Consider the following 44,443-nt stretch of genomic DNA (forward strand, 5'->3'; position numbering starts at 1 on the left):
CCGACCTTTTCCGGCTTGGGGCCGAGATCGGTGGCGCTGCGGCGATGCAGCTTGGTGCAGCCGAACAATTGCAGCGCGTCCACATTGCTGCGGATGGCGCCGCGGGCGGCCGGATCGGTCTCGACAAAGAGCGTAAAGCTCGCCCCGCGGCTGATCGCTTCAAAGCCCAGAGCGCCCGAGCCTGCGAACAGGTCGAGCACGCGCGCTCCGGCAAGCTCAACGCCCCAGGGCGCATGGGTGAGCTTGTTGAACACGCTTTCGCGGACGCGGTCGGTGGTCGGACGGGTGGTGTCGCCCTTGGGGGCGATGATGGCGCGGCCCTTATGGACGCCGGCGACGATCCGCATCACGCTTGCCTTCGCTGGGTTTGCCGCCGGACTTTTTCGGGTCGGCGCGTTTGGATTTGGGTTTTTCATTGGCCTTGGGTTTGGCTTTCGCCCAGCCCTTGGCCGATTTGGACTTGCCCGCGGGCATGATGGAATCCGCGTCTGGTCCTGACTTGTGTTTGCTGCTGGTGGATGGGCCGCGAGAGGCCGGACGCACCGCGCGCGGCTTGGCTTTCGCCGTTCCGGTGCGGGTGTCGGGCTGGGCGGTTTCGCCGGGTTTGAGCGGCAGGCCGCCATTGTCGAGCGGATAGAGCTTGCCCAGCTGGTCGCGCAACACGCCCAGCTTGGCTTCCGACACGTCGCCGCGTTTCAGCGAACCGAGCTGGAAGGGGCCGTAGGCCACGCGCATCAGCCGGTTCACGGTCAGTCCGACGCTTTGCAGCACTTTGCGGACTTCGCGGTTCTTGCCTTCCTTGATGCCCACGGTCAGCCAGACATTGGCGCCGGTCCGGCGATCCACGCTGACCTCGATCGGGCCATAGACGACGCCGTCCACGGTCGTGCCTTTTTCCAGCTCGGCGAGCGCCTTGTCTGTGGCGTGGCCATAGGCGCGCACGCGATAGCGGCGGGTCCAGCCGGTGCTCGGCAGTTCCAGCACCCGCGCCAGCTCGCCATCATTGGTCAGCAGCAGCAGGCCTTCGGAATTGAGATCGAGCCGCCCGACCGAGATCACCCGGCCCATATCCTCAGGCAGCGCCTGAAACACGGTTTCACGGCCCTGGGGGTCGGCATGGGTGGTCAGAAGCCCTACCGGCTTGTGATAGCGCCAGACGCGTGTGGGCGGGCGGGCGCCGATGGATTCGCCGTCCAGCCGCACGTCATCGCCAGCACGCACCTTGAAAGCGGGCGTTTTCAGGGTTTCGCCATTGACGCTGACCCGGCCCGCTTCAATCAGTTTTTCAGCCTCGCGGCGTGAGGCGATGCCGGCATGGGCCAGCACTTTGGCGATGCGTTCGCCGCTGTCTTCAGGCGTGTCAGGGGTAGACGGGGTGTCTGTCAAAACTTGCCAGCGCTCCAGGCCAGAGGTAAGGCCCGCTCATGACGACGCAAAACTCGACGCCAGAACAGGATCGTGAAACGGGCTTTATGCGGCGAGCGCTGGGTCTAGCGCAAGCCGCGGCTGCCGCGGGCGAGACGCCTGTGGGCGCCGTGATCGTCGATCCCGCGACCGACGAGATCGTCGCAGAAGCCGGCAACGCCCCGATTTCAGAGCATGATCCCACGGCCCACGCTGAAATTCGCGCCCTGCGTCTGGCGGCGCAACAGCTTGGCAATTATCGGCTTACCGGGCTGGAGCTCTATGTAACGCTGGAGCCGTGCGCCATGTGCGCGGGCGCGATCAGCCACGCCCGTATTGGCCGGGTGGTTTATGGCGCGTCCGATCCCAAGGGCGGGGCGGTGGATCATGGCCCGCAGTTTTTTGCGCAGCCCACCTGTCATTCCCGCCCGGATGTGACCGGCGGCGTTCTGGCGGACGAGTCGAGCGCCATGCTGAAAGCGTTTTTCCGGGCGCGGCGGAAAAAGCGCCCTGCCTCCTAGGCCCAGCCAAACCACATCATGAAGCCGCGGATGGCGCCCAGCGGGGCCAGGGCCAGATCAAAGATCAGCCACAGCCATTTGACCATCATGGCGTCGCGCACGACCGCGGTGATCCAGCCCGCCAGCGCCACGACGCCCAGGCATCCGCCGCCGAAACAGCCGCCGCGTTCCCTGACTTGAATGATCATCATGGCGATAAGCTCCTGTCCCGAACGCCGTCATGAAACCATGTCGGCGTTCGGCAGGTCGGGATCAAGACTTGGATTTGGGAGGCTGCATGGGGGAGGCGGCGTCGTCGCCCTGGCTCTCGTTCATTTCCATTTCCATGTCATAGGCTTCCACCGTGGCGTAAACCTCGCCCATATCGGTGAAGACATACGCCTCGCTGTCATCGCACACATGCCCCGGTGCGAACGTATCCGCGAGAATCTGTGCGGCCTCGTTGGCGTCGCTGATCTGGCTGGCGTCCACCACGAAGAGCGGGCAGGCGACACGCTCGTAACTGTCCGGGTTGAGCGCGGTGATCACCAGATGGTCCTGGCGCTGGTCTCCGCCCGAATCCGGGCCGCCATTGGGGTCCACATCCATGGACGGGCCTTCGCTGACATAGCGATGGATGGTGGCGTAAGCGCCGCTCTCATTGCGCCGCCATTCCATGGTGGAATGATAGCCGCCGAACAACAGCGTGGCGGGCGGCGTATAAAACTCGGTGCGCTCGCTGCCATTATAGGCGTAGGCGATGCCGCTGCCATGCTCTGTGGAGTGCAGGAAGATGCTCCAGCTGTCATGGGCCGCGCAGGCGGTCTCCCAGACCGGCTCTCCGGGGAGTTGATAGCTGGCGCAATTATCGATCTGGAAATAGACGCTGCCAGGCTCGCTTTGAGCCCATGCGGGCGCGGCGAGGGCGGATACAGCGCCAAGCGCCAGAAATGTACGAAGCATGGAAACGTCCCCTGTGAGTTGAGGCTCCATCTTCACCCGTTGCCCCGCAAACTCAAGCGTTTGTCAGCCGCAGGTTTAATCCGGCCTGAACCCCTGGCCACTCTTCAGGCAGGATGGAGAAGAACACGGTGTCGCGCCGGTCGCCGCGCCAGGTGCGCGAATGCGAACGCAGCGTGCCTTCACGGATCGCGCCCAGTTTCAGCATGGCGGCTTGGCTGCGCTCATTGAGGTGATGGGTTTTTAGCTCCACACGCTGCGCGCCGCAGCCAAAAGCGCGTTCGAGCAGCAAGGATTTGCACGCCGGATTGGTGACGCCGCCGCGATAGGGCGCGCCATACCAGGTCCAGCCGATCTCAACGCGTTGATTGTCCGCATCGATCTGCAAGAAGGCGGTGTGCCCGGCATAGGCGCCGGTCGCTTTCGACCAGACCGCATGGCTGATCTGGGTGCGGTTCGCCTGGCCTTGCAGCATCAGATCAAACCAGGGATCAAAATACGGCCCGTCGCCACGCTTTGTGGTCAGCGCCCAGATCGTCTCCTCCTGCGCCAGCGGACGCAGGGCTTCGCGATGCTGATCGGTCAGGGGCTCAAGCCGGACATGGGCGTTTTCGAGAATTTGCGGATCAAGCTGCATGGGCGCTGCTCAGGTCGAGCATCATGAAGATGTTGAAATCGGTTTCCTGATAGCCGCCAAAAGGCGGGCAGTGTGTGAAACCCAGCTTGGCGTAGAGCGCGACCGCCGCCTGGAAGCCCTGGGTGTTGCCGGTCTCCAGCCACAGCTTTTTCAGGCCTTGTCGGCGCGCCTGTTCGATCAGATGCACCATCAGCGCGCGCGCCGCGCCCTGACCTCGCGCAGCCTCAGCCACGTGCATGGATTTCACCTCGCCGTCGGCGTCTGACAGGGTTTTGAGCGCCACCACGCCCAGCAGCGCGCCGTCCTTGCGGGCGCTCCAGAAGGTGATGTCCGGCGTTTTCAGCCCCGCCACATCCAGAAAATGACAGGTGTCTGGGGGGGATTCCTCCAGCGCGAACGCGGCGTGTGTCTGGAGCAGGGCGGTGACGTCCGGTCGGGCGGGATCATCGATTTGAATGTGCAGCGCAGTCATGGACCAGGCCTTTCCTCCCACAGAATGCTGCAGATGCTAGCACATCGATCCATGGGCGCCATTGTGACGCAGGGTTTTAAGGGTGGATTTTCGCGCCGGGATGACGATAATTAGATAAGCTCTTAAGAACTGTTCGGCGGACCGGGTCCGGATCGCCGCCAAGGGGAGGCCTATCGCCATGAATTTTGAATATTCCGACCTCTGCAAAGACTATCAGGCGCGGGTGCGCGCCTTCATGGACGAGCATGTCTATCCCAACGAGCCGGTCTACGCCGCTCAGATGGCCGCGTTCGGAACCGATCGCTGGCAGGTCCCCGCCATCATCGAGGAGTTGAAACAAAAGGCCAAGGCCGCCGGCCTGTGGAATTTGTTCCTGCCTGACAGCGAAGAGGGCGCCGGCCTGTCCAATTCCGATTACGCGCCGCTGGCGGAAGAAATGGGCCGGGTGCCCTGGGCCAGCGAAGTGTTCAACTGCGCCGCGCCCGACACCGGCAATATGGAAGTCTTTGTGCGCTACGGCACCAAAGAGCATCAGGAAAAATGGCTCAAGCCGCTGTTGGCGGGCGAGATCCGCTCCGCCTTCCTGATGACCGAGCCGGCGGTGGCCAGCGCGGATGCGACGAATATCGAGTGCAAGATCGAGCGTGATGGCGATGAATACGTCATCAATGGCCGCAAATGGTGGAGTTCGGGCGCCGGCGATCCGCGCTGCAAGGTCTTCATCGTCATGGGCAAGACCAATCCCGACGCCGACGTGCATTCCCAGCAGTCCATGGTCGTCGTGCCGGCTGACGCGAAGGGCGTGACCATCGAGCGCTTCCTGCCCGTGTTCGGCTATGACGACGCGCCGCACGGCCATATGGAGATCAAGCTCGAAAATGTGCGGGTGCCCGCCTCCGCGATCTTGCTGGGCGAGGGGCGCGGTTTCGAGATCGCTCAAGGCCGGCTTGGGCCGGGCCGCATCCATCACTGCATGCGCACGATTGGGGCTGCGGAGCGCGCGCTGGAGCTGATGGTCAAGCGCCTGATGAGCCGGGAAGCCTTCGGCAAGCCGATCATCAAGCATTCGGTCTGGGACAGCCGCATCGCCCAGGCCCGCATCGAGATCGAGACCTGCCGTCTGCTCACCCTCAAGGCGGCGTGGATGATGGATACGGTGGGCAACAAGGTCGCTCGCGGCGAGATCGCCATGATCAAGGTGGCCGCTCCGCGCATGGCGTTGAAAGTCATCGACGACGCCATCCAGGCCCATGGCGGCTGCGGCGTCAGCAATGACACCCCGCTCGCCTATTCCTATGCCGGCATCCGCACGCTGCGCCTCGCCGACGGTCCTGACGAGGTGCACGAACGCACCATCGCCCGCCTGGAAGCCAAGAAATGGCTCAACGGCTAAGGCCTATCGATGTTCACGACCCTCAAAGCCCCGGCGGTTGCGCCGGGGCTTTTCTTTTGCGGCCACGCTGTGGATAACCGCGTCTTGAAGTGATCTGATCGCCGTGTCCGCGCGTAAGCTCGTTCGTAGCGACAATGAGAACCGCCATGATGGACTTTCCCGCGACCTGGATTATCGCCGGCCTCGCCGCCCTGTTGGGCGTCGGCATGGGGCTGGGCGCCCTTATCGTGCCGCGCTGGGCGCAAAGCGTCGTGCGGCTGGCGCCGGATCCGCGCTGGAAAGGCGGCTGGTCGGAGTTTCGCGCCAGCTATGGCGGCGCGCTCTTGTTGCTGCACGCCGCGGTGCTGCTGACGATCGCGATGAGCTTTCAGGCGGGCGCCGGCGCTGTGATGGGCGCCAGTTTCGCCGCCAGCTGCTATTGGCTGGGCATGGTGATCGGGCGCGCCCTGTCTATGCTGACGGACGCCGAGCAGGAGACCCGCACCGCCTATAACGCCATGGCGCTGGGCTTCGAGCTGGTGATGGCGGGCGCGCTGGGCGCACCCTTCCTCAGCCATCTGGGCGGCTAGTCCGCCTCAGGCGCCTTCGGCGATGCTCCAGGCGTATTCGGCCATGGGCTGGACGAGAGCGCCCATTTCCTTGGCTTTTTCATTGGACGCATTGCCCTGCAGCGAGCGGGCGTAGACGCCCTGCACGATGCTGGTCAGGCGGAAGATGTTGTAGGCGAAATAGAAATCCAGCTTGGGAATGCCGTCCCGGCCGGTGCGCTCGCAATAGGCTTTGACGTATTCGTCCTCGGTGGGGATGCCCATCGCCTTGAGATCCGCGCCCAGGAAGCCGTTGCGCATGTCTTTCGGCGTACGCCATTGCATCAGCTGATAGGTGAAGTCCGCCAGCGGATCGCCCAGCGTCGACAATTCCCAGTCCAGCACCGCGATGACCTTGGGCTCGGTGGGGTGGAAGATCATGTTGTCGATGCGGTAGTCGCCATGCACGACGCTGGTGCGCTCTTGCGCGGGCGCGTGTTCGGGCAGCCATTCGATCAGCTTGTCCATCGCGGCGATGGTCTGGGTCTCCGCCGCCTTGTACTGCTTGGACCAGCGGCCGATGGAACGCTCGAAATAATTGCCCGGCTTGCCGTAATCGCCCAGACCCGCCGCTTCATGGTCAATCGAGTGAAGATGCGCCAGCGTTGCGTTGGACGCGTCATAGATCGCAGCGCGATCCTCGGGCTTCAGATCAGGCAGATACGGATCCCAGAAAATCCGGCCCTCGACGAAATCCATGATGTAGAACGCCGTGCCGATGACGCTGTCATCCTCGCACAGGCCGAACATGTGCGGGGCGGGGAAGCCCTGCTCGCCGAGCGCCTTCATCACCCGGTATTCGCGGTCCACCGCGTGAGCCGACGGCAGCAGCTTGCCCGGCGGCTTGCGGCGCAGCACATAGCGCGCCTTGGGCGTTTCAAGCTTGTAGGTGGGGTTGGATTGCCCGCCCTTGAACTGCTCGATGGTCAGCGGTCCCGCAAACCCCTCCACATGCGCCTGCATCCAGCGCTCCAGCGCCGCCTGGTCGAATTTCAGCGCGTCTGCGACCGGCTTGGTGCCGGTATAGGTGTCGTCAAGTTGGGACATGGGTCGGGGTCACTCTTGTTGTCTAAGTGGAAATCCCGGACGGTCAGAAAGACCGAGCCGGGACCTCATTGAAGGACTGCGCCAAGGGCGGAGAGAGGCCCCGGTTCGGCGCTGTGCGCCAACCGGGGCGTCAGTCTTACTCTTCGTTCTTGCGCACCACGCCGCGGGCCATGACGAAGTCGATGTCCATCAGCTCTTCGATGTCAGACAGCGGATCGCCATTGGTCGCCACGATGTCGGCGGCGAAGCCCGGCGCGATGCGGCCGATCGTGTCTTCCATCTGCACATGGCGCGCGCCCACGGTGGTGGCGGTGGCGAGCGCTTCCATCTCGGTCATGCCCGCCATGGTGTAGAGCAGGAATTCGCGGGCGTTGTCGCCATGGGCGGAGACGCCGGAATCGGTGCCGAAGGCGATGGTGACGCCGCCCTCATGGGCGCGGCGGACCATTTCCAGCATTTGCGGGCCGACCATGCGGGCCTTGGCGGCCTGGAACGGCGTCATCCAGCCGGCGTCGGCCTGATTGGCCACCCATTCGCCCGCCATGGCGGTGGGCACCAGCACGGCGTCATTGTCGCGGAACAGGCGCATGGAGTCGCGATCCAGATAGGTGCCGTGCTCGATGGAATCGCCGCCTGCGCGCAGGAAGGCGTTGATCCCGGTCACGCCATGGGCGTGGGCGGTGACCCGGCGACCCATCATGTGCGCGGCCTCGACAATGGCTTCCAGCTCGTCTTCAAAGAATTGCTGTTCGACCCCGGCGCCGGTGGAGGAGAGCACCCCGCCCGTGGCGGTGATCTTGATCACGTCCGCGCCTTCCTGAACCAGCTGGCGGGTGGCGCGGGCGCAATCGGCCGGGCCGTTGCAGGCATAGGGGCTGGCGTTCTGGCGCATGAATTCCACGCTCCAGCCGTTCACATCGCCATGACCGCCGGTGGGCGTCACCGCGCCGCCCGCAATGCGCAGGCGCGGGCCGACAATGTCGCCCGCCTCGACGCCGGCGCGCAGGGCGCGCACGGCTTCCATGTCGCCGCCCACATCCTGAACGGTGGTGAAGCCCGCCATCAGGGTGCGACCCGCATACAGGACGCCGTCAATGGCGCGGTCCGCGCTGCCTTCGGTGAAGGCGGAGATGCGGCGGCCCGGGCCTTGTTCGTTGGTGATGTGCACATGGGCGTCGATGAAGCCGGGCATCACCCAGGCGTTCGACAGATCCACGATCTCGGCGCCGTCGGGGCTGACAAAGCCGTTTTCGATCGCTTCAATCGAATCGCCGCGCACCAGGATGGAGACTTCGCTCTGCACGCGTTCCTCGCCGGGCGCCGCGATCAGATGGCCGGCATGGATGACGGTGAGCGGCGCTTCGCCATGATCATCGGCGAACGCCGGTGCGGCAGTGAGCGTGAGTGCGCCAAGCGCAGCAATCGTGCGGTTCATGTCTGTCTCCCCTTTGGTGCTCTTTAGAGCTTAATCGCAAAAGTGTCCGGCTCCGGGGCGAGTGTCAAACCTCAAACGGCAGGAAACAGGGGGCGTGCCATGCAAAACGCCCGGCGCGAGGGCCGGGCGTTTGCAGAGATATTCAAGAGCATCAGCAGGGCTTAGAGGCCCGGCAGCTTGCGGCGCACGGTGCGGCGGCGCTCGATTTCGACTTCGCCGCCGCCGGTGACGCCCTCGATCGCCGCGGTGGCGTCCTCGGGATCAATCGGCTCGCCGCCTTGCTGGATCAGGCGCTCATTGTCACGCCAGAACAGCACGCGGTCTGCAAAGCTCTGATCCTTGCGGATCAGGGATGCGGTCTCGCCGTCGATGATGGCGCGCACATTGGGATTGGCGTCTGCGGCGCCGGCGCGCGAGGCGAACAGGATTTCAGCGTCGCTGGCGTTGGTGCCCGACAGGTCGCCGAACAGGGCACGACGCGCCTGCTGGTCCTGGAACATGTCTTCAGCGCGCAGCTCGCCCGGACGCGGCGGCGTCAGATTGTATTCGGGCGGCACCGACAGCGGCGCAATCGTCACGACGCGGAACTCGTCCGGGGTGGTCTTGTCTACGCCAAGGGCCTGGCGGACGCCGGAATTGCAGCCGGTCAACGCGAACAGGGCGGTGGCGGAAAGGATCAGGGCGGTGCGCATACGCATGGGTCGAAAGCTCGCTTTCATGGGCGGTTCTCACCGCTTGTATCAGACTGGCGCACGCTCTGGCCAGAGGCCCGGCGCCGCTGGAAGACCGGTTTAGCGGTCCCCGTTCACGATCAGGTCCAAAATCATCACGGCGACGCCGATGCAGATGCCTGCATCCGCGACATTGAACACATAGGGGAAGTAGAGCCCGGAGAAGTCAAAAAAGTCGACCACCGCGCCATAGATCAGCCGGTCAATCACATTGCCGATCGCGCCGCCGATGATCAGGGCGAAGGCCAGAGCCTGCAATCGGCGCGTGGTCTGGAACATCCAGACGATCAGCATGCCGGCGATCGCCAGCGACACCCCGGCCAGCAGATAGCGCTGCAGATCGGAATCCGCCTGGAACATGCCGAAGCTGACGCCGTGATTCCACACCATGGTCAGGTTGAACCAGGGATCGAGCACTTGGACCTGTTGCGGCGTGCGCCCGTCGAGATCCAGCCCGTACAGGATCCAGTATTTGCTGGCCTGGTCCGCGATCAGCACAAGCACGGCGACGATAAAGCCGAAAATCGTGAACGATCCGGCGCTGCGCCGACGCGAAAACATTCGCTGCATGATCAAGTCCCTGCATTCCCTCTGAAGAAACGCTTAGCAGGGCGCACGCCAGACGGTCCAGTGAAAGCGCCGCAATCTGACTGCGACGAATGGGAGGAGGATGCGTTTGAACCCTTCAGGTTCCGGCAAGCGCTGCCGTCCGCCTATTGGGCCGGATCTGTCTGATAGCCGTGGCGCGTCAGAAAGGCGTCTATCACACGGCGCGCGCGCTGGATGTCGGCGTCGGCCACATCAAAATCGGATTCCTGATTGTCCAGATTCCGCGTCAAAAGATGTCCGACGCCGGAAAAAGCTTCGATCTCGCATTCAGTCTGCAAGGCTTGCAGCTGCGCGCAATATCCTTCGGCGAACGCATGCGGGGTCAGCGTATCTTCCTCGCCGCTAATGATCAGCGTTGCGGGCGTGGCCTCTGAGACATGGTCATAGGGTGAATACGCGGTTGGATTTTCGGGCTGTCCGAGCAAGCGCTGGAACCAACTATCATGGCTGGTGCGCAGGGCGGGCGAGTACAGGACCAACAGGTCCGGGCCTTCAACGGCCTCAGGGCAGCCGATCGTCGTCATGGAGGCGGCGAGATGCCCGCCCGCAGAGACGCCATAAGCAGCGATCCGGGAGGGATCGACGCCCAGTTCATCAGCCTGTTCACGGATCCAGGCCATGGCGGCGCACGTGTCGTGTAGGGCATCTATCGGCGTCACGCCGTTTCGTGACAGGCGATACTGAACCGCGATGGCGACCATGCCCTGGTCGGCAAAACGCCGCGCCGAGCTGTCCATCCAGGTGGGGGAGCCATAGGCCCAGCCGCCACCGTGCAGCACCAGAATGGCGGGCGCTGCGTCACGGGTAGGCGGATTGTAGACATGAGCCGACAGCGCCTCCCCCTCTGGAGCGCTGTAGGTGTAAACTGCATCCGCCCCGGATTGAGATTGAGTGTTCGCACTGTTGAGCAGGAGCGCTAGGGCCGAAAGCAATAAAAGCATAAGTAATTCTCTGACTTAGTTTTCTGATGGGGGCTTTGACCAGGACTTATTTTTCTTTGACAAGCCGTTGAGGTGACGGCGTGAGGCAGCATCCCTATCGCCGCCCGAACAGGCGCTCGATATCGGCCAGTTTCAATTCCACATAGGTGGGGCGGCCGTGATTGCATTGCCCTGAATGGGGCGTGGCTTCCATCTCGCGCAAGAGCGCGTTCATTTCATCGCCGGTCAGGCGGCGGCCCGCGCGCACCGAGCCGTGACACGCCATCGTGCCAACCACCTCTTCGAGCTTTTCTTTCAGAGACAGCGCTTCGTCATATTCGGCGATCTCATCGGCCAGGTCGCGAATGAGGCCTTGCACGTTCAAACGTTTGAGCAAAGCAGGCGTCTCGCGCACCGCCAGCGCGCCCGCGCCGAAGGGTTCGACGATCAGGCCCAGCTCGGCTAGCTGATCGGCCCGGTCGAGCACACGGCGCGCCTCGGCCTCATCGAGCTCGACGATTTCAGGCACCAGCAAAGCCTGTCGCGCCACGCCGGTGGCGGCGAGTTGTTTCTTCATCCGCTCATAGACCAGCCGTTCGTGGGCGGCGTGCTGATCGACGATGACCAGGCCGTCCTCGGTCTGGGCGATCACATAGGTGGCGTGCACCTGCGCCCGCGCCACGCCCAGCGGATAGTCAGGATACTGGGTTTCAGGCTCTGACCCGCCCTCTACAGGTTCGCCGCCATATTGGGGCTCGGTGCGCGCGGACATGCCCGGCGCCAGATCGCCGCGCTCATACTGGGACGTCCCAGACTGGGACTCGCCAGCCCCATAGCCGGACATGTCGTGATGCTCGGACAGCTGGCTCTCCCAGGCCGGTAAGGGCCGGTTCGCCCAACCGCTGGAGATCGAACTGCCCCGCGTCAGCGGCAAGGCATGGCTCGGCGCGCCTTCAGGACGGGCGCGTCCGAGCGCATAGCCCGCAACGGTGGTGGAGGCGCGATGCCCGGCGCCCGCCAGCGCATGACGCAAAGCGCCCACGATCAGCCCGCGCACCAGCCCTGAATCGCGAAAGCGCACTTCGGCCTTGGCGGGGTGCACGTTCACATCCACATGGCCGGTGGGCAGATCCACATAGAGCGCCACCACCGGGTGCCGGTCGCGGGCGAGAAAGTCCTGATAGGCGCCGCGCACCGCGCCGACGATCAGCTTGTCTTTCACCGGGCGGCCATTGACGAACAGGAATTGGTGCTGGTTCGAGCCGCGATTATAGGTGGGCAGGCTGGCGAGCCCGGTCAGGTGAACGCCCTCGCGCTCCTGATCGATCACCAGCGCGTTCTCACCAAAATCCGCGCCCAGGATCGACGACAACCGTCCGCGCCGCGCCTCGTCACGATCGTCTGTCGTTTCCGCCGGGGCAGAGACGCGAGAGCGACCCTCGACCGACAGGAAGAAGCCCACATCGGGCCGGGCCAGCGCCAGACGCTTGATCACATCGGCGACGGCGGTGCTTTCCGCGCGTTCCGATTTGAGGAATTTCAGGCGCGCGGGCGTGGCGTAGAAGAGATCGCACACCTCCACCCGCGTGCCGCGACGGCCCAGCGAGGGCGCGGGGCGGGGGCCGGATTTGGTTCCGCCCTCGACCGAAAGCTCCCAGGCTTCACCCAGTTCCTGATCCTGTGTCGTGATCGTCAGGCGCGCGACCGAACCGATGGAGGGCAGGGCCTCGCCGCGAAACCCCATGGAATGGATATTCAGAAGATCATCCTGGCCGTCCTCGCCCACCGGCAGTTTGGAGGTGGCGTGCCGCTCGATGGCGGTCTCCAGCCCCTCGGCGTCCATGCCCGAGCCGTCATCCTCGATGACCATGCGGGTCAGCCCGCCGCCCTCGATCCGCACGTCGATCCGGCGCGCGCCGGCGTCCAGCGCGTTCTCCACCAGCTCCTTGACGGCGCTGGCGGGGCGCTCGACCACTTCGCCGGCGGCGATGCGGTTGACGGTTTCTGGCGACAGGCGGCGAATGATGCTCATGGGACCAACCTCGCGACGCGGTGTGAGTCGGTCAAGAAAGGCGTGCTGTTTGCCATCTTCCGTTTGCGCAAAGAGACGTGATAGGAAAGGCGCATGACCGATACTGATCTGACATCTTTTGATCGTGATTTCACCGGCGAGGCCATGCTCGAGTATGGCGACGCGGATTTCATGATCCTGAAACCCGGCGCCTATGTGAAATGCGCGGTGACGGGTGAGAAAATCGCCATCAACAATCTGCGCTACTGGTCCGCCGAGCTGCAGGAAGCCTATCTGGACGCCAACGCCGCCACGGCGCGCTGGCGCGAGGTCTATCAAGGCCCTGGCAGCACCAAACAGCAAAAACCGGGATAATCCTCATGGTTCTGATCGCCGCGCTCGCCCTTGTTCAATCCGTCGCCTCAGCGCCGGAGGGCGCGGCTGATCCCATGGCGGCGCTGATCGCGGAAAGCGCGCCAAGCGCGGTTTCGCCGATCAATTGCGCCGGAACCCATCGCCAGGGCGCGATGATCGTCTGCCGCACCGCGCCGGGCGCCGATGTGAGCCTGGGGGATATCACCGTGTCCGCCGATGGCGACGGCTGGGTGGTGCTGGGTCATGACCGGGACGCCGAGCCGCAGACGACGCTGAGCGTCAGCGCGGCGGGGCTGTCCTATGAAGAGACCGTCACCGTCCAGCAGCGCGAGTATGACATTCAGCGCATCGAGGGCGTGCCCCAGCAATATGTGACCCCGCCTGAAGAGGTGCTCGATCGCATCCGCGCCGAGGGCCGCGAAAAGCGCAACGCCTATCAATCACGCTGGGCGGGCGACGGCTTCGCCACCCTGTTTGAAATGCCGGTCGAGGGCCGCATGACAGGCGTTTACGGCAGCCAGCGCTATTACAATGGCGAACCGCGCCGGCCTCATTACGGCATCGACATCGCCGCCCCCGGCGGCACGCCGGTGACCGCGCCGGCGGCGGGCGTGGTGACCCTGGCTGATCCTGACATGTATTATGAAGGCGGGCTGATTTTCATCGATCACGGCCAGGGCCTGACCAGCGCCTTCCTGCATCTGGGCGCAGTGAACGTCGAAGTCGGTCAAGAGGTCGCGCAAGGTCAGGTGATCGGCGAAGTCGGCTCCGGCGGTCGTTCCACCGGCGCGCATCTCGACTGGCGCATCAAATGGCACAATCGCTATATCGACCCGGCCGCCGCGCTCGAGGTGGACCCGAGCGGATTGCGTTAGAGTTGGGGTGGTAAGTGGAAAAGGTTGGATCAAGCTTGCTAGCCGTATTCCACTCGCAAGTGGACCTCTATGAAAGACTAGTTGTTCCGCTTGGTTGGCAAATTACCATGATTGTCCTCTTCGTTTCTCTTCGAAGACCAATCAAGGACTTAATTGATCGGATCGAGGGATTTAGTTGGAAGGGATCGGCAGTTAATCTGGCGTCTAAAGAGCATAATCGTGCAAAACAGCAGGAAATATCCAAGCCATTAAGTGAAGAATTAGCGCATGAGAAAGACCCAACTCTCAAGCATATTTACGACGCTCTCATGCACGAGGTTGAGCAGAAAAATTTCGTTCGAGAAAAAGAGGTTTTAGTCGATCAGATTGCCGTAGAAAGACGGGCAAATTTTTCCAACCATTTGTTGCGGTTAATTTATTTAAGTCAACTTGAGTTATTTTTTTATATGAGAAATGAAGGCTATGCTTCTGATGCGGTAGTCTTAAACTATTTTAACTCGCATAAATCTAAAGCGCCAAAGGGTTTAGTGTACAATGATGTAGAAAGCTGGCTTTGGTTTTTGAGAAGCTACAATTTAGTAACTGGAACTGTGAATAGATTAGAACTTACGCCTTGGGGGGAAAGTTTTGTTGCTTTTTGCCAGCAGATTAATTTGAACACTAAGTCAATTATTTTTCCCTAAGCCCCTCCGTCTTCGCCTTCTTGTATAGCGGCTTTTCAAACCGGCGATGCACCCAGAACCATTGGCTGGGGGCTTCGCGGATGCGATCTTCGATGAAGCGGTTGATGGTGGTGACGGTCTCAAGGATGGCCGCCGCGTCCTGACCGTCGGGCTTGGGCAGGGGCTCGTAGATCGTCACCTTGAACCGGGCGCCGTCCTTGCGCACCACATTCATCGGCACCAGCGGACAGTCATAGCGCAGCGCCATGCGCGCGGGGCCGGCGGCGGTCATGGCGTCCCGACCGAAAAACGGCGCGGCGATGCCGTCATTCATCTTCTGATCGTTCATCAGCCCGACCGAGGCGCCGGCTTTCAGCGCCTGCATCAGCTCCTTGGCGCCATGGCCGCCCTTGGGGGCCAGGATGTTGACGCCATAGGCCTTGCGCTGGTCGATGATGCGTTTGTCGATCAGCGGGTTGTTGGCATGGCGATAGGTGATGCGGCAGTCTTTCATCTGCTGCACGATGGTCGCCGCGAGCATTTCCCAATTGGCGAAATGGCCGCCCACCAGCACCGCCGGGCGCCCCTGACGGTCGAGTTCGGCGAGGATGTCCGCGCCCACCACTTCGACCTGATCGCTGCCGGGGCTGAAATCAAAGCGGTGCATGTTGGGGAACTCGCCGACCACGCGGCCGAAATTGTCCCACATGGCGTCCAGCAATCCGTCGATTTCACGCTCTGACGCTTCGGGAAAGGCGATTTGCATGTTCACGCGCGCCACGTGATGCACGGACACTTTCGGCCCCAATGTGCGCAACAGCTTGGCGCCATAGTCCGAGGCGCGCTCCAGCCCCATGGAGCGGAACAGGCCCTGATAGGCGTCCCAGCCCAGGGCTTCGGCGCGAAAGCCGATGGATTTCATCAAATCTGACATGGCTCTGGCTTAGCGGGAGTTGGCGAAGGAATCCATGGCCTGATCAATCAGCGCGTCCAGCCGCGCCTCATCCTTGAACACGGCGCGCACAGGCCAGGCGATGACGGAGCCCTTCACCCCGCCGGGCAGGCGCACATGGTCTTTCTCGGTGGTGATCAAGGTGGCGTTATGGCTTTCAGCCAGATCGGCCAGTTCCTCGATCTCACCACGGGTGAAGGCGTGGTGATCGGGAAAGCTCGCCGTGTCGGCCAAAGTCCCGCCGGCCGCTTCCAGCGCATCGTAGAATTTCTGCGGACGTCCAATCCCGGCGAAGGCCAGAAGCGGACCTGAGGGCGGCGCGGCTTCCGGCGCCAGCCAGGCGGTCAGCACCGGGATTTCAAGATCTGAAAGCTGAAGCTTGTCCAGGTCGGGCGTGAACTCGGCGCTGGGGCACATCACGATCACCGCGTCGGCGCGCGCCAGGCCCGCCTTGACCGGTTCGCGCAACGGCCCGGCGGGAAAGATCGTGCCCGGCCCCCAGCCGGTCACCGCGTCCACCACCACGATGGAGAGCGTTTTTTCAAGGCTGGGGTTCTGATGGCCGTCATCCATGAGGATGAGGTCGGCGCCCTCCTGAGCGGCCATCATCGCGCCTTCGGGGCGGTGGCGAGCCACATAGACCGGCGCCAGCCGAGAGAGCAGCAGCGGCTCATCGCCCACATCCGAGACGGAATGCAGCTTGGCGTCGACCTTCACAGGTCCCGCCAGCTTCCCGCCCCAACCGCGGCTGAGCCCCGCCGCTTTCAGCCCTTTTTGACGGGCGGCGCGCATCAGGGCGGCGGTCACCGGCGTCTTGCCGACCCCGCCCACCGTCAGATTGCCCACGCAGATCACTGGCGCCGGGGCGGGCGCAGGCGTTGTGGTGCGGAGGCGGCGCGCCCCGGCCCAGGCGTAGAGCGCCCCCAGCGGCGAGAGCAGCGCGCGGGTCAGCGCGGCGGAGCTGCGCGGGGCGGTGTCATCCCAGAAGGGCGGCGCTCTCATCCTTTGGGTCCTTGGTCGAGAAGTCGGTTCAGATGGGACAGGGTGAGGGGCAACGCGCCGCCGGGCAAGGCGTCGAGCGCCGCCCGGGCGTTTTCGATCATCCTGCCGCCATCGCTCCAGCCCTGGCGGATTTGCGTTGCGACCTCGTCCGCCGTGTGCGCGACGCTGCGCGCGTCATGGGCGTCATAGACCGCGTAGACATCCGCAAAGCTGTCCACATAAGGACCGGTCACGACCGACGCGCCCGCGCGGCTGGCCTCGATCGGATTATGCCCGCCAATGCCGTCCATGAAACTGCCCGCGATCACTGCAACCGGGCACAGCGCATACCACAGCGCCATCTCGCCCAGCGTATCGGCCAGCCAGACCTGCACGCTCTGAGGCGTTTCGCCCTTGGAGCGCTGGGCGAAGCTGAGCCCCGCCGCGTTCAGGATATCCGCCACTTCGCTAGCGCGCTCGGGATGGCGCGGAACCAGGATCATCAGCGCGTCGGGCTGGTCTTTCAGCAGAGCTGCATGGGCGTTGGCGATCAGCGTTTCCTCGCCCGCATGAGTGCTGGCGGCGACAAAGACCGGACGGTCGCCGATCAGCGCCTGACCCTCAGTCAGCGTCTCGGGGTCGGGTGCGGGCAGGCCGCATTCGAGTTTCAGATTGCCGGCGTTCGTGATCGGCTGGCCGGTGAGTTTGGACAGACCGTCCGCCGTGCGTTGGTCCGCAGCGCCGATCCAGTCAAATGCGCCCAGAAGCGTGCGGGCGCTTTGGGGCCAGCGCGCCCAGCCGTCCAGTGATTTCTGGTTCATCCGCGCATTCATCAGCGCCAGCGGCACGCCGCGCGCTTTCGCGGCGAGGATGAGGTTCGGCCAAAGCTCGCTTTCGGTGAACACAGCCAGATCGGGACGCCAATGATCGAGAAAGGCGCTCACCCAGTCTGGCGCATCCACGGGCGGAAACTGATGGATCAGCCGATCCAGGCCGCGTCGCGCGATGAGGTTTGCAGAGGTGAGCGTGCCCGAGGTGATCAGCACATGGGCGTTCGAATGCTGAGCGAGCAGGGCTTCAGCGACCGTCAGCGCCATCTGGCTTTCGCCGACGCTGGCGGCGTGCAGCCAGATCAGCCGGCCCTCGGGTCGCGGCAGTCCCGCCTGTCCCAAGCGTTCGGTCAGCCGGTCTGGATCTTCCTTGCCGGCGCGGGCTCGCCGGTTCAACAGCCAGCGCGCCGCCGGCTTCAGGGCGGTGGCGGCGGCGCGATAGAGAGACAGGCCGGCCGCACTCATGCCGCGTCCTGTTGGGCGTCCGGGCGCGGCGCGGCGATGATCGCTTCGCCCCGGCAGGCGAGATCAGCTTCCATATTGGCGCTGATCATGCGCGCCTCCAGCGTGGCGCGGGCCTCTTCCAGCTGATCCTTGTCCGCGTCCTTGGCGATCCGGACAGGCTCGGCCCAGACGATGACGCCCTTGCCAAAGGGCAGCGGCAAGACGAACCGGTCCCAGCTCTTGAAGATGATCGCGTTGGAGGTGGACCAGCCCAGACCCAGAATGGGCGCGCCCGTCGCGCGGGCGAGTTTCACCGCGCCGAGGCCAGCGCGCATGCGCGGCCCGCGCGGCCCGTCCGGGGTCAGCGCCATGCAGCCGCCGCCTTCGACCCAGCGGACCATTTCGCGAAACGCGCTCAGCCCGCCTTTCTGCTTGGTCTTTTTCTTGTTGCGCGATGAGCCGCGCACGACTTCCACCTTGTGATGGGCGGCGACCTTGGTGACCACATCGCCTTCGCGAGAACGGGAGATCAATATGGCGGGCGGCTGCACGTCTTTGGGCCAGGCGGCGATGGTCATCAGGATCCGGCCATGCCAGACGCCGCAGATCACGCCGTCCCCGCCCGCCCAGATCTGTTCAGCGTGTTCGCGCCCGCGCACCTCCCAGCGGGTGGTGGCTTTGACAAGGCTCATATAGCCCGCCAGCAACGCGGCGATCAGCGCTTGAACGGGGGCCGAAGAGAGGATGGACTTCAACATGGTCTGCGCTGGATCGCCGCCCCGGACCGATCCGTCAAGCGTTCCGTGCGCGTCAATCGCACGCAACAGGTCATTGCAAGCTGTGCTCAAGCGCCTTACTTCAGCCCGCCATGACTTATGATTTGAACGATCCGGCGGATTACAAGCGCGCGATGAAGGGCCTGATGTGGGGCGATCATGGCGTGCTGCGCCAAAGCTTTCACAACATGCACCGCGTAGGCGGCGAGATGTGGCGCGGCAATCAGCCCAGCCCCAAGCGGCTGAAAGCGCTCAAGGATATGGGGTTCAAGACGATCCTCAATCTGCGCGGGACCCAGCCGGGGCGGCATTATTATGATCTTGAGCATCATACCTGCGCCGAGCTGGGCCTTGAGATCGTCGACCTGCCCTGGGGCTCGCGCGAGGCGCCGTATGTGGAGCGCATCGAGCATCTGATCAAAGTGTTCGACGAGATCGCCTATCCCGCCTTCATGCATTGCAAGTCCGGCGCGGACCGGGCGGGCATCGTGGCGGTGATGTACAAGCTGCTGCACGAGAAGGCCCCGTTTGAAGAGGCGGTCGAGCAGCTCTCGTTCAAATACGGCCATATCAAGCAGGGCAAGACCGGCATGCTCGATCATTTCTTTGACCTCTATCGTCAGAGAAACGCCGCGTCGCCGATCGAGTTTCTGGACTGGGTGCGCACCGAATATGACCGCCAGGCGTGCCATGACGGCTTCATGGCCAGCTGGTGGGGCTCGGCCCTGACCGAGAAAATCTTGCGCCGCGAATAGCTTGAGGTTGATGGCGCACCGCTTGCATCTTCTGGATGCAGGAGGGAGCGCCTCATGCCGATCACCAGCCATGTCCGGGCTTTGCAAAGCCGGTTTCCGCGATTTGTCGACGCCAAGGCGAGCGCCCAGCGTTTCATGCGCCGCACGCTGCGCCGTCCGTTCGAGCGCGAATTCTCGCTGCTCTCACGCTGGCGGCCCGATCCGGGCGAGGTCTTCATTGATGTGGGCGCCCATCGCGGCCAGAGCGTGGACGCCATACGGCTCTATCAGCCCAACGCCCTGATCCATGCGTTTGAACCCAATGTGCCGCTGGCGTGTTCGCTGGCGACCCTGTTTGACGATGATCCTGCGCTGGCGGTCTATGCCTGCGGGTTAAGCGACAAAGACGAGGCGCGGCGGCTGTACGTGCCGGTCTATCGCAGCTTTGTCTATGACGGGCTGGCCTCCTTTGATCCTGACCAGGCGGGCGGCTGGCTGAGCGAACACCGGGTGAGCGGGTTTGATCCTGATCAGCTGGAAATGATGGCCGGCGAGGCGCGCACCTTCACGCTGGATATGCTGGGGCTCAATCCGGGGTTTCTGAAGATTGATGCGCCAGGCTGGTTCGCCTCGGTGGTGCGCGGCGCGAAAGAGACGCTTCAGCGCTGCCGCCCTCTCATCCTGATGCAAACCAACGAGCTCGCCGATCAGGCGCTGACCGAAGAGCTGGGCTATACCCGCGCCGCCTTTGACGGCGACCGCCTGCGTCCGGGCGAGGAAGGCCGCGAGAACACGGTCTATGTGCCCGGTGAGCGGGTGGGGGATTTGAGACGCTGCGGGTTGTGGCCGGCTTGAATGTCTCTTCCTCCTCTTTCCCCGCGCAGGCGGGGATCCAGAGCCGTATGCGCAGCGTGAGATGATCTCTGGGTCCCGGCCTTCGCCGGGAAAGAGGGATTTGTACGCCTCGAAATGTGGATGAAACCCCGGCCAAGCGCAGCGCCGAGCCGGGGCCTCCATAAGGATAAGGCGCTTCAAGCGGAGGAAGGTCCCGGACCGCTCCGCGTCCGGTAATTCAGGAACTGACTACCCGTCCGCGAATTGCAGCGCGCTCAATTGCGCGTAGAGGCCGGTCTGGGCGATCAGGCTGTCATGGTCGCCGCTTTCCACGATCTCGCCCGCCTTCATGACATAGATGCGGTCCGCCTTGCGCACGGTGGCGAGGCGGTGGGCGATGACGATGGTGGTGCGGTCGCGGCTCAGCTCATCAAGGGCGTGCTGGACCCGCGCTTCGGACTTGGCGTCGAGCGCGCTGGTGGCTTCGTCGAGCAACAGGATCGGCGCATCTTTCAGGATGGCGCGGGCGATGGCCACGCGCTGGCGCTGACCGCCGGAGAGGTTTGAACCCTTGGGCCCGGCTTGCGTGTCATAGCCGCTCGACAGGCCCAGAATGAAGTCATGGGCGTCGGCGGCCTTGGCGGCGGCGATGATCTCGTCATCCGAGGCGCCGAGCTTTCCGAGCGCGATATTGTTTCTGATCGTGTCGTCAAACAGGGTCACCTCCTGGCTGACGAGCGCCAGTTGGCGGCGCAGCGAGGAGAGCTGGGCCTGGGCGATGTCCTGACCGTCGATCTCGACCGAGCCTTCACGGGGATCATACAGCCGCGCGATGAGGTTTAGCAGCGTCGTCTTGCCCGAGCCTGACGGCCCCACCAAGGCGATCGTCTCGCCCGGCTTGGCGTCCAGCGTGATGTGCGACAGCGCATCCACGCCCGGCTCGTACTGGAAGCTGACATCATTGACGCGCACATGGCCGCCCGTGAGGACGAGGGGTTTGGCGTCGTCGGCTTCGGTGAGCGTGGGCTGTTCATCGAGCAGGGCGAAGACCCGGTCGAGCACCGCGAAACCTTCCTGCAGCACGCCCGAGAGCGAGGCGAGGGCGCGGATGGGCGAGCTCATCACGCCAAAGGCGACGATGAAGCCGAGAAGGTCCGACAGTTCCGTCGCGCCGTTCAAGGCGCGCCAGCCGGCGAAGCCGAAAATCACCGCCAGCGCGACGCCGGCGGCGACTTCCATGATCGGCTCGATCCGGGCGCGTTGGGCGACCATGGCGAGCAAAAGCTCAAAGCGCTGCTGGAAGCGGCCCTTGGCGCGGGTCTGCGACCAGTCTTCGAGCGAGAAGGTCTTGATCATCCGGGCGCCGGAAAAGCCTTCTTCGAGAAAGCTCGACACATCGCCCATCTGGTCCTGAATGTCGCCCGAGCGCTTTCTGATCGCCTTGCCGATGACGGTGATGGGATGGCCTGCGAGCAGCAGCACGGCGAGCACCACCAGCGTCAGCGCCCAGTCGAGCCAGAACAGCACCGCAAGACAGCCCACCACGGTCAGGAAATCGCGGGTAAGATTGTTGGCGGCGCGGATCAGTCCCTCGCGCAGCATGGTGATGTCGTTTGTGAAGCGCGAGATGATCGCGCCCACCGGCTCACGCTCCAGCCTTTGGAAATCGGCGGTGATCAGCCGGTCGAACATGGCGACCTGAAGATCACGCATGATCGCCAGCGCCAGCCGGTTGGTGGCGAGGTTTTGCAAAAACAGGCTGACCGAGCGCACGATCACCGCGCCCAGGATCAGCGCCGGCGCCAGCCAGAGCACGCTGGGGTCGCGGTTTTCCAGAAGGCCCGACGCCTGTTGCACCACGACGCCATAGCCTGACGCCGCCGCCGCCGTGATGGCGGCGAGCAAACTCGCCCAGGCCAGCAGGGCTTTATGCTTGGTGATCTGCTCGCGCCATAACCGCGCCGCCAGCGCAAAGGAGCGCGCGCGTTGAGGCTTGGGCGCGCCGGGCAGGGCGCCGTCGGTTGCAGGCGGGTCAGCAGACAGGGCGCTTAGTCCTTTTTGGACGGATCCAGCATCTTGTGCGCGTGGATCACGAAATAACGCATATGCGCATTGTCCACGGTGCGCTGGGCGGCGGATTTCCACGCTTCGCGCGCAGCGTCGTAATTGGGATAGGCGCCGACGAAATCGACCTTGGTGAGGTCTTTGAATTCGGGTGCGCAGGGGCCGATATCTTTCAGCTCGCCGCCAATCACCAGATGGAGCAGTTGTTGTTCAGAGGTTTCGGTCATGGGGAGTCTCCCGAAAGGACGTTATGGGGTCTGCGTCAAGCGCTCTAATAACAAGGCGTGCAGCACCGGGCCAGCCGCCAGAGGCGGGTCCTGAACAGCGCTCGTCCTGTTATAGTACATTGGCTCGCCTTTCGACGAAGTGAAGACGCCGCCTGACTCCTCCACCAGTAAATGACCCGCCGCCAGATCCCAGTCCCACTTAGGTCGGACCGCCACCACCGCGTCCGCTTCGCCCTCAGCCAGTCGGCACAGGCGCAAGGCCGCGGAATTGACGGTGTGCGCCTCGGCGCCGAGCGCGCGCAGATCCGCCAGCCGTCCGGGGTCGCCGATCAGCCGCGCGTCGGTGATCCGGTCATGGGTGCTGATGGCGAGCGGCGCGCCATCCTTGCGTGCGCCATGGCCCAGGGCGGCGTCATACATCGCATCGGCGCTGGGGTCGTAGATGGCGGCGGCGACCGGGCGGCCATCCTCCACCACGGCGCAGGAGATGACGAATTCGGGCTTGTTCTTCAGGAAGGCGCGAGTGCCGTCGATGGGATCAATCAGAAAGCTGCGCTTGGCGGTCAGCCGGGACTGGTCGTCCACGGTCTCTTCCGACAGCCAGCCATAGTCAGGCCGCGCAGCTTTCAGACGTTCCTGAAGCAGGGCGTCCGAGGCGAGATCCGCTTCGGTGACCGGATCGCCGGGCAGTTTCTCCCAGTCGCGCATGCCGCGCGCCCGAAAGGCCAGCACCAGCTCGCCTGCGGCGCGCGCCGCATCCGCCAGCAAGTCCCGGTCTGCGCGCGGGTCGTACATCAGCGCCCGCCGATGGACAGCGCATCCACCAGAACGCTGGGCGCGTTGATGGCGCTGTCAAACTCCAGATCCGAGCCGGGGACAAGCCGCGCGAAGATATCCAGCAGATTGCCCGCCACGGTGATCTCGCTGACGGGACCGGCCAGCTTGCCGTTCTCGATGGCGTAACCCGCCACGCCCACCGACCAGTCGCCGGTGTTGGCGTTCAGCGACGGACCGAACATTTCACTGACCAGAACGCCGGTTCCGGCGGCCTCGATCAGGCCGTCGCGGTCCAGCTCGCCCGCGCTCAGATGCACGTTGGAGGCGCCGACGCCCGGCGCGCCGCCGAGATTGCGCGACGCGTGCCCGGTCAGCTCCAGACCCAGCTGGCGCGCGCTCGAGGCGTTCAGAAGCCAGGTGGTCAGCATGCCGTCTTCGATCAGGGCGCGCGGTTTGCAGGAGATGCCTTCCGCGTCCACCGCACGGGCGCCGAAGCTCCAGTCGCGCAGCGGGTCCTCGATCACGTCCACGCCTTCGCTGAACAGACGCTCGCCCATCTTGTCGCGCAGGAAGGACGTGCCGCGGGCGATGGCCGGGCCGGAGATCGCGCCGAGCAGCGAGGAGATGAAGGTGGTTGAGACGCGCTTGTCGAACACCACCGCCATCTTGCCGGTCGAGAGTTTTTCCGCGCCCACGCGGCTGACCGCGCGTTCGCCGGCGCTGAGGCCGATCTCCTGCGCGGTCTTGAGATCGGAGCGGCGACGGGCGGCGTGGGTGTCGTAATCGCGCTCCATCGCGCCAGACGCATCTTTGGCGATGGCGGCGACGCCCAGCCCGCAGCGCGATCCCAGACGGGCGCGTTCAAATCCGGTGGAGGTCACGAAGGCCGATCCGCCGACGCCCGCGCTGGCGCCGCAGCCTGAGGTCATCGCCACGCCTTTGACGCCCAGGGCGGCCGCTTCCATCTCAAGCGCGGCGGCTTCCAGTTGCTCCGGCGTGAAGTCCGACGCTTCATAGGTGGCGATGTCGGGCAGGGTGCGGGCCAGTTTTTCAGGCTCGACCAGACCGCAATACGGGTCTTCCGGCGCGGCCTTGGCCATCGCCACCGCACGTTCGACGGCGAGGCTCATCCCTGCTTCGGAAAGATCAGAGAAGGCGACGCCCGCCTGACGCTTGCCGATCAGAACGCGCAGGCCTGCGTCACGGGTCTCGCTGCGTTCGACGGTTTCCAGCTTGCCCTCGCGAACGCCCGCTTCGATGGCGCGCGATTCAGACAGCAGGGCCTCGGCGTCCTGAGCGCCGGCCGCCTTGGCGCGGTCGACCAGCTCATGAGCCAGGGAAAGAAGCGAACGGGTGTCGGGCGCGCCCAGGCCGGCGCTGGCGTTTTGATCGGTCATACCGATCCCATAACGTCAACACGGCCCCGAGCGCAACGCGTCAGATCGGCTGAAGGCTCAGCCCGTGACCGCATGAAGGATCAGACCGACCGCCAGAACCGCATAAATGGTCATGGTCAACAGGGCGCCGAGAAAGCGACCGATATTGGGTCCGTCCTGGGTGGCGACGCCCCAGCCATGAATGCCGCGCGCGACCGTCAGCGTTACACCGACAGCGTGAATCGCCATGACCGGCGCGCCGATCAGCGCCATCACCACCAGAGCGATCAGGACGCCCGGCGTCCATTCCGCGCCGTTGGCGTGGGCGCGGCAGGCGCGTTCAAGGTCGGGGCTGTCGCCCATCCCCAGGCTGGTCTTGGTGCTGAGCCGGTACCGGACCACATTGGCCCCGAGGATCAGCAGAATCAGTAGGTTGAGGCCAACATAAAGGCTGGCGACTTGCATTGCGGTCATGGATTTCCCCCTGCGGCGCGCCGGTTATCCGGCGTCGTCATTATCCTGTGGCAGGCTGGCGGCCTGCCGGATCGCGTCCGCCAGAACTTCAGGCGCCTCGGCGCCGGAGACTGCGAACTGTCCGTTGAAAATAAAGCACGGCACGCCCTGAACGCCTAGCCGACGATAGAACTGCTCTTCGTCCAGAACCGCCTGGCTGTCCTGATCTGATTGCAGCAGGGAGGCGACGATGTCGGCGTCCAGACCGATCTCGCCGGCCAGCTGCGAAAGGATGGCCGGATCGCCAATGTCGAGATGGTCATCAAAGAACGCCTTGTGCAGGCGTTCGGACGCGGCCTCGCCCAGATCCTGACCTTGCGCCCAGCGGATGACGCGATGCGCGTTAAGCGTGTTGGGCCGCATGGGGATGCCGGAAAAGCGGAAGTTGATCCCGGCGGCGGGGCCGGCCTGTTCAAGATGCTCACGCATCATCTTGAAGCGGTCGTCCGGGCCATCGCCGAACTTCTTTTTCATATAGTCCTTATAGGCGACGCCGCCGGGCGGGATCGCGCCGTCCAGCTGAAACGGACGATACAGGGTTTCGGTCTGGATCTCGGGAACCAGCTCGCGGGCCTGATCCCAATAGCGCAGGCCAAGCCAGCACCAGGGGCAAACCACGTCAGAGACGATATCAACGGAAACTTGGGTCATGGCCGGACCCTAGAGCGTTCGCACCAGCTCGAAAAGATCAGCCGATGCAAACCTGATTGCGACCGCCTTCCTTGGCGTCATAAAGGCCGCCGTCGGCGCGTGCGAGCATGTGCTCGCCGGTCGAGTTGAGATCGCCGGGGTTCAGAACGGCGAGCCCCAGCGAGGCCGTGACGGGGATGCGCTGTCCCACATCGTTCTCCACATGCATGGCCTGGACGGTCTCGCGCAGGGTTTCGCAGGTCTGGCGCGCTTGCTGCTCATCCTGACCGGGCAGAACAACGGCGAATTCCTCGCCGCCCAGTCGGCCCAGCATGGCGGGCGGGCGGAGCTGGGCTTTGAGCTGGCGCACGGTCTCGATCAACACCCGGTCGCCGCTGGCATGGCCATGGGTGTCATTGATCTTCTTGAAGAAATCAAGATCAACCATGCCGACGCTGAACGGCAGCGCCTGGTCGAGCGCTTTCTTGTGTTCGCGCTCCAGCGTGCGCATGAAGACCCGGCGATTATACGCCCCGGTCAGTGCATCCGTCTCCGCTTCGTTCCGCATGCGCTGGGTCAGGCGCACAATGCGCGACGCCGCGCGCAGGCGGGCTTTCAACTCGTTGGGATCGAGCGGTTTCGTCAGATAATCGTCAGCGCCTGAATCGAGCGATTCAGCGAGCTTGTCCTCCTGGCCTGACGCGGTCAGCACCATGGTGTGAACATGCTCGGTCTCGGGGTTGGCCTTGACCAGCCAACAGCTCTCAAGCCCGGAGAAATCGGGCAACTCGATCGCTGTCATGAAAATGTCGGGCGGGTTGTCGGCCAGCTGTTTGAGGCTGTCTTCGGCATGACCGGACGAGCTGGTCTCAAAGCCGGCTTCGCCCAGCATGCGGCACAGAATGGCGCGCTGAACCCGGCTGGCTTCGCAGATATGGATATGCAGCCGATCTTCGCCGGCATCCAGGACGGGCGCCGACACATTGGGGGATGCACCCGCAGCAGGGATGGATTCTGACACAGCCATGGGGGCACACTAGGCGTGAAGCCTTAACGGCTTCCTGAGCATCGGCGGAGTTACTGCAGTCAGTTCGCGCTGATTTACGCTTTAGCGTCCAGCAACTTACCGATCATCTCATCGGCCGTGCGAATGACGCTGACGGCGGCGGAGGCCTGGTGTTCAGCTTTGATCATATCGACCATGGCGGTGACATAGTCATCGTCAAAAGAAGAAACGCGCCCGCCGGGTCCGGCGGGTGGTGGGGGGGCGTCGGATCGCCCGGCAGGCGCGTCAGGAGCTGAAGCGCTTTGGGTAAGCGCGGCAGGGATGGTCGATGGGCGAACGCGGTTGACCATGCCTGCCGCAGCATACAGCCGCGCTGTGGCGGCTTGGAAGGCTTGTACGCCGGATGAGAAAACCGAGTTCATACCCAGACCATGCGCCCAACATCCGGAAATTGCACGCGGAACTGGTAATGTGAGTTACCGCGGGGTTAAGCGCTTGGCGCGTTCTGTTTCTGATAGTCTTTAGGGGTCAGCCCGGTTTCACGTTTGAACGCCTTGTAGAAGGTGGAGCGTGAATTGAAGCCGACTTCGAGGGCTATGGTCAGGACCGAGGCTTCTTGGGCCAGCAATAAGGGCTGGGCCGCTTGAACGCGCCATCGCGCCACATAATCAAAAAATGTCGTGCCCAGATGCCCGTTCAGGGTTTGGGAGACATGATTGTGGGGTGCGGCCACATGCTTGGCCAGTTTTTGGAGCGACAGCGTGGGATCCAGATAGAGCGCCTCGGCTCGCATGGCCGTTTCGAGCTTGCGGGCGATGTGTTCCGTGCGTTCGGACGATAACGCCGAGCGGGCGTACTTGTCCGGCTCGGGGGGCAGTGCAAGCGGGATGTCTTGAGCGGGCATTTGTCCGGTGGCGAAGACCACAAGCATCAGCACGGCCAGGCCAATCGTGAGAACAACCCCTTCAGCCGGCACGATCAAACCAGGACCCAGATTGTCACTGATGACTGAGAGGCCTGAGAGGCCCCAGCCGATGACGAGCATGAGGATGAACCCATCCATCCAGCGCAGCTCGTACGCTTCGGTATTGGAATAGAGGGCTTTGAGCCGGGCTCTGTAGCGCGACAGGTGTTTCACGATCACCGCCAGGTAAACCAGGGACGTCACGGCCCAGATCAGAATGAGCGCAAAGGTTGTCAACGCGAGCAGGGCCGGGAACCAGCCCTCTGGCAGATCGCCTTCGATCAGCAGTGTTCGCCGGACCGGCCCGGGCAGGGCCCAGTAGCCGATCATGACAATCACGCCGATGAACGGGAGCCCCAGATGCCGACGCCGCCAGGGCCTGTGGTCGATGGTCTCAATCCGCTCTGTGACATACTGGAAAAGACAGGCCGGCAAGAGCATGAGGCAGGGCAAGAGCGCGGGCAGGTACAGATCATACACGGGTCTGGCGAACCGCGCGATCAGCGGCAGTCCGGCCAACCCCAGAAACAATCCGAACACGACGATCAGCGTAGGGCGACCGGGCGCCGGTGCAGACCCGCGCAAGGTCATGACAACGCCGGTCAGGGAAATGCCGACCAGTACGGAAGAGATCACGAGCAGGGCGTCAGTTTGCATAGCTTGGGTCTAGTTCAGCGCATTGCCCCATTCAATCGCTATCCCTGCCTGATTGTGTCCTCGCCCTCACGCGCGGACGACGTTTGGCCGTCTCGCCTCCTATGCCGATGAGACATATGCGCGGCGTTCGCGCGGACACGTCATGGAATTGCGGGATGATGACTGAGCCTGATCTGTTGGGGATCGCCCATTTTGCAGTGGGGTGCGTGGCGGTGTTGGCTGGACTGGCGGCCTTGTCATCTCGCAAGGGGCAGGTCTGGCACCGCGCCTCGGGGTCCATCTTTGTGATCGCCATGCTGGCCCTGGCGCTCAGCGGTCTCTGGCTCAGTCTGGCGCGAGACATTCTGTTCACGGTGTTTCTGTCAGGCATAGCGGGACATGCCGTCTTGACCAGTTGGGCTGCGGCCCGACGACAGGCCTGGCTCTCAATCGTTCTGGCGCGATGGTCCGGCCTTGTTTCAGGCGGGCTGTGTCTGGGGGCTGTGTCGGGCGGGCTGATTGCCGCGTCTTCCCCTGAGGGAAGGCTCAATGACCTCCCCCCGGCAGCCTTCTACTTGCTTGCGGGGGTGAGTTTCGGGCTGTTCGTGCTGGATCTGTTTTATGCCCGAAACACGGCGCCGCAGCGCGTGAGCTGGCTCAGTCGTCATCTCTGGCGGATGGGTTTCGCCTTCTTCCTCGCCACAGGGATCTTTTTCTTTGGCAATAACCATGTGCTGCCCGAAGCGCTTCGCACTCCGCTTGTTCTGTCTGTCCCGGTTCTGACCGTGATCGGTTGGACCCTGGTCTTCGGGGTGAAGGTCCGGCTCGCAGCCGGTCGAATGCAGCGCTGATGTCCACGCCGTCACGCGGACACACACGGAACGCCTCAACGGGCTAGACCGATTTCAAACTGACTTTTGAAGGAAGGGAAGACGGATGTTTCAACGTCTCGGTGGAGTGGCCGCAATCGCGGCGGGCCTGACCTACGTGATCGGGTTCTGGGTCTATTTCAGCATATTGGGGCCGGTTCAGTATGGCAGCCTGTCCGTGCCTGCGGAGCAGCATGTGGGGTTCCTGGTTGAAAATGCGGCTCTGATGTCAGCCTGGAATCTGGTGATCTATGTGCTCAACGCCGTGCTCATGGTGGTGTTGGTCATCGCCGTGCATCAACGGGTGAAAGCGGCTGCGAATGGATTGGTGCAAACCGCGACGGCGTTCGGACTGATCTGGGCGGGATTGATCATGGCCACGGGCATGTTGACCAATGTGGCCACCAGCCAGATCGTCCAGCTCGCCGAAACCGATATGGCCGCCGCCGGATCCTTGTGGCGGAGCACGGTCGTGGTGGCGGCCGGACTGGGCGGCGGGAATGAGATCACCGGCGGGCTGTGGATCGTTCTGCTGAGCCTGGCCGGGTTTCAGTCCCGGACCCTCCCCATGCCGGTCAATCTGCTGGGGCTGGTGGTGGGCGGCGCGGGCGTAGCCTCAACCCTGCCCGTCTTGGCCTCGGTCGCGACGATGATTTTCGGGCTCGGCTTTATTGCGTGGTTCTTTGTGGTGGGCGTGGCCCTGCTTGTCATGAAACCGGAACCGGCGACGGCCTAAGCCGTTGCGCCGGGCGCTGGGGCCCTAGTCCAGCCCCAGCTCGCTCCACATGGCGTCCACCCGGTCGATGACGTCCTGCTCCATATAGAGCTTCTCGCCCCATTCGCGGTTGGTCTCGCCGGGCCATTTATTGGTGGCGTCCAGCCCGATCTTGGAGCCGAGGCCTGAGACCGGAGACGCGAAGTCGAGATAGTCGATGGGGGTGTTCTCGATCGGGGTGATGTCGCGTACCGGGTCCATGCGGGTGGAGATCGCCCACATCACATCCTTCCAGTCGCGCGCATTGATGTCGTCATCCACGACGATCACCCATTTGGTGTACATGAACTGGCGCAGATAGGACCAGGCGCCCATCATCACCCGCTTGGCGTGGCCGGAATACGCCTTCTTCATCGAGATGACGGCGATGCGATAGCTGCAGCCTTCAGGCGGCAGCCAGAAGTCGACGATCTCGGGGAATTGCTGGCGCACCAGCGGGATGAACACCTCGTTGAGCGCTTCACCCAGCACGGAGGGTTCGTCCGGCGGACGCCCCGTAAAGGTGGTCAGATAGATCGGGTCCTTGCGCATGGTGATGGCGCTGATCTTGAAGACCGGGAATTTCTCGACCGAGTTGTAATAGCCGGTGTGATCGCCGTACGGGCCTTCATCCTCGTACTCATCCAGCATCACATGGCCTTCAAGCACGATCTCGGCCTCGGCGGGGACTTTCAGCGGCACGGTCTTGCAGTCCACCAGCTCGGCTTTCTGACCGCGCAGCAGCCCCGCGAACTGGTATTCGCTCAGCGTATCCGGCACGGGCGTGACGGCGGCGAGGATGGTGCCGGGATCGGCGCCCAGCACGCAGGCCACGGGCAGGGGCTCGGGCTTTTCATTCTTCCAGCGTTGGAAATGCTGGGCGCCGCCGCGATGCTTGAGCCAGCGCATGATCGCGCGGTCCTTGCCCAGCTTCTGCATTCGGTAAATGCCGAGGTTGAAGTCGTCCTGCTTGTCGTCGGACGGGCCCTTTGTAACCACCAGCGGCCAGGTGATCAGCGGGTCCGGCTCGCCCGGCCAGCAGCCCTGGATCGGCAGGCGATCCAGATCAATGTCCTCGCCTTGCAGCACGACTTCCTGGCACGGCGCCTTGCGCACATTGGCGGGGCGCATGCTCATCACGGTCTTGGCCAGCGGCAGCATGCCGAGCGCATCTTTCAGGCCGCGCGGCGGTTCGGGCTGACGCAGGAAGGCCAGAAGCTCGCCCACTTCGCGCAGATCAGACGCCGTCTTGCGCGGCTCGCCGCCCAGGGTCACCGCGCGGGCGACGCGGCCCACCGTGCCGAACAGATTGGCCAGCGCCGGCATTTCGCTGGGGCGGCCGTCTTCATGTACGGGGTTTTCAAACAGGACCGCAGGACCGCCGGTTTTCAGAAGCCGGGTCTGGATCTCGGTCATTTCCAGATGGGTGGAGACCGGGCGGGAGACGCGCTTGAGCTCGCCTTCCGCCTCCAGCAAAGCGATGAAGTCGCGCAGAGATTTGTACGCCATCCGGCCCTCCTGTCAGATGGAGTGCAAACTAGGCCTGCCCGGCAGGCGGGCCAAGCGCGAAGCTGCGTTATAGGCGCAAGGCTGCGTGCGGGCGGCGCCTGATGCTGTTAACGCTCTTGCAACCAAATGCCGCCCTGCGCATTTGTCATGCATGAGGTTCGTATATCAAACACTGGGGTTCTTGCTGATCGCGGTCGGCCTCCCGCTCTTCTGGACGCCTTTGCCGTTCGGGCTGGTGCTGATCGCCATCGGCGCCGCGCTGATCCTGTCCAATTCAGACAGCGCGCGGAACCATGTGCGCGGCTGGCGCGGTCGTCATCCCAGATTCAACGCCTTCATGATCAAGGCCGAACGGGTGACCCCGCACCCGTTCGACCGGATCCTGCAGCGGACGGAAGTGGACTAGCCCTCCGCCGTCTGAGCCTCTGCGGGCGCCTCCAGATCAGACGTGTCGCGCTTGGCGGCGATGACAGCGGCGCCAAATTCGGGTGCGCCGCTCTCCATGCCCAAGGTCGCGCCCATGCGCACGATGACCAGGTCTTCAGACGGGATGACAAAGCCGTGCTGGCCCTGGAAGCCTTGCATGGCGACCGTGTCGGAGGGCAATCCCTCGATGTTTAACCAGAAGCCTGAGCCGTACCAGTCCACAGTGGGCGTGCCCACATAGGTCAGCCAGTTAGGCGGGATGATCTGTGCGTCGCCCACCCGGCCATTGTCGAGGTACAGCTGGCCCAGCCGCGCCCAATCCTGAGCGGTCGCGTACATATAGCTCGACCATTGCAGCGTGCCGGACTGATCGGGTTCGAACACCACAGAATTCATGCCCAGAGGCTCAAACAGCCAGGCGCGCAGGGTTTCAACCCTGTCTGCGAGCGTATCGCCCATGAACTCTTCCATCGCGGCCCCTGCCAGGATGGTGTTCACGCTTTGATAGCTCCACTCTTCGCCCGGCTCGTGCAACTTGTTGCGTGAGGCGGCGTAGGCGGCCATGTCGGACTGGGTCATCAGCATTTCTGAATTGGGGTCATGGCCGTTATTGAGTTCGAAGCCGTCGAGACCGCCCGTCATGCGCAGCATGTCGTCCAGCGTGATGTCTGGCCGGTCCACCGCGTTCAGATCCGGCGACAACCCTTCGGCTCGCATGTCGATGAGACCGCGTTCCACCAGCACGCCCGCAAATGTCACGGCGGCGGATTTGGTCATCGACCAGCCCAATAGCGGACTGCGCGCATCCACGCCGTCGGCGTAGCGTTCCGCCACCAGTCGCCCGTCATGCAGCACCAGGGCGGCGAGCGTGTTGCGGCCATCCTCGGTGAACGCGGCGTCCAGGGCGGCGTCCAGCGCATCCGCATCAAAATGCGCGTCCCGCCAGGCTGTATCAATCTCCATCAGTGCGGAGGGAGGCGGCATGGGAACCGTCAGATCGGCGTCAAACTGATCGGGGTCGTGCACCAGGGTGCAGCCAAGCCCGTCCCGGAACACAGCCGTTTGACGATAGAACAAGCCGAATATGGCGCTCGTCGTACGGCGTGCTGACCGGTCGACTTCTAGGCTGATCAGGGATTTCGCAGGACCGAGCAGCGGGTCGATATAGTCCGTCTGTGCGCGCTCCGGATCCAGGCCGGAGACGAAGGTCAGCGAACAGGCCTGCTTGGCGGTGAGTCCGGCGCCGGACGGCAGATAGATCCGGCCCCAGGTCGACTGGCTGACATAGAGCCAGCCGCCCACGAACAGTGCGGCGATCAGGGCGATCACCCAGACAAGACGGCGCATTGAAAATCCTCCCCTTTTTTTCAGAGGGTCCGCGCGCTTCAGGGCAGGGTCAAGCGGCTTGTGAGGAAATGTATTCGGTGAAATCGTTCACTAACTAAATTTAAACAAGTGGGAGGCTAGGTTGAAATCATAATCTCCCCTGTGAGCACTCACCTGATCGGGCGGACCTGTGGTCCGCCCGTTTTTCTAAGTCCGTTCAGGTGTTTCTCACCGGTTCGAGCACGTCGTGCCAGTCCGGGGTCTTGTTGATCTGGGCCTTGGCGAACGGGCAGAGCGGGATGATCTGGACGCCGCGCTCACGCGCGTCTTCAACAGCGCGCTGAACCAGCGCCTTTCCCACGCCCATGCCGCGCCACTCGTCAGGCACGCCGGTATGATCAATGATGATCATATGGTCATTGGAGATCGAATAGGTCAGCTCGGCTTCGGGCTTGCCCGCGGCTGTCGCGACATAGCGACCTTTGGTTTGTGAACGCTCTTCGGTAATCGTGAACTCGGTCATAATCGGCCCCTGTCTCTGCGCTTCAGGGAACCCTAAGCCAGAGGCCGTCCTGCGTCTGTGTCGAACTTGGAAAGGCAGGCTTTCCGAGTGTCACCTCGCTGTCAGCTTTCTAGCCTTGAGATGCTGATAGGCGGGCGCGCAGTCTGCGACGACCTCGGACAGGTGCGCTGGCAGGTCGTGCGGGCTCGCTCGGGGGGCTTCAAAACCGGTGGAAGCTTCAACGCGCGCATACCAGTATGGCGCCCAGGGGCCGTCGGTCGTTCGCCGACCGGGCGGCCAGCTCAGCATGGCGTCGGTATAGGCGATGCCTACGGTGTCGCAGACCGCTTCGAGCATGCTGGCGGGGTTCGCCAGCACGTCTGCACCTTCGATCACGGGCCAGGCGCGCCCGGTCAGATCGCAAATTTCATCATACAAACGCGCCTGCCGGATCGCGCCCAGGTCTTCGGCGCAGGCGCGCTTCATGGTGGCGTGATAGCTGGCGGCGACTTCGGCGGGGTCGCGAATAAGAAAGATATGGCGGCAGTCTTTGGTCCAGCTCAGATCCAGCCCGTCCAGCATGTGCTGGCACATATGCTTCTGGAAGAACTCAGCCTGGCCCTGGGGCGCGGCCCCTGCGCAGGCGCGGGCGATCTCAGCTGGGTCGGTCGGCCAGGCTGCGAGCGTCGGCTCCCGGCCCGGATGATCAAGTCCGGTCTGTTTGAGATAATACCCGTAAAACGGCTCATCCCAGACGGCGCAATTCCCACGCGCCTCAAAGCTGCGCATGGTGGCTGTGGAGATGTTGCGCGGTCCCGACCACAGGCACAGGCGCACGGGCGCATCCGTCATGACGCGCTCTCTCGTGTGATCTTTTCAAGATAGAGCTGCTGCAGGCGTTCCACCATCGGGCCTCGCCCCTCGCACAAAAGCCGGCCGTCCACGGTGGAGACCGGCGCGACGCCTGCAAAGGTGCCCGTCACGAAAGCCTCGTCGGCGCCATAGACCTGCGTCAGGGAGAAATTCTTCTCAAAGACGGGAATGCCCGCCTCCTTGCAGATCTCGATCACCACGCCGCGGGTGATCCCGTCCAGGCAATAATCCCCGCTCGAGGTCCAGACCTCGCCCTTGCGGACGATGAAGAAATGGGTGGAATTGCAGGTGGCCACAAAGCCATGCGGATCGAGCATCAGGGCTTCGTCGGCGCCGGCTTTCGCGGCCTGAATGCAGGCGGTGATGCAGTTGAGTTTGGAGTGGGAGTTCAGCTTGGGATCCTGCACATCGGGATAGCCGCGGCGCACATGCACGGTGAACAGGTTGAGGCCCTGGGTGGCGGTTTCGGGCTTGGGCGTCTTCCATTCGGGAATGATCACCACGGTGGCCGGGCTGATGGTGACGCGCGGATCCTGATACGGCGTCGCCTTGATCCCGCGGGTCACCATGAGGCGGATATGCACGCCGTCCCCGCTCATCTCATTGGCCTTGAGCGTGTCGTAAAGCGCTTGCGTCAGAGCCTCAGGGGTGAGGCCGATCTCCATGTCGATCGCTTTCGCGCCTTCATAGAGCCGGTCCAGATGCCGATCGAGAAAAGCGATTCGGCCCTCATGGACGCGCAGGCCCTCCCAGACGCCATCCCCAAGAATGAAGCCGGAATCAAAGACGGAGACCTTGGCGTCTTCGCGCGCGAACAACTCGCCATTGATCCAGATCCGGATGGCGGCGTTCCTGGGATCGTCGATGTATTCGTGACTGCCCTTGGCCATCTCGCCTATCCGAACTTCGAGAAGTCCGGCGCCCGGCGCTCCATGAAAGCCGTCACGGCTTCCTTGAACTCATCGGTGCGCAATTGCTCGGCGAACAGGCCGCCTTCGCGCACAATGCGGTCCTTGATGTCCTCGGGCGGCAGGTTGATCAGCATTTTGGCGGTTTTCACCGCCCCCGGCGCCAGCTGGGTGATTTGCTGGGCGATCTCCATCACCGCCGCGTCAAAGCCCTCGGTTGGCAGGACTGCATTGATCAGGTTTTTCGCTTCGGCCTTCTTCGCGTCCCATTTCGCGCCCAGCAGCAGCATTTCGCTGGCCACGGCGCGCCCGACAATGCCGGGCAGGATCTGGGAGGAGCCGTATTCCGGCGCCAGCGCCAGATTGACGAAGGGCGTGGTGAACAGCGCTCGCTCGGTGGCGTAAACGAGATCACAGTGCAGCAACAGCGTCGTGCCGATGCCGACGGCCAGCCCGTCCACCGCCGCGATCACCGGTTTCTCGCACATCATCAGCGCCATCATGAAGCGCTCGACGGGCGGGGTTTCGCCGCCGCCGATATGGGGCGGGGCCTCCATGAAATCCATCAGGTCATTGCCGGCGGAGAAACAGCCCTCGCCGCCAGCGATGACCACGACGCGGATGTCAGAGCGCGCATTGGCCTCTTCAAGGCCGTCCGCCATCGCCGAATACATGGCGCGGGTGATGGCGTTTTTCTTGTCAGCGCGGTCAAAGCGCAGGGTGCGGACGCCGTTCGCGTCGCTCACACGGATCAGGTCGGTCATTACGCCATCCTTGGAATCTCTGGGCATTAGTTGGCCATATAGGGGCAGACGAGGACGTGGGAATCAAACACCGCGCCCAGCAACAGCTGATCGCCGGCGCGTGTCGCCACGGACGGGGAGTCAATCGCTTCACCGGAATCCGCGAACACCGTCGTCCAGTCACCCGTTTGCGGGTCAACCCGAACCGCCTGGGCCGGGGCGCGCGCCTCAGGGTCTGACTGGTGCGCCAGGAAGTCAAAGACGCTGACATTGCCCGCGATATAGAGATCACCGTCCGGGCCGACCTCGATATTATCAAGGCCCAACGGCACAGGATGCCGCGCCGTGCGGTTCAGCTCGGCTGTATCCGCATCCCGGTCAAAGACATGAACCGTGCGCCCGATAAAGCCCGAGGCGTAAACTTCAGAACCGTCGGCGTTGATGTTGATGCCGTTGGCGTAGGCCAGCCCTTCGGCGACGATGCGGCCGTCCTGGCCGTCATAATAGCTGATCGAACCCAGCGGCAGGCCGAGAAACGCTTCAAGATAACCCATCGGCGTGTCGCCGAAATAGACATCGTTTGTGGCGTAGAACTGCTCTGGCCCGACCCCGACGATGTCGTTGGGCGACCGCAGGGCGTCATGGCTGACGGTCTGAAGATGGGACAGCGCGCCATCCTCGGCCACGTCATAGATCAGCACCTGATGGCCGCTATAGGGGTGGCTGATCACAAACAGGCGGGCGAGGGGCTCGCCGCTCTCGCTCTCCCCGCGCCACAGGCTGATGCCGTGAGGGCGGAAGTCCGCCGGCGCATCAATGGAGACCAGTCGCACGCTCTGAGGGTCTTCCGGGTCAAACACATAGATGCCGTTGCGCGGATGCATCTCGCCCGAGCGACGCTCGGCTGCGGACACGAAGGCCAGCCCGCTCACAGGATCATAGGTCACGTCTTCAGTGCCGGGCGCGATCTCCACCGGCGTGCAGGCGGCGTTATCGGTGTATTCAGGATGGCTCAGCGCCCCGCTGGCGCGGGTGACCACATAGCCGATGCGTACAACGCCCAAAACCAGGACAACGCCCAGCACTCCCAAAATCAATCGAAACATGACCCGATCCCCCAACGCTTGTTTTCTATGAAGGAAGGCTACGCCGCAGCGTGAACGGCGTCCAGAAATTGAACACGGACGGTTTGATTATTCGTCGCGATCAATCGCCAGCCGGGTCAGGGCGTCATAGACCACAGCCGCGTCATGCTCGCCCAGCTTGTCGTCAAGCTCGGTGTTGAACCCGCGCAAGACCTGGTCCGCACGTTCGGCGGCGCGACGGCCCGCTTCGGTCAGATCCACCAGGGCGCCGCGCTTATCGCTCGCGTCCTTGCGTTTGATCACCAGCCCGGCGGTCTCCATCCGGTTGATCAGGCCCGTCACCGCGGGCGCGCCGAGCGCCAGCATATCGCCGATGGAGCCCAGGCGTCGTTCGCCGCGCCTTAACAGCAAGAACAGGACGGCGGATTGGCTGGCGCTGACATTGGCTTCCGCGCGCAAACGCGCATCCGCTTCCCGGCTCAGACGCCGAGCGGCGATTTCGATCAGCAAGAAGAGTCGCCGGTCAACGGCGCGAACGCGAGCCATGCCGAAGTGTTGCCGCGATTCATTCGGGTGTGAAAGACTTTCCCGGCTTCTGGTCAGGGGCAGAGCCTGAAAAATAAAGCGAAACCCTCTTCCCACAGCCCGCCTTTGCTGCTTGCTTAAGCGCTTACCGAATGAAGGAGCGCGATCATGACGTCCGTCACCCAACTCTTTGACCTCACCGGCAAGACCGCCGTCGTCACCGGCGGCACGCGCGGCATTGGCGAGATGATCGCCACCGGCCTGCTCAAGCAAGGCGCGCGGGTGTTCATCACGTCGCGCAAGCCGGATGCGGTGAAGGCGGCGCAGGAGCGTCTCTCGGAGTTTGGCGAAGTTCACGCCATCCCCTCTGACCTGTCCACGAACGAAGGAGGACAGGCCTTCGCCAAATGGCTGTCTGAGCAGACGGACGCCATCGACATCCTGGTCAATAACGCCGGGGCGACCTGGGGCGCAGCGCTGGAAGAGTTTCCCGAGGACGGCTGGGACCGGGTGATGGATCTTAACGTCAAATCCATCTTCTTCCTGACCCAGGCTTTGCTGCCCCAGCTTCAGGCGGCGTCCAAAGCGGCGGGCCGGGGCCGGATCATCAATATCGGCTCCATCGAGGGTCTCGCCGTGCCAATGATGGAAGACACTTACGCCTATCCGGCCAGCAAGGCGGCGGTGCACCATCTGACCAAGGTGATGGCGCGGCGTCTGGCGCGCGACAAGATCACCGTGAACGCCATCGCGCCGGGGCCGTTTGAAAGCAAGATGACCGCCTTCGCGCTGGGCAATCCTGAAGGCCGCGACGCGGTCTCGGCTCATATCCCGCTGGGCCGCATCGGCGCGCCGGATGACATGATCGGCCTGTCGGCGTTTCTGGCCTCTCCCGCGTCTGATTATGTGACCGGGCAGATCATTGCGCTCGACGGCGGTTACGCCAATCTGCGCTAGTCCATTTCGGGCAGGCCGCGGGGCTTGGCGTGAAAGCGCCAGACCCGCGCCGCGCCCACATCCTGGTCTTCCAGATCGCCTGCTCTGGGCGCCTCGAACCGGGCGGCGACGTGAAGCTTGTCCTTGGGCAGATAGGCGCGGCCCGGATCGCCGATCAGCACCGTCGCGCCTCGGTCATGCAGGCTTTCAAGCCAGTCGGTGATCGCGGCGCCCGCGTCGGTCTCGTAAAACACGTCGCCCGCCAGAACCAAATCCCAGCCATCATCACAGCCCACCAGATCGGCGTGCAGCACCTGCATGTGGACGTCATTGAGGCGCGCATTGGCGCGGGCGGCGTGAGCGGCGAAGGGGTCGATTTCTGTCGCCGTCACAAGATCCGCGCCCGCTTTCGCCGCCGCTATGCCGGCGACGCCGCACCCGCAGGCGAAGTCGAGCACACGTTTGCCGCGCACCAGATCAGGCTGGTCCATCACCAGTCGAGCCAGCGCCTGCCCGCCGCCCCAGGCGAACGCCCAGAAGGGAGAGGGCAGGCCCATGGAGATCAGCGCATCTTCCTCCTCCCGCCACAGATCACTCTGCGGATTGGCGAGGTGAAAGCGCAATTCAGGCGTCAGCGGCGCGCTGGCGATGCGGCAGTGCGCGTCCAGAACCTGATCGGGCGTCAGAGCTTCAGCGGGCTTCGCCGATGGCGCTGGCGGCTTCGATTTCGGTGAGCTTTCCGGTGTCGACATCATACATGAAGCCGTAAATCGGAATGCGCGCTGGCACCAGCGGGTGATCGCGCACGCGTTTCACATCTTCGGTGACGGCGTCGGCGGCGTCCTTGAAGGTCAGCCAGTCCACATCCTTGCCGGCGTCAGAGCCATCTGATCCACCCGGATCGCTCCAGCCGTCCGGGCCGGGCGTCGCGGTGTTCAGGCTGGAAGCGAGCAGGCGCTCCATGGTCTCTTGATCAAACAGCGCCATGCCGCAATCGGTATGGTGGATCACGAAGAACTCTTTCGTGCCCAGCAGTTTGTGGGAAATCACCAGCGAGCGGATCGCATCATCGCTGGCGCGGCCGCCGGCATTGCGGATCACGTGAACATCGCCCAGCTCGTAGCCCAGGGCTTCGGTGGGGATGATGCGCGCATCCATGCAGGTCAGGATCGCGGCCTGCTTGGCGGGCGGGATGGGTTTGCCGCCGCGATCAAAGCCCGCGGCGTAGTCCGCGTTGGCGCGCGTCACATGCGTGTAATTGTCGTCGCTCATCGTCAGATCCTTTCAGGAAAATCAGGTCAGGCGTTATCCGGGCGCGGCACGAAGTTGAGGGCGATCCCGTTATTGCACCAGCGCTGGCGCGTCGGGCGCGGGCCGTCATCAAACACATGGCCCTGATGGCCTTCGCAGCGGGCGCAATGGTATTCGGTGCGCGGCGTCCACAGTCGATAATCGGCTTTGGTGGCCACGGCGCCGCGGATCGGCGCCCAGAAGCTGGGCCAGCCTGTGCCGCTTTCGTATTTGGCTTCAGACGAAAAGAGCGGCAGAGCGCAGCCCGCGCAGACGAAGATGCCGTCGCGATGCTCGCGGTTCAGAGGACTGGTCCCGGCGCGCTCGGTGCCTTCCTGGCGCAAGACGCGGAATTGTTCGCCATTCAGGCGCTCGCGCCACTGGTCCCGAGTGAGGCTCATGAAATCTATGTCGGCCTCGCCCCAGGGCGTGATGTCCGGGTGGTCAAACAGCGCGACTTCCAGCCCGTCCTGATCGCTCTGCCCAAGAGCGGGGCTGGCGAATGCGGCGAAGCCGGTGGCGAGAAACAGGCGGCGGCTGAGCGTGGTCATGACGAGGCCTCCTCTTGGCGTCACCCTTCACAGTTAAGCTCAGAGCGCGTCATGACCAGTCACATGCTGGTGAAGCCGGCGTGTTCGCTTACAGAGCGCCCAGCAAGAACGCGCCCGCCAGCAACAAGCCGGTGATCTGGTTCGCCTTGAACCGCCGCAGGCATTCCCGCCCGTCCTCGGGGTCAAGTTTGCGGGTCTGTAGCAGCAGGTGCGCGGCGAAGACCGCGAAGGCGGGCGCGAACATCAGCCCGGCGCCCGCGACCAGCCCGGCCAGCGCGGCCAGCGCCGCCGCCATGAGATAGAAGGCCAGAACGCCGAAGCTGATCTTGCCGCCAAGCGCGCGGGCGGAGGATTTCACCCCCACCATGGCGTCGTCCTCCATATCCTGACAGGCGTAGATGGTGTCATAGCCCAGAGTCCAGAACAGGTTCGCCCCGTAAAGAAGCAGGATTTCAGGCGCGAAGGGTGTCCCGAGCGCCGTGGCGCCCGCCACCAGCACCCCCCAGTTGAAGGTCAGCCCCAGCCAGGCCTGCGGCCACCAGGTGATGCGCTTCATGAACGGATAGCCCGCCACCAGCGCCAAGGCGCCGAGCCCAGTGAGGATTGCGGGCAGGGGCAGCTGGATCAGCACCAGAAGACCCACAAGGCACTGCGCGATCAGAAACGCCCAGGCCTGTTTCAGGCTGACCGTGCCCGCCGCCAGCGGACGATCAGCGGTGCGGGCGACCTTGGCGTCGATATCGCGGTCGATGATGTCGTTATAGGTGCAGCCGGCCCCGCGCATGGCGATCGCGCCCACGCCAAACAGGATCGCCCAGTACAGATCAAGCCAGTCAAGCCCCGCTTGAACGCTCGCCAGCGCCAGACCCTGCCAGCACGGGATCGCCAGCAGCCAGAAGCCCACAGGCCGGTCATAGCGCGCCAGCCGCAGATACGGGCGCAGGGCGGATGGCGCGTGATCCACCCAGGATGTGGGTACGGAGTCAGCGACGCGGCGATCAGGGGCGATGGTCATCGTGCATCGATAGCGCGCCGCGCGCCGGTTCGAAAGAGCCTGAAGGTCGCAAGGCGGGCAGATTTTCCACCCGCCTGGCGCACAGGTTTTAGTCGAGCCCTGTGATGGCGATGGTCTTGGGGTTGGTGAAGGCGAGCAGCCCGTCGCGCGCCAATTCGCGGCCATAGCCGGACTTTTTCACGCCGCCAAAGGGCAGGCGCGGATCGGACGCCACCATCTGGTTCACATAGGTGGAGCCCGCCTCAAGATCTGTGCAGGCGGTCTCGATCTCGGCCTTGTCTTTCGACCAGAAGGACGATCCGAGGCCATAGGGGTGATTGTTGGCGATGGCGATGGCGTGATCGACGTCCTCGGCCTTGAACATCAGGGCCACCGGCGCGAAAATCTCGGAGTCGTGGCCCGGCGTGCCGCGCGGGATGTCCGCCAGAACGCCCGGCGTCAGAAAGGCGCGATCCTTGCGCTCCGGCGCGAGCAGCACTTTCGCGCCGCCATCAATCGTCTGACGCACCAGATCATAAACCTCATCGGCGGCGTCAGCACTTGAGAGCGGGCCGATATCGGTGCTTTCGTCCATCGGATCGCCGATTTTGAGCGCCTTCATGGATTGCACGAACTTGGCGGTGAATTCCTCATAGATGTCCTGGTGGATGATGAAGCGCTTGGCCGCGATGCAGGACTGGCCATTGTTCTGGGTGCGGGCGGTGACGGCGGTCTCCACCGCGGTGTCGAGGTCCGCGCTGGGCATGACGATGAAGGCGTCAGAGCCCCCAAGCTCCATGACCGACGGCTTGATCGCCTTGCCCGCCAGAGACGCCACCGCCGAGCCCGCGCCTTCAGAGCCGGTCAGGGTGACGCCGCGAATGCGATCATCGGTGATGATGGTTTCAGTCTTGTCCGACCCGATCAGCAGCGTCTGGAAGGCGCCTTCGGGAAAGCCCGCCTTGTCCAGCACTTCGGCGATCTTCAGCGCGCTGCCGGGCACGGCGGAGGCGTGCTTGAGAAGTCCGGGATTGCCCACGGCGAGATTGGGCGCGGCGAAGCGGAACACCTGCCAGAACGGAAAATTCCACGGCATCACGGCGAAGACCGGCCCGATGGGCAGGTGATAGAGGCTGCACTGGCCTTTTTCGGGCGCCTCGATCGGATCGGGCTTGAGCATGTCCGGCGCTTCATCGGCGTAATAGCGGCACAGCCAGGCGCATTTCTCGACCTCCGCGCGGGCCTGCTTGATCGGTTTGCCCATTTCGCGGGTCATCAGCTCGGCGATGGCGTCACGCTGATCGTCCAGAATGTCTGCGGCCTGGCGCAGAGCATCGAGCCTTGCGTCCATCCCCATGGCCTTGAGCTTTGGCGCCGCGTTCACGGCGCGGGTCAGGGCCGCCTCGATCGCCGCCTGTCCGTGGGACTGCGCTTCAAACACGGTGTCGCCGGTATAGGGGTTGATGGATTTCATGGCGGGCTCCTTTGGCCGGGGCGGTTTCAGGTGCGGGTTCCGGGCTTGCGCCTCAGGCGCAAGACAGAGCTTGAACGTGGGCGACGGGCCGCTAGAACGCAATTCATGAGTGTCGAACCGCGCCTTTTCATCGATGCGCCGCTAAGCGACGGCGCCCTTCTGGACCTTGACCGGGACCAGGCCCATTACCTCGTCAATGTCATGCGCCGCAAACCGGGCGATGGCGTGCGGCTGTTCAACGGCCGCGACGGCGAGTGGCGCGCCGAAGTGGCAAGCGCTGACAGGAAACGCGCCAGCCTGCAAATCGTTCAACAGCGCCGCAGCCAGTGCGCGACGCCGGACATGGCGCTGTTCTTCGCGCCCGTGAAAAAGGCGCGCACTGATTTCATCGTCGAGAAAGCCACCGAGCTGGGCGTGTCTTCGATCACCCCTGTGATCACCCAACGCACCCAGTCAGACCGGGTGCGCACCGACAGGCTGCAGGCGCTGGCGCGCGAAGCGGCCGAGCAGACCGAGCGTCTGGACATCCCGCAGATTTCAGACCCGGTCAGCCTGAGCCGGATGCTCAAGGACTGGGAGCCCGATCGCACCTTGATGTTCGCCGATGAAAGCGGGGACAGCCAGACTGAACCCTGGGGCGGCGAGCATGGCCGGGCCTTGCCGATTCACGAGGCGCTGTCGGGGCGTGAGCGCGGCGGCAAATGGGCATTGGTGACCGGGCCTGAAGGCGGGTTTTCCATTGAGGAGCGCACACTTTTGCACGCGCAGCCCTCCGTCCTTCCGGTCAGCCTGGGGCCGCGCATTCTGCGCGCCGACACCGCCGTCGCTGCGGCCTTGTCGGTCTGGCAATCCATGCTCGGCGATTGGTGATTTCGCGCCTGCGCCTTCACACGCTTGTGACCGAAAACCGGTTTCCCTGCTTGCCGTAGGGAGATCGGCCCCCTAACTGTGCGGCCACACTGATTTGCCTTGGCGGGGAGACCACCACCCATGAGCGGCACCTATAACGCAGGCGGCGAAGGCCCCCGGATCGAGACCAAATCCCAGCTCATCGGCCATATCGCCGCGGGTGAAAAGCCCAAGGATCAATGGCGCATCGGCACCGAGCATGAAAAGTTCGGCTTCGCGCTCAAAGACCATGCCCCGCTGCCTTATGAGAGCGACGGCCCCAGCGTGCGCAAGCTGCTCGAAGGGCTGACGCGTTTTGGCTGGGAAGCGGTCGAGGAGAACGGCAAGCCGGTGGCGCTCAAGCGCGACGGCGGCTCGATCACGCTGGAGCCGGGCGGGCAGTTCGAGCTGTCCGGCGCGCCGCTGGA

General features: G+C 63.8%; 51 protein-coding genes and 1 pseudogene. 14 read left to right on the top strand and 38 right to left on the bottom strand.

The genetic code is table 11. The features are described from left to right. Both B3M53_RS01550 and B3M53_RS01555 read right to left on the bottom strand, forming a co-directional pair. On the bottom strand, nt 1-347 hold a 347-nt coding region (locus tag B3M53_RS01550), incomplete at its 3' end, for an RsmD family RNA methyltransferase (protein WP_286799538.1). Further along, the gene (locus B3M53_RS01555) at nt 322-1,386 is read right to left on the bottom strand and encodes a pseudouridine synthase (RefSeq protein WP_286799539.1); all 1,065 of its coding nucleotides are present in this window, start codon (nt 1,384-1,386) and stop codon (nt 322-324) included. The genes B3M53_RS01550 and B3M53_RS01555, both read right to left, overlap by 26 nt. Before the next feature lie 86 nt (nt 1,387-1,472). Between B3M53_RS01555 and tadA the strand changes: the two genes are divergently transcribed. After that, complete coding sequence (gene tadA / locus B3M53_RS01560; RefSeq protein ID WP_349678816.1) at nt 1,473-1,925, top strand: tRNA adenosine(34) deaminase TadA; 453 nt, start codon at nt 1,473-1,475, stop codon at nt 1,923-1,925. Here the strand turns inward: tadA and B3M53_RS01565 are convergent. From B3M53_RS01565 to B3M53_RS01580, 4 genes are all read right to left on the bottom strand, one after another. Then, nucleotides 1,922-2,116, bottom strand: a complete 195-nt coding sequence (locus B3M53_RS01565) for a hypothetical protein (RefSeq protein WP_286799540.1) — start codon at nt 2,114-2,116, stop codon at nt 1,922-1,924. The genes tadA and B3M53_RS01565 overlap by 4 nt on opposite strands. A 61-nt stretch (nt 2,117-2,177) precedes the next feature. Further along, complete coding sequence (locus B3M53_RS01570; RefSeq protein ID WP_286799541.1) at nt 2,178-2,867, bottom strand: hypothetical protein; 690 nt, start codon at nt 2,865-2,867, stop codon at nt 2,178-2,180. A 52-nt stretch (nt 2,868-2,919) separates the two neighbouring features. Then, nucleotides 2,920-3,501: a GNAT family N-acetyltransferase gene (locus B3M53_RS01575; protein WP_022701597.1), complete on the bottom strand. Its 582-nt coding sequence runs from the start codon at nt 3,499-3,501 to the stop codon at nt 2,920-2,922. Further along, nucleotides 3,491-3,973 (bottom strand): GNAT family N-acetyltransferase, encoded by a 483-nt coding sequence (locus B3M53_RS01580; RefSeq protein ID WP_286799542.1) that lies wholly within the window; start codon nt 3,971-3,973, stop codon nt 3,491-3,493. The genes B3M53_RS01575 and B3M53_RS01580 overlap by 11 nt, the downstream gene beginning before the upstream one ends. Nucleotides 3,974-4,151: 178 nt before the next feature. Between B3M53_RS01580 and B3M53_RS01585 the strand changes: the two genes are divergently transcribed. Continuing rightward, nucleotides 4,152-5,366, top strand: a complete 1,215-nt coding sequence (locus tag B3M53_RS01585; RefSeq protein ID WP_286799543.1) for an acyl-CoA dehydrogenase family protein — start codon at nt 4,152-4,154, stop codon at nt 5,364-5,366. Nucleotides 5,367-5,512: 146 nt separating this feature from the next. Next, nucleotides 5,513-5,935, top strand: a complete 423-nt coding sequence (locus tag B3M53_RS01590; protein ID WP_286799545.1) for a hypothetical protein — start codon at nt 5,513-5,515, stop codon at nt 5,933-5,935. 6 nt (nt 5,936-5,941) lie between these two features. On the opposite strand, the gene B3M53_RS01595 is transcribed toward B3M53_RS01590, so the two are convergent. From B3M53_RS01595 to mutL, 6 genes are all read right to left on the bottom strand, one after another. Next, nucleotides 5,942-7,000: a phosphotransferase gene (locus tag B3M53_RS01595; RefSeq protein WP_022701601.1), complete on the bottom strand. Its 1,059-nt coding sequence runs from the start codon at nt 6,998-7,000 to the stop codon at nt 5,942-5,944. 136 nt (nt 7,001-7,136) lie between these two features. Next, nucleotides 7,137-8,435: a metal-dependent hydrolase family protein gene (locus B3M53_RS01600; protein WP_022701602.1), complete on the bottom strand. Its 1,299-nt coding sequence runs from the start codon at nt 8,433-8,435 to the stop codon at nt 7,137-7,139. Between the two features lie 161 nt (nt 8,436-8,596). Beyond that, nucleotides 8,597-9,154, bottom strand: coding sequence for a DUF3035 domain-containing protein (locus B3M53_RS01605; RefSeq protein WP_273147306.1), 558 nt, complete (start codon nt 9,152-9,154; stop codon nt 8,597-8,599). Nucleotides 9,155-9,226: 72 nt separating this feature from the next. Continuing rightward, nucleotides 9,227-9,736: a signal peptidase II gene (gene lspA, locus B3M53_RS01610; RefSeq protein ID WP_273147304.1), complete on the bottom strand. Its 510-nt coding sequence runs from the start codon at nt 9,734-9,736 to the stop codon at nt 9,227-9,229. Nucleotides 9,737-9,879: 143 nt separating this feature from the next. Continuing rightward, complete coding sequence (locus B3M53_RS01615; RefSeq protein WP_286799548.1) at nt 9,880-10,716, bottom strand: alpha/beta hydrolase; 837 nt, start codon at nt 10,714-10,716, stop codon at nt 9,880-9,882. A 94-nt stretch (nt 10,717-10,810) separates the two neighbouring features. Further along, nucleotides 10,811-12,727, bottom strand: a complete 1,917-nt coding sequence (gene mutL / locus B3M53_RS01620) for a DNA mismatch repair endonuclease MutL (RefSeq protein ID WP_286799549.1) — start codon at nt 12,725-12,727, stop codon at nt 10,811-10,813. A 93-nt stretch (nt 12,728-12,820) separates the two neighbouring features. Here mutL and B3M53_RS01625 point away from each other — a divergent pair, with 93 nt between their 5' ends. Genes B3M53_RS01625 through B3M53_RS01635 form a run of 3 tightly spaced genes read left to right on the top strand, consistent with a single transcriptional unit; the run spans nt 12,821 to nt 14,639 of the window. Further along, complete coding sequence (locus B3M53_RS01625; RefSeq protein ID WP_022701607.1) at nt 12,821-13,081, top strand: DUF2093 domain-containing protein; 261 nt, start codon at nt 12,821-12,823, stop codon at nt 13,079-13,081. 5 nt (nt 13,082-13,086) lie between these two features. Next, on the top strand, nt 13,087-13,956 hold the full coding sequence (locus B3M53_RS01630; RefSeq protein WP_273147300.1) for a M23 family metallopeptidase: 870 nt from the start codon (nt 13,087-13,089) through the stop codon (nt 13,954-13,956). 14 nt (nt 13,957-13,970) lie between these two features. Further along, on the top strand, nt 13,971-14,639 hold the full coding sequence (locus tag B3M53_RS01635; protein WP_286799550.1) for a hypothetical protein: 669 nt from the start codon (nt 13,971-13,973) through the stop codon (nt 14,637-14,639). Here the strand turns inward: B3M53_RS01635 and B3M53_RS01640 are convergent. The 4 genes from B3M53_RS01640 to B3M53_RS01655 are packed head-to-tail and all read right to left on the bottom strand — an operon-like array spanning nt 14,626 to nt 18,673. After that, complete coding sequence (locus B3M53_RS01640; protein ID WP_286799551.1) at nt 14,626-15,552, bottom strand: lysophospholipid acyltransferase family protein; 927 nt, start codon at nt 15,550-15,552, stop codon at nt 14,626-14,628. The two genes, B3M53_RS01635 and B3M53_RS01640, sit on opposite strands and share 14 nt — an antisense overlap. A gap of 9 nt (nt 15,553-15,561) precedes the next feature. Continuing rightward, nucleotides 15,562-16,572: a tetraacyldisaccharide 4'-kinase gene (gene lpxK / locus B3M53_RS01645; RefSeq protein WP_022701610.1), complete on the bottom strand. Its 1,011-nt coding sequence runs from the start codon at nt 16,570-16,572 to the stop codon at nt 15,562-15,564. Then, nucleotides 16,569-17,846 carry a 3-deoxy-D-manno-octulosonic acid transferase gene (locus B3M53_RS01650; protein WP_022701611.1) on the bottom strand — a complete coding sequence of 426 codons (1,278 nt, stop codon included), beginning with the start codon at nt 17,844-17,846 and terminating at the stop codon, nt 16,569-16,571. Before B3M53_RS01650 ends, lpxK begins: the two co-directional genes overlap by 4 nt. Continuing rightward, nucleotides 17,843-18,673, bottom strand: a complete 831-nt coding sequence (locus B3M53_RS01655) for a lysophospholipid acyltransferase family protein (RefSeq protein WP_022701612.1) — start codon at nt 18,671-18,673, stop codon at nt 17,843-17,845. The genes B3M53_RS01650 and B3M53_RS01655 overlap by 4 nt, the downstream gene beginning before the upstream one ends. 20 nt (nt 18,674-18,693) lie before the next feature. Between B3M53_RS01655 and B3M53_RS01660 the strand changes: the two genes are divergently transcribed. Together B3M53_RS01660 and B3M53_RS01665 are read left to right on the top strand one after the other, a co-directional pair. Further along, nucleotides 18,694-19,356 (top strand): fused DSP-PTPase phosphatase/NAD kinase-like protein, encoded by a 663-nt coding sequence (locus tag B3M53_RS01660; RefSeq protein ID WP_022701613.1) that lies wholly within the window; start codon nt 18,694-18,696, stop codon nt 19,354-19,356. Nucleotides 19,357-19,410: 54 nt separating this feature from the next. Next, nucleotides 19,411-20,190: an FkbM family methyltransferase gene (locus tag B3M53_RS01665; protein WP_286799553.1), complete on the top strand. Its 780-nt coding sequence runs from the start codon at nt 19,411-19,413 to the stop codon at nt 20,188-20,190. Between the two features lie 228 nt (nt 20,191-20,418). Here B3M53_RS01665 and B3M53_RS01670 read toward each other — a convergent pair whose 3' ends face one another. The 9 genes from B3M53_RS01670 to B3M53_RS01710 all read right to left on the bottom strand — a co-directional run bounded on the left by B3M53_RS01670 (nt 20,419) and on the right by B3M53_RS01710 (nt 28,383). After that, a complete protein-coding gene (locus tag B3M53_RS01670; protein WP_286799555.1) occupies nt 20,419-22,074 on the bottom strand; it encodes an ABC transporter ATP-binding protein in 1,656 nt (551 codons plus the stop codon). Nucleotides 22,075-22,217: 143 nt separating this feature from the next. Beyond that, nucleotides 22,218-22,460 (bottom strand): DUF4170 domain-containing protein, encoded by a 243-nt coding sequence (locus tag B3M53_RS01675; protein WP_160092153.1) that lies wholly within the window; start codon nt 22,458-22,460, stop codon nt 22,218-22,220. A 21-nt stretch (nt 22,461-22,481) separates the two neighbouring features. After that, complete coding sequence (locus tag B3M53_RS01680) at nt 22,482-23,255, bottom strand: 3'(2'),5'-bisphosphate nucleotidase CysQ (RefSeq protein WP_022701617.1); 774 nt, start codon at nt 23,253-23,255, stop codon at nt 22,482-22,484. Beyond that, complete coding sequence (locus B3M53_RS01685; RefSeq protein ID WP_273020903.1) at nt 23,255-24,634, bottom strand: TldD/PmbA family protein; 1,380 nt, start codon at nt 24,632-24,634, stop codon at nt 23,255-23,257. The genes B3M53_RS01680 and B3M53_RS01685 overlap by 1 nt, the downstream gene beginning before the upstream one ends. Nucleotides 24,635-24,691: 57 nt before the next feature. Continuing rightward, entirely contained in the window at nt 24,692-25,087 is a 396-nt protein-coding gene (locus B3M53_RS01690; RefSeq protein WP_022701619.1) for an MAPEG family protein, read from the bottom strand. 24 nt (nt 25,088-25,111) lie between these two features. Next, nucleotides 25,112-25,777 (bottom strand): DsbA family oxidoreductase, encoded by a 666-nt coding sequence (locus tag B3M53_RS01695; RefSeq protein WP_273020901.1) that lies wholly within the window; start codon nt 25,775-25,777, stop codon nt 25,112-25,114. A gap of 37 nt (nt 25,778-25,814) precedes the next feature. Next, entirely contained in the window at nt 25,815-26,783 is a 969-nt protein-coding gene (locus B3M53_RS01700) for a GGDEF domain-containing response regulator (protein ID WP_273020899.1), read from the bottom strand. A 74-nt stretch (nt 26,784-26,857) separates the two neighbouring features. Beyond that, on the bottom strand, nt 26,858-27,184 hold the full coding sequence (locus tag B3M53_RS01705; RefSeq protein WP_273020897.1) for a flagellar basal body rod C-terminal domain-containing protein: 327 nt from the start codon (nt 27,182-27,184) through the stop codon (nt 26,858-26,860). A gap of 65 nt (nt 27,185-27,249) precedes the next feature. Beyond that, nucleotides 27,250-28,383, bottom strand: a complete 1,134-nt coding sequence (locus B3M53_RS01710; RefSeq protein ID WP_273020895.1) for a helix-turn-helix domain-containing protein — start codon at nt 28,381-28,383, stop codon at nt 27,250-27,252. Nucleotides 28,384-28,541: 158 nt separating this feature from the next. Here B3M53_RS01710 and B3M53_RS01715 point away from each other — a divergent pair, with 158 nt between their 5' ends. Further along, nucleotides 28,542-29,213 (top strand): DUF2306 domain-containing protein, encoded by a 672-nt coding sequence (locus B3M53_RS01715; RefSeq protein WP_286799557.1) that lies wholly within the window; start codon nt 28,542-28,544, stop codon nt 29,211-29,213. An 85-nt stretch (nt 29,214-29,298) separates the two neighbouring features. Further along, on the top strand, nt 29,299-29,967 hold the full coding sequence (locus B3M53_RS01720) for a hypothetical protein (protein WP_273020891.1): 669 nt from the start codon (nt 29,299-29,301) through the stop codon (nt 29,965-29,967). 24 nt (nt 29,968-29,991) lie between these two features. On the opposite strand, the gene B3M53_RS01725 is transcribed toward B3M53_RS01720, so the two are convergent. Further along, nucleotides 29,992-31,494: a UbiD family decarboxylase gene (locus tag B3M53_RS01725; protein ID WP_160092145.1), complete on the bottom strand. Its 1,503-nt coding sequence runs from the start codon at nt 31,492-31,494 to the stop codon at nt 29,992-29,994. 151 nt (nt 31,495-31,645) lie between these two features. On the opposite strand from B3M53_RS01725, the gene B3M53_RS01730 reads away from it, so the two are divergent. Then, nucleotides 31,646-31,900, top strand: a complete 255-nt coding sequence (locus B3M53_RS01730) for a hypothetical protein (RefSeq protein ID WP_160092144.1) — start codon at nt 31,646-31,648, stop codon at nt 31,898-31,900. On the opposite strand, the gene B3M53_RS01735 is transcribed toward B3M53_RS01730, so the two are convergent. The 7 genes from B3M53_RS01735 to B3M53_RS01765 all read right to left on the bottom strand — a co-directional run bounded on the left by B3M53_RS01735 (nt 31,897) and on the right by B3M53_RS01765 (nt 37,903). Continuing rightward, nucleotides 31,897-33,267: a serine hydrolase domain-containing protein gene (locus tag B3M53_RS01735; protein ID WP_273020889.1), complete on the bottom strand. Its 1,371-nt coding sequence runs from the start codon at nt 33,265-33,267 to the stop codon at nt 31,897-31,899. The two genes, B3M53_RS01730 and B3M53_RS01735, sit on opposite strands and share 4 nt — an antisense overlap. A gap of 196 nt (nt 33,268-33,463) precedes the next feature. Further along, a complete protein-coding gene (locus B3M53_RS01740; RefSeq protein ID WP_273020888.1) occupies nt 33,464-33,769 on the bottom strand; it encodes a GNAT family N-acetyltransferase in 306 nt (101 codons plus the stop codon). A 90-nt stretch (nt 33,770-33,859) separates the two neighbouring features. Further along, entirely contained in the window at nt 33,860-34,600 is a 741-nt protein-coding gene (locus tag B3M53_RS01745) for a hypothetical protein (RefSeq protein WP_273020886.1), read from the bottom strand. Next, nucleotides 34,597-35,511: an aminotransferase class IV gene (locus B3M53_RS01750; RefSeq protein ID WP_273020884.1), complete on the bottom strand. Its 915-nt coding sequence runs from the start codon at nt 35,509-35,511 to the stop codon at nt 34,597-34,599. The genes B3M53_RS01745 and B3M53_RS01750 overlap by 4 nt, the downstream gene beginning before the upstream one ends. A 5-nt stretch (nt 35,512-35,516) precedes the next feature. Next, the gene (locus B3M53_RS01755; protein WP_022701632.1) at nt 35,517-36,293 is read right to left on the bottom strand and encodes an enoyl-CoA hydratase; all 777 of its coding nucleotides are present in this window, start codon (nt 36,291-36,293) and stop codon (nt 35,517-35,519) included. A 26-nt stretch (nt 36,294-36,319) separates the two neighbouring features. Next, on the bottom strand, nt 36,320-37,378 hold the full coding sequence (locus B3M53_RS01760) for a strictosidine synthase family protein (protein ID WP_273020882.1): 1,059 nt from the start codon (nt 37,376-37,378) through the stop codon (nt 36,320-36,322). Nucleotides 37,379-37,465: 87 nt separating this feature from the next. Next, nucleotides 37,466-37,903 (bottom strand): MarR family winged helix-turn-helix transcriptional regulator, encoded by a 438-nt coding sequence (locus B3M53_RS01765; protein ID WP_273020880.1) that lies wholly within the window; start codon nt 37,901-37,903, stop codon nt 37,466-37,468. Between the two features lie 147 nt (nt 37,904-38,050). Here B3M53_RS01765 and B3M53_RS01770 point away from each other — a divergent pair, with 147 nt between their 5' ends. Continuing rightward, the gene (locus B3M53_RS01770) at nt 38,051-38,839 is read left to right on the top strand and encodes a glucose 1-dehydrogenase (protein WP_273020878.1); all 789 of its coding nucleotides are present in this window, start codon (nt 38,051-38,053) and stop codon (nt 38,837-38,839) included. On the opposite strand, the gene B3M53_RS01775 is transcribed toward B3M53_RS01770, so the two are convergent. The 5 genes from B3M53_RS01775 to B3M53_RS01795 all read right to left on the bottom strand — a co-directional run bounded on the left by B3M53_RS01775 (nt 38,836) and on the right by B3M53_RS01795 (nt 43,127). After that, on the bottom strand, nt 38,836-39,573 hold the full coding sequence (locus tag B3M53_RS01775) for a class I SAM-dependent methyltransferase (protein WP_273020876.1): 738 nt from the start codon (nt 39,571-39,573) through the stop codon (nt 38,836-38,838). The two genes, B3M53_RS01770 and B3M53_RS01775, sit on opposite strands and share 4 nt — an antisense overlap. Continuing rightward, nucleotides 39,509-40,090 carry a beta-class carbonic anhydrase gene (locus tag B3M53_RS01780; protein ID WP_273020875.1) on the bottom strand — a complete coding sequence of 194 codons (582 nt, stop codon included), beginning with the start codon at nt 40,088-40,090 and terminating at the stop codon, nt 39,509-39,511. Before B3M53_RS01780 ends, B3M53_RS01775 begins: the two co-directional genes overlap by 65 nt. Nucleotides 40,091-40,116: 26 nt before the next feature. After that, complete coding sequence (gene msrB, locus B3M53_RS01785; protein WP_022701638.1) at nt 40,117-40,659, bottom strand: peptide-methionine (R)-S-oxide reductase MsrB; 543 nt, start codon at nt 40,657-40,659, stop codon at nt 40,117-40,119. A gap of 88 nt (nt 40,660-40,747) precedes the next feature. Next, nucleotides 40,748-41,674 carry a 4-hydroxybenzoate octaprenyltransferase gene (gene ubiA / locus B3M53_RS01790; protein ID WP_160092133.1) on the bottom strand — a complete coding sequence of 309 codons (927 nt, stop codon included), beginning with the start codon at nt 41,672-41,674 and terminating at the stop codon, nt 40,748-40,750. Nucleotides 41,675-41,762: 88 nt separating this feature from the next. Continuing rightward, nucleotides 41,763-43,127 (bottom strand): NAD-dependent succinate-semialdehyde dehydrogenase, encoded by a 1,365-nt coding sequence (locus B3M53_RS01795; protein WP_273020871.1) that lies wholly within the window; start codon nt 43,125-43,127, stop codon nt 41,763-41,765. A 105-nt stretch (nt 43,128-43,232) separates the two neighbouring features. Between B3M53_RS01795 and B3M53_RS01800 the strand changes: the two genes are divergently transcribed. Together B3M53_RS01800 and B3M53_RS01805 are read left to right on the top strand one after the other, a co-directional pair. After that, nucleotides 43,233-43,997 (top strand): 16S rRNA (uracil(1498)-N(3))-methyltransferase, encoded by a 765-nt coding sequence (locus tag B3M53_RS01800; RefSeq protein ID WP_273020869.1) that lies wholly within the window; start codon nt 43,233-43,235, stop codon nt 43,995-43,997. Between the two features lie 120 nt (nt 43,998-44,117). Continuing rightward, nucleotides 44,118-44,443: pseudogene (locus tag B3M53_RS01805) on the top strand (glutamate--cysteine ligase); the annotation flags it as partial.

The sequence above is a fragment of the Oceanicaulis sp. UBA2681 genome, from assembly GCF_002354675.1.
GTDB lineage: Bacteria > Pseudomonadota > Alphaproteobacteria > Caulobacterales > Maricaulaceae > Oceanicaulis > Oceanicaulis alexandrii.

Bases quoted from the DNA above. Each gene is read 5' to 3' on its own strand.
- tadA (WP_349678816.1), top strand. From the start codon at position 1,473: ATGCGGCGAGCGCTGGGTCTAGCGCAAGCCGCGGCTGCCGCGGGCGAG.
- B3M53_RS01565 (WP_286799540.1), bottom strand. From the start codon at position 2,116: ATGATGATCATTCAAGTCAGGGAACGCGGCGGCTGTTTCGGCGGCGGA.
- B3M53_RS01570 (WP_286799541.1), bottom strand. From the start codon at position 2,867: ATGCTTCGTACATTTCTGGCGCTTGGCGCTGTATCCGCCCTCGCCGCG.
- B3M53_RS01575 (WP_022701597.1), bottom strand. From the start codon at position 3,501: ATGCAGCTTGATCCGCAAATTCTCGAAAACGCCCATGTCCGGCTTGAG.
- B3M53_RS01580 (WP_286799542.1), bottom strand. From the start codon at position 3,973: ATGACTGCGCTGCACATTCAAATCGATGATCCCGCCCGACCGGACGTC.
- B3M53_RS01585 (WP_286799543.1), top strand. From the start codon at position 4,152: ATGAATTTTGAATATTCCGACCTCTGCAAAGACTATCAGGCGCGGGTG.
- B3M53_RS01590 (WP_286799545.1), top strand. From the start codon at position 5,513: ATGATGGACTTTCCCGCGACCTGGATTATCGCCGGCCTCGCCGCCCTG.
- B3M53_RS01595 (WP_022701601.1), bottom strand. From the start codon at position 7,000: ATGTCCCAACTTGACGACACCTATACCGGCACCAAGCCGGTCGCAGAC.
- B3M53_RS01600 (WP_022701602.1), bottom strand. From the start codon at position 8,435: ATGAACCGCACGATTGCTGCGCTTGGCGCACTCACGCTCACTGCCGCA.
- B3M53_RS01605 (WP_273147306.1), bottom strand. From the start codon at position 9,154: ATGAAAGCGAGCTTTCGACCCATGCGTATGCGCACCGCCCTGATCCTT.
- lspA (WP_273147304.1), bottom strand. From the start codon at position 9,736: ATGCAGCGAATGTTTTCGCGTCGGCGCAGCGCCGGATCGTTCACGATT.
- B3M53_RS01615 (WP_286799548.1), bottom strand. From the start codon at position 10,716: ATGCTTTTATTGCTTTCGGCCCTAGCGCTCCTGCTCAACAGTGCGAAC.
- mutL (WP_286799549.1), bottom strand. From the start codon at position 12,727: ATGAGCATCATTCGCCGCCTGTCGCCAGAAACCGTCAACCGCATCGCC.
- B3M53_RS01625 (WP_022701607.1), top strand. From the start codon at position 12,821: ATGACCGATACTGATCTGACATCTTTTGATCGTGATTTCACCGGCGAG.
- B3M53_RS01630 (WP_273147300.1), top strand. From the start codon at position 13,087: ATGGTTCTGATCGCCGCGCTCGCCCTTGTTCAATCCGTCGCCTCAGCG.
- B3M53_RS01640 (WP_286799551.1), bottom strand. From the start codon at position 15,552: ATGTCAGATTTGATGAAATCCATCGGCTTTCGCGCCGAAGCCCTGGGC.
- lpxK (WP_022701610.1), bottom strand. From the start codon at position 16,572: ATGAGAGCGCCGCCCTTCTGGGATGACACCGCCCCGCGCAGCTCCGCC.
- B3M53_RS01650 (WP_022701611.1), bottom strand. From the start codon at position 17,846: ATGAGTGCGGCCGGCCTGTCTCTCTATCGCGCCGCCGCCACCGCCCTG.
- B3M53_RS01660 (WP_022701613.1), top strand. From the start codon at position 18,694: ATGACTTATGATTTGAACGATCCGGCGGATTACAAGCGCGCGATGAAG.
- B3M53_RS01665 (WP_286799553.1), top strand. From the start codon at position 19,411: ATGCCGATCACCAGCCATGTCCGGGCTTTGCAAAGCCGGTTTCCGCGA.
- B3M53_RS01675 (WP_160092153.1), bottom strand. From the start codon at position 22,460: ATGACCGAAACCTCTGAACAACAACTGCTCCATCTGGTGATTGGCGGC.
- B3M53_RS01680 (WP_022701617.1), bottom strand. From the start codon at position 23,255: ATGTACGACCCGCGCGCAGACCGGGACTTGCTGGCGGATGCGGCGCGC.
- B3M53_RS01685 (WP_273020903.1), bottom strand. From the start codon at position 24,634: ATGACCGATCAAAACGCCAGCGCCGGCCTGGGCGCGCCCGACACCCGT.
- B3M53_RS01690 (WP_022701619.1), bottom strand. From the start codon at position 25,087: ATGACCGCAATGCAAGTCGCCAGCCTTTATGTTGGCCTCAACCTACTG.
- B3M53_RS01695 (WP_273020901.1), bottom strand. From the start codon at position 25,777: ATGACCCAAGTTTCCGTTGATATCGTCTCTGACGTGGTTTGCCCCTGG.
- B3M53_RS01700 (WP_273020899.1), bottom strand. From the start codon at position 26,783: ATGGCTGTGTCAGAATCCATCCCTGCTGCGGGTGCATCCCCCAATGTG.
- B3M53_RS01705 (WP_273020897.1), bottom strand. From the start codon at position 27,184: ATGAACTCGGTTTTCTCATCCGGCGTACAAGCCTTCCAAGCCGCCACA.
- B3M53_RS01710 (WP_273020895.1), bottom strand. From the start codon at position 28,383: ATGCAAACTGACGCCCTGCTCGTGATCTCTTCCGTACTGGTCGGCATT.
- B3M53_RS01715 (WP_286799557.1), top strand. From the start codon at position 28,542: ATGACTGAGCCTGATCTGTTGGGGATCGCCCATTTTGCAGTGGGGTGC.
- B3M53_RS01720 (WP_273020891.1), top strand. From the start codon at position 29,299: ATGTTTCAACGTCTCGGTGGAGTGGCCGCAATCGCGGCGGGCCTGACC.
- B3M53_RS01725 (WP_160092145.1), bottom strand. From the start codon at position 31,494: ATGGCGTACAAATCTCTGCGCGACTTCATCGCTTTGCTGGAGGCGGAA.
- B3M53_RS01730 (WP_160092144.1), top strand. From the start codon at position 31,646: ATGAGGTTCGTATATCAAACACTGGGGTTCTTGCTGATCGCGGTCGGC.
- B3M53_RS01735 (WP_273020889.1), bottom strand. From the start codon at position 33,267: ATGCGCCGTCTTGTCTGGGTGATCGCCCTGATCGCCGCACTGTTCGTG.
- B3M53_RS01740 (WP_273020888.1), bottom strand. From the start codon at position 33,769: ATGACCGAGTTCACGATTACCGAAGAGCGTTCACAAACCAAAGGTCGC.
- B3M53_RS01745 (WP_273020886.1), bottom strand. From the start codon at position 34,600: ATGACGGATGCGCCCGTGCGCCTGTGCCTGTGGTCGGGACCGCGCAAC.
- B3M53_RS01750 (WP_273020884.1), bottom strand. From the start codon at position 35,511: ATGGCCAAGGGCAGTCACGAATACATCGACGATCCCAGGAACGCCGCC.
- B3M53_RS01755 (WP_022701632.1), bottom strand. From the start codon at position 36,293: ATGACCGACCTGATCCGTGTGAGCGACGCGAACGGCGTCCGCACCCTG.
- B3M53_RS01760 (WP_273020882.1), bottom strand. From the start codon at position 37,378: ATGTTTCGATTGATTTTGGGAGTGCTGGGCGTTGTCCTGGTTTTGGGC.
- B3M53_RS01765 (WP_273020880.1), bottom strand. From the start codon at position 37,903: ATGGCTCGCGTTCGCGCCGTTGACCGGCGACTCTTCTTGCTGATCGAA.
- B3M53_RS01770 (WP_273020878.1), top strand. From the start codon at position 38,051: ATGACGTCCGTCACCCAACTCTTTGACCTCACCGGCAAGACCGCCGTC.
- B3M53_RS01775 (WP_273020876.1), bottom strand. From the start codon at position 39,573: ATGATGTCGACACCGGAAAGCTCACCGAAATCGAAGCCGCCAGCGCCA.
- B3M53_RS01780 (WP_273020875.1), bottom strand. From the start codon at position 40,090: ATGAGCGACGACAATTACACGCATGTGACGCGCGCCAACGCGGACTAC.
- msrB (WP_022701638.1), bottom strand. From the start codon at position 40,659: ATGACCACGCTCAGCCGCCGCCTGTTTCTCGCCACCGGCTTCGCCGCA.
- ubiA (WP_160092133.1), bottom strand. From the start codon at position 41,674: ATGACCATCGCCCCTGATCGCCGCGTCGCTGACTCCGTACCCACATCC.
- B3M53_RS01795 (WP_273020871.1), bottom strand. From the start codon at position 43,127: ATGAAATCCATCAACCCCTATACCGGCGACACCGTGTTTGAAGCGCAG.
- B3M53_RS01800 (WP_273020869.1), top strand. From the start codon at position 43,233: ATGAGTGTCGAACCGCGCCTTTTCATCGATGCGCCGCTAAGCGACGGC.